Origin of the sequence: Streptomyces sp. NPDC001902 (assembly GCF_042891295.1) — a bacterium.
Classification (GTDB): domain Bacteria; phylum Actinomycetota; class Actinomycetes; order Streptomycetales; family Streptomycetaceae; genus Actinacidiphila.
Genome location: NZ_JBIATA010000043.1, coordinates 1 through 56,578 on the forward strand (window position 1 = coordinate 1; position 56,578 = coordinate 56,578).

The 56,578-nt window shown below is 72.7% G+C and carries 52 protein-coding genes, 1 pseudogene and 2 riboswitches (1 of these 55 cut by a window edge); of the genes and pseudogenes, 38 read left to right on the forward strand and 15 right to left on the reverse strand.

Annotation, left to right across the window (positions count from 1 at the left end):
- Positions 1–292: 292 nt before the first annotated feature.
- Both ACFYYN_RS40765 and ACFYYN_RS40770 read right to left on the reverse strand, forming a co-directional pair.
- Positions 293–1,930: an FAD-dependent oxidoreductase gene (locus ACFYYN_RS40765; protein WP_500549830.1), complete on the reverse strand. Its 1,638-nt coding sequence runs from the start codon at positions 1,928–1,930 to the stop codon at positions 293–295.
- A gap of 53 nt (positions 1,931–1,983) precedes the next feature.
- Positions 1,984–2,202, reverse strand: coding sequence for a hypothetical protein (locus tag ACFYYN_RS40770; RefSeq protein ID WP_500330483.1), 219 nt, complete (start codon positions 2,200–2,202; stop codon positions 1,984–1,986).
- On the opposite strand from ACFYYN_RS40770, the gene ACFYYN_RS40775 reads away from it, so the two are divergent.
- From ACFYYN_RS40775 to ACFYYN_RS40820, 10 genes are all read left to right on the forward strand, one after another.
- Positions 2,122–3,177 (forward strand): SchA/CurD-like domain-containing protein, encoded by a 1,056-nt coding sequence (locus ACFYYN_RS40775; protein WP_500549863.1) that lies wholly within the window; start codon positions 2,122–2,124, stop codon positions 3,175–3,177. The two genes, ACFYYN_RS40770 and ACFYYN_RS40775, sit on opposite strands and share 81 nt — an antisense overlap.
- A gap of 80 nt (positions 3,178–3,257) precedes the next feature.
- Complete coding sequence (locus tag ACFYYN_RS40780) at positions 3,258–3,695, forward strand: cupin domain-containing protein (RefSeq protein WP_499514104.1); 438 nt, start codon at positions 3,258–3,260, stop codon at positions 3,693–3,695.
- The gene (locus ACFYYN_RS40785; RefSeq protein ID WP_499514105.1) at positions 3,692–4,960 is read left to right on the forward strand and encodes a beta-ketoacyl-[acyl-carrier-protein] synthase family protein; all 1,269 of its coding nucleotides are present in this window, start codon (positions 3,692–3,694) and stop codon (positions 4,958–4,960) included. The genes ACFYYN_RS40780 and ACFYYN_RS40785 overlap by 4 nt, the downstream gene beginning before the upstream one ends.
- Positions 4,957–6,177 (forward strand): ketosynthase chain-length factor, encoded by a 1,221-nt coding sequence (locus ACFYYN_RS40790; protein ID WP_499514106.1) that lies wholly within the window; start codon positions 4,957–4,959, stop codon positions 6,175–6,177. Before ACFYYN_RS40785 ends, ACFYYN_RS40790 begins: the two co-directional genes overlap by 4 nt.
- Positions 6,178–6,205: 28 nt before the next feature.
- Positions 6,206–6,463, forward strand: coding sequence for an acyl carrier protein (locus ACFYYN_RS40795; protein WP_500330397.1), 258 nt, complete (start codon positions 6,206–6,208; stop codon positions 6,461–6,463).
- Positions 6,464–6,465: 2 nt separating this feature from the next.
- Positions 6,466–6,927: an SRPBCC family protein gene (locus ACFYYN_RS40800; protein WP_500330399.1), complete on the forward strand. Its 462-nt coding sequence runs from the start codon at positions 6,466–6,468 to the stop codon at positions 6,925–6,927.
- Complete coding sequence (locus ACFYYN_RS40805; protein WP_500549831.1) at positions 6,924–7,256, forward strand: TcmI family type II polyketide cyclase; 333 nt, start codon at positions 6,924–6,926, stop codon at positions 7,254–7,256. Before ACFYYN_RS40800 ends, ACFYYN_RS40805 begins: the two co-directional genes overlap by 4 nt.
- Positions 7,249–8,937 (forward strand): acetyl-CoA carboxylase, carboxyltransferase subunit beta, encoded by a 1,689-nt coding sequence (gene accD / locus ACFYYN_RS40810; RefSeq protein WP_500549832.1) that lies wholly within the window; start codon positions 7,249–7,251, stop codon positions 8,935–8,937. Before ACFYYN_RS40805 ends, accD begins: the two co-directional genes overlap by 8 nt.
- Positions 8,934–9,587 (forward strand): acetyl-CoA carboxylase biotin carboxyl carrier protein, encoded by a 654-nt coding sequence (locus ACFYYN_RS40815; RefSeq protein WP_500549833.1) that lies wholly within the window; start codon positions 8,934–8,936, stop codon positions 9,585–9,587. The genes accD and ACFYYN_RS40815 overlap by 4 nt, the downstream gene beginning before the upstream one ends.
- Before the next feature lie 6 nt (positions 9,588–9,593).
- On the forward strand, positions 9,594–10,940 hold the full coding sequence (locus ACFYYN_RS40820; RefSeq protein WP_500549834.1) for an acetyl-CoA carboxylase biotin carboxylase subunit: 1,347 nt from the start codon (positions 9,594–9,596) through the stop codon (positions 10,938–10,940).
- Positions 10,941–10,944: 4 nt separating this feature from the next.
- On the opposite strand, the gene ACFYYN_RS40825 is transcribed toward ACFYYN_RS40820, so the two are convergent.
- The 3 genes from ACFYYN_RS40825 to ACFYYN_RS40835 all read right to left on the reverse strand — a co-directional run bounded on the left by ACFYYN_RS40825 (position 10,945) and on the right by ACFYYN_RS40835 (position 14,229).
- Complete coding sequence (locus ACFYYN_RS40825; protein WP_500358361.1) at positions 10,945–12,021, reverse strand: methyltransferase; 1,077 nt, start codon at positions 12,019–12,021, stop codon at positions 10,945–10,947.
- Entirely contained in the window at positions 12,018–13,085 is a 1,068-nt protein-coding gene (locus ACFYYN_RS40830; RefSeq protein WP_500549835.1) for a right-handed parallel beta-helix repeat-containing protein, read from the reverse strand. The genes ACFYYN_RS40825 and ACFYYN_RS40830 overlap by 4 nt, the downstream gene beginning before the upstream one ends.
- Positions 13,086–13,176: 91 nt before the next feature.
- Positions 13,177–14,229, reverse strand: coding sequence for a hypothetical protein (locus ACFYYN_RS40835; RefSeq protein ID WP_500549836.1), 1,053 nt, complete (start codon positions 14,227–14,229; stop codon positions 13,177–13,179).
- A 184-nt stretch (positions 14,230–14,413) separates the two neighbouring features.
- On the opposite strand from ACFYYN_RS40835, the gene ACFYYN_RS40840 reads away from it, so the two are divergent.
- Together ACFYYN_RS40840 and ACFYYN_RS40845 are read left to right on the forward strand one after the other, a co-directional pair.
- Entirely contained in the window at positions 14,414–14,971 is a 558-nt protein-coding gene (locus ACFYYN_RS40840; protein WP_500549837.1) for a sigma-70 family RNA polymerase sigma factor, read from the forward strand.
- Entirely contained in the window at positions 14,968–15,669 is a 702-nt protein-coding gene (locus ACFYYN_RS40845; RefSeq protein WP_500549838.1) for an anti-sigma factor family protein, read from the forward strand. Before ACFYYN_RS40840 ends, ACFYYN_RS40845 begins: the two co-directional genes overlap by 4 nt.
- A gap of 61 nt (positions 15,670–15,730) precedes the next feature.
- Here the strand turns inward: ACFYYN_RS40845 and ACFYYN_RS40850 are convergent, their stop codons facing one another.
- On the reverse strand, positions 15,731–16,183 hold the full coding sequence (locus ACFYYN_RS40850) for a MarR family winged helix-turn-helix transcriptional regulator (RefSeq protein WP_499514118.1): 453 nt from the start codon (positions 16,181–16,183) through the stop codon (positions 15,731–15,733).
- 68 nt (positions 16,184–16,251) lie between these two features.
- Between ACFYYN_RS40850 and ACFYYN_RS40855 the strand changes: the two genes are divergently transcribed.
- Both ACFYYN_RS40855 and ACFYYN_RS40860 read left to right on the forward strand, forming a co-directional pair.
- On the forward strand, positions 16,252–17,343 hold the full coding sequence (locus ACFYYN_RS40855) for a YhgE/Pip domain-containing protein (RefSeq protein ID WP_500549839.1): 1,092 nt from the start codon (positions 16,252–16,254) through the stop codon (positions 17,341–17,343).
- Between the two features lie 85 nt (positions 17,344–17,428).
- Positions 17,429–18,214 (forward strand): hypothetical protein, encoded by a 786-nt coding sequence (locus tag ACFYYN_RS40860; RefSeq protein WP_500549840.1) that lies wholly within the window; start codon positions 17,429–17,431, stop codon positions 18,212–18,214.
- Between the two features lie 57 nt (positions 18,215–18,271).
- Here the strand turns inward: ACFYYN_RS40860 and ACFYYN_RS40865 are convergent, their stop codons facing one another.
- From ACFYYN_RS40865 to gcvT, 4 genes are all read right to left on the reverse strand, one after another.
- The gene (locus tag ACFYYN_RS40865; protein ID WP_500549841.1) at positions 18,272–19,654 is read right to left on the reverse strand and encodes an L-serine ammonia-lyase; all 1,383 of its coding nucleotides are present in this window, start codon (positions 19,652–19,654) and stop codon (positions 18,272–18,274) included.
- 155 nt (positions 19,655–19,809) lie between these two features.
- Positions 19,810–21,081, reverse strand: a complete 1,272-nt coding sequence (gene glyA, locus ACFYYN_RS40870; protein ID WP_500549842.1) for a serine hydroxymethyltransferase — start codon at positions 21,079–21,081, stop codon at positions 19,810–19,812.
- Positions 21,082–21,145: 64 nt separating this feature from the next.
- The gene (gcvH, locus tag ACFYYN_RS40875; protein ID WP_499514124.1) at positions 21,146–21,526 is read right to left on the reverse strand and encodes a glycine cleavage system protein GcvH; all 381 of its coding nucleotides are present in this window, start codon (positions 21,524–21,526) and stop codon (positions 21,146–21,148) included.
- An 85-nt stretch (positions 21,527–21,611) separates the two neighbouring features.
- A complete protein-coding gene (gene gcvT / locus ACFYYN_RS40880; protein WP_500549843.1) occupies positions 21,612–22,724 on the reverse strand; it encodes a glycine cleavage system aminomethyltransferase GcvT in 1,113 nt (370 codons plus the stop codon).
- Between the two features lie 51 nt (positions 22,725–22,775).
- A riboswitch (glycine riboswitch) is annotated at positions 22,776–22,902 on the reverse strand.
- A 1-nt stretch (position 22,903) separates the two neighbouring features.
- A riboswitch (glycine riboswitch) is annotated at positions 22,904–23,005 on the reverse strand.
- 172 nt (positions 23,006–23,177) lie between these two features.
- On the opposite strand from gcvT, the gene ACFYYN_RS40885 reads away from it, so the two are divergent.
- Positions 23,178–23,855 carry an AAA family ATPase gene (locus ACFYYN_RS40885; RefSeq protein ID WP_500549844.1) on the forward strand — a complete coding sequence of 226 codons (678 nt, stop codon included), beginning with the start codon at positions 23,178–23,180 and terminating at the stop codon, positions 23,853–23,855.
- A 34-nt stretch (positions 23,856–23,889) separates the two neighbouring features.
- Here the strand turns inward: ACFYYN_RS40885 and ACFYYN_RS40890 are convergent, their stop codons facing one another.
- Entirely contained in the window at positions 23,890–24,699 is an 810-nt protein-coding gene (locus ACFYYN_RS40890; protein WP_500549845.1) for a hypothetical protein, read from the reverse strand.
- A gap of 183 nt (positions 24,700–24,882) precedes the next feature.
- Between ACFYYN_RS40890 and ACFYYN_RS40895 the strand changes: the two genes are divergently transcribed.
- Both ACFYYN_RS40895 and ACFYYN_RS40900 read left to right on the forward strand, forming a co-directional pair.
- Positions 24,883–25,665 (forward strand): enhanced serine sensitivity protein SseB, encoded by a 783-nt coding sequence (locus ACFYYN_RS40895; protein WP_500549846.1) that lies wholly within the window; start codon positions 24,883–24,885, stop codon positions 25,663–25,665.
- 77 nt (positions 25,666–25,742) lie between these two features.
- A complete protein-coding gene (locus ACFYYN_RS40900) occupies positions 25,743–26,528 on the forward strand; it encodes an enhanced serine sensitivity protein SseB C-terminal domain-containing protein (RefSeq protein WP_500549847.1) in 786 nt (261 codons plus the stop codon).
- Between the two features lie 184 nt (positions 26,529–26,712).
- Here ACFYYN_RS40900 and ACFYYN_RS40905 read toward each other — a convergent pair whose 3' ends face one another.
- Positions 26,713–28,224 carry a DUF885 family protein gene (locus tag ACFYYN_RS40905; protein WP_500549848.1) on the reverse strand — a complete coding sequence of 504 codons (1,512 nt, stop codon included), beginning with the start codon at positions 28,222–28,224 and terminating at the stop codon, positions 26,713–26,715.
- A gap of 323 nt (positions 28,225–28,547) precedes the next feature.
- Between ACFYYN_RS40905 and ACFYYN_RS40910 the strand changes: the two genes are divergently transcribed.
- The 21 genes from ACFYYN_RS40910 to ACFYYN_RS41010 all read left to right on the forward strand — a co-directional run bounded on the left by ACFYYN_RS40910 (position 28,548) and on the right by ACFYYN_RS41010 (position 55,323).
- On the forward strand, positions 28,548–29,540 hold the full coding sequence (locus ACFYYN_RS40910) for an ABC transporter permease (protein ID WP_500549849.1): 993 nt from the start codon (positions 28,548–28,550) through the stop codon (positions 29,538–29,540).
- Between the two features lie 104 nt (positions 29,541–29,644).
- Entirely contained in the window at positions 29,645–31,423 is a 1,779-nt protein-coding gene (locus ACFYYN_RS40915) for an ABC transporter substrate-binding protein (protein WP_500330433.1), read from the forward strand.
- A gap of 105 nt (positions 31,424–31,528) precedes the next feature.
- The gene (locus ACFYYN_RS40920; protein ID WP_500366135.1) at positions 31,529–32,527 is read left to right on the forward strand and encodes an ABC transporter permease; all 999 of its coding nucleotides are present in this window, start codon (positions 31,529–31,531) and stop codon (positions 32,525–32,527) included.
- The gene (locus tag ACFYYN_RS40925; RefSeq protein WP_500359400.1) at positions 32,524–33,639 is read left to right on the forward strand and encodes an ABC transporter ATP-binding protein; all 1,116 of its coding nucleotides are present in this window, start codon (positions 32,524–32,526) and stop codon (positions 33,637–33,639) included. Before ACFYYN_RS40920 ends, ACFYYN_RS40925 begins: the two co-directional genes overlap by 4 nt.
- 11 nt (positions 33,640–33,650) lie before the next feature.
- Positions 33,651–34,706, forward strand: a complete 1,056-nt coding sequence (locus ACFYYN_RS40930) for an ABC transporter ATP-binding protein (RefSeq protein WP_500330439.1) — start codon at positions 33,651–33,653, stop codon at positions 34,704–34,706.
- Between the two features lie 25 nt (positions 34,707–34,731).
- On the forward strand, positions 34,732–35,397 hold the full coding sequence (locus ACFYYN_RS40935; protein ID WP_500330440.1) for a trimeric intracellular cation channel family protein: 666 nt from the start codon (positions 34,732–34,734) through the stop codon (positions 35,395–35,397).
- Between the two features lie 82 nt (positions 35,398–35,479).
- Positions 35,480–36,649 (forward strand): cysteine desulfurase family protein, encoded by a 1,170-nt coding sequence (locus tag ACFYYN_RS40940; RefSeq protein ID WP_500549850.1) that lies wholly within the window; start codon positions 35,480–35,482, stop codon positions 36,647–36,649.
- Positions 36,650–36,865: 216 nt separating this feature from the next.
- A complete protein-coding gene (gene mnmA, locus ACFYYN_RS40945) occupies positions 36,866–38,029 on the forward strand; it encodes a tRNA 2-thiouridine(34) synthase MnmA (protein WP_500549851.1) in 1,164 nt (387 codons plus the stop codon).
- An 86-nt stretch (positions 38,030–38,115) separates the two neighbouring features.
- Positions 38,116–38,655: an LOG family protein gene (locus ACFYYN_RS40950; RefSeq protein WP_500330444.1), complete on the forward strand. Its 540-nt coding sequence runs from the start codon at positions 38,116–38,118 to the stop codon at positions 38,653–38,655.
- Positions 38,656–38,682: 27 nt separating this feature from the next.
- The gene (locus ACFYYN_RS40955) at positions 38,683–39,372 is read left to right on the forward strand and encodes an SDR family oxidoreductase (protein ID WP_500330446.1); all 690 of its coding nucleotides are present in this window, start codon (positions 38,683–38,685) and stop codon (positions 39,370–39,372) included.
- 26 nt (positions 39,373–39,398) lie between these two features.
- Positions 39,399–40,430, forward strand: coding sequence for a methionine synthase (locus tag ACFYYN_RS40960; RefSeq protein WP_500549852.1), 1,032 nt, complete (start codon positions 39,399–39,401; stop codon positions 40,428–40,430).
- A 7-nt stretch (positions 40,431–40,437) separates the two neighbouring features.
- A complete protein-coding gene (gene ligA / locus ACFYYN_RS40965) occupies positions 40,438–42,666 on the forward strand; it encodes an NAD-dependent DNA ligase LigA (RefSeq protein ID WP_500549853.1) in 2,229 nt (742 codons plus the stop codon).
- A gap of 215 nt (positions 42,667–42,881) precedes the next feature.
- On the forward strand, positions 42,882–44,990 hold the full coding sequence (locus ACFYYN_RS40970; protein ID WP_500549854.1) for a putative bifunctional diguanylate cyclase/phosphodiesterase: 2,109 nt from the start codon (positions 42,882–42,884) through the stop codon (positions 44,988–44,990).
- 212 nt (positions 44,991–45,202) lie between these two features.
- Positions 45,203–45,499: an Asp-tRNA(Asn)/Glu-tRNA(Gln) amidotransferase subunit GatC gene (gene gatC, locus ACFYYN_RS40975; protein WP_500358990.1), complete on the forward strand. Its 297-nt coding sequence runs from the start codon at positions 45,203–45,205 to the stop codon at positions 45,497–45,499.
- A gap of 5 nt (positions 45,500–45,504) precedes the next feature.
- Entirely contained in the window at positions 45,505–46,998 is a 1,494-nt protein-coding gene (gene gatA / locus ACFYYN_RS40980; RefSeq protein ID WP_392608837.1) for an Asp-tRNA(Asn)/Glu-tRNA(Gln) amidotransferase subunit GatA, read from the forward strand.
- Entirely contained in the window at positions 46,995–47,234 is a 240-nt protein-coding gene (locus ACFYYN_RS40985; RefSeq protein WP_500366114.1) for a hypothetical protein, read from the forward strand. Before gatA ends, ACFYYN_RS40985 begins: the two co-directional genes overlap by 4 nt.
- A gap of 25 nt (positions 47,235–47,259) precedes the next feature.
- On the forward strand, positions 47,260–48,768 hold the full coding sequence (gatB, locus tag ACFYYN_RS40990) for an Asp-tRNA(Asn)/Glu-tRNA(Gln) amidotransferase subunit GatB (protein WP_500549855.1): 1,509 nt from the start codon (positions 47,260–47,262) through the stop codon (positions 48,766–48,768).
- Between the two features lie 243 nt (positions 48,769–49,011).
- Positions 49,012–51,210 carry an MMPL family transporter gene (locus tag ACFYYN_RS40995; protein ID WP_500549856.1) on the forward strand — a complete coding sequence of 733 codons (2,199 nt, stop codon included), beginning with the start codon at positions 49,012–49,014 and terminating at the stop codon, positions 51,208–51,210.
- Positions 51,211–51,227: 17 nt separating this feature from the next.
- Complete coding sequence (locus ACFYYN_RS41000) at positions 51,228–51,833, forward strand: hypothetical protein (RefSeq protein WP_500549857.1); 606 nt, start codon at positions 51,228–51,230, stop codon at positions 51,831–51,833.
- A 179-nt stretch (positions 51,834–52,012) separates the two neighbouring features.
- On the forward strand, positions 52,013–52,225 hold the full coding sequence (locus ACFYYN_RS41005; protein WP_500549858.1) for a hypothetical protein: 213 nt from the start codon (positions 52,013–52,015) through the stop codon (positions 52,223–52,225).
- A 50-nt stretch (positions 52,226–52,275) separates the two neighbouring features.
- Positions 52,276–55,323 carry a helix-turn-helix transcriptional regulator gene (locus tag ACFYYN_RS41010; RefSeq protein ID WP_500549859.1) on the forward strand — a complete coding sequence of 1,016 codons (3,048 nt, stop codon included), beginning with the start codon at positions 52,276–52,278 and terminating at the stop codon, positions 55,321–55,323.
- 6 nt (positions 55,324–55,329) lie between these two features.
- Here the strand turns inward: ACFYYN_RS41010 and ACFYYN_RS41015 are convergent.
- From ACFYYN_RS41015 to ACFYYN_RS41025, 3 genes and pseudogenes are all read right to left on the reverse strand, one after another.
- A pseudogene (locus ACFYYN_RS41015) lies at positions 55,330–55,543 on the reverse strand (leucine zipper domain-containing protein); the annotation flags it as partial.
- Positions 55,544–55,645: 102 nt separating this feature from the next.
- A complete protein-coding gene (locus tag ACFYYN_RS41020; protein WP_500549860.1) occupies positions 55,646–55,816 on the reverse strand; it encodes a DUF6191 domain-containing protein in 171 nt (56 codons plus the stop codon).
- A 22-nt stretch (positions 55,817–55,838) separates the two neighbouring features.
- On the reverse strand, positions 55,839–56,578 hold the 3' portion of the coding sequence (locus ACFYYN_RS41025) for a PQQ-dependent sugar dehydrogenase (protein WP_500549861.1). 460 nt of this gene lie beyond the right edge of the window; 740 of the gene's 1,200 nt are visible here — the last part of the coding sequence; its start codon lies off the right edge, out of view; it ends in the stop codon at positions 55,839–55,841.

Here is a 56,578-nt window from a genome sequence, read left to right on the forward strand (position 1 = left end):
CCGGGGGGCCCCCCGCCCCGCCCGCCCCGGGGCGCCCCCGGGGCCCCGGGGGGGGGGGGGCCCGGCCGGGGGGCCGGCGGCCCCCCCCCCGGCCGGGGGGGGGGGGCCCCGGCCGGGCCGGCCCCCCCCACCGCGTCCGGCGGGGGAGACGTCGAACTCCGGCGGCGCCCCTGGACCGAGGGCGCCGGCGAACGGGAACGGCGGCCACCGGCGCTCCGTGAGCGTGGTGGCCGCCGTTCGTACGGTCAACCGTCCCCCCGTGCCGTCTCCTCGGCAGCCTGCGGCGCGACGGTCAGCCGAGCCGCAGCACCGAGGTCAGGACCGCGTCCAGGGTCGCCGCGGGGTCCTCCACGGCCTCGCGGCTCCGCCAGGCGACGAAGCCGTCCGGGCGGACCAGGATCGCGCCGCTCGGCGTCATGCCGTGCACCGCGGTCCAGTCCGTGCCCGCCTCGGGCACCAGGTCGGCCTGCGTGGACTCGCCGAGCCGGTACGCCTGCAGCGGCACCCCGAGGTGTTCCGTGACCGTGCGGGCCGCGTCGTGCCAGGCCGTGCCCTTCGGCCCGTCGCCGGTGAGCAGCACCATGGAGCGCTCGTACAGGTCCAGCGTGGAGCGGCGCTCGCCGTCCCGGGTGGTCACCCACACGTGCGGGGAACGGCCACCGGGTTCGGCGACCGGCCGGAAGTCCTCGGGGACGACCGGCCGCCCCGGGTCCGCGCCCAGGAACGCGCCCTCGGGGTAGCGGTAGCCCAGCGCGACCACCAGGACCCCCTTCTGGGGTCCGCCGCCGGCCGGCGGCGCGTAGCCCGGGTGGGCGTGCTCGGCGGAACGGGCGGAGGCCCGCTCGCTGGTGGCCACGGCGACCGGGCGGCGCTCGGCCTCGTACGTCTCCAGCAGCTCCGGCCCGGCCCAGCCCCCGGTCACCGCGGCGAGCTTCCACGCCAGGTTGTGGGCGTCCTGGATGCCGGTGTTGGAGCCGAAGGCACCGGTGGGGGACATCTCGTGGCACGAGTCGCCGGCGAGCAGCACCCGCCCGTGCCCGTAGGAGTCCGCGACCCGCTCCGCGGCCCGCCAGGGGGCCCGGCCGGTGATCTCGATCTCCAGGTCCGGCACGCCCACCGCGGTGCGGATGTGCGCGGCCAGCCGCTGGTCGGTGAAGTCCTCCGGCGACTCGCCCCGCTCGGGGTGCCAGGGCGCGTGGAAGACCCAGTTCTCCTGGTTGTCGACCGGCAGCAGCACGCCGTCGGCGTCCGGATTGGTCAGGTAGCACGCGATGAAGTAGCGGTCGCCCACCGCGTCGGCCAGCCGCTTGGCGCGGAAGGTCGCGCTGATGTTGGCGAAGAGGTCGCCGCGTCCGGTGTGACCGATGCCCAGGGCGCTGCGCACCGGGCTGCGCGGACCGTCGGCCGCGACGAGGTAGTCGGTCCTGACGGTGCTGCGGTCGCCGGTCTCCCGGTCCATCAGCTCGCAGGTGACGCCGTCGTCGTCCTGGGTGAACGACACCAGCTCGGTGCTGAAGCGCAGGTCGCCGCCGAGCGTGCGGGCGTAGTCCAGGAGCACCGGCTCCAGGTCGTTCTGGCTGCACAGGCACCAGCCGCTGGGGCTGATGCCGGACAGCCGGCCGCCCGGGTCGATCTGCCGGAACAGCCATTCGGCGTTGTCGGAGGTCAGCGAGTCGGCCTGCAGGATGCCGTGGTTGTCGGCGAGTACGGAGGCGGCCTGCCGGATCAGCGGCTCGGCCCCGGCCGTACGGAACAGCTCCATGGTCCGCAGGTTGTTGCCGCGGCCACGGGGGTGGATGGAGGTACCCGGGTGCTTCTCGACGAGGACGTGCCGGACGCCGAGCCGGCCCAGGAAGACTGAGCTGGAGAGCCCGACGAGGGAGCCCCCCACGATGAGGACCGGAACCCGGTCTTCGGCCTGTGGAGTCATAGCTCCCTTGATGCCCGATTACCGGGGGTATTTTCGCCCGTCACCCAATTGGATCACATATCTCGCACCGGTTGGGCCACCACAGCACGATCGTTGGACGACGGACCTCGGGGGTTGCTCGCTCTCGGAAGAGGTGGAATATGCCGGCCCAGGCCGAAAAGGTCTCGCAGTCCGCGCTCGATGGCAATCGCCTGCGCGTCGTCCTCATGCTTGATGTTGAAGACGACGCCGAGCAGCGGTTTCTTGACGCGTATGACCAGATGTGCCGCCACGTCGCTGCCGTGCCCGGACACGTCAGCGACCAGCTTTGCCAGTCGATCGAAAATCCCTCGCAATGGCTGATCACCAGTGAGTGGGAGAGTGCGCTGCACTTCCTCGCCTGGGTGGACAGCCCGACCCACCTGGAGATGGTGCAGCCGATGCACGGCTGCGTGAAGGACACCCGCTCGCTCCGCTTCGGGGTGCTGCGGGAGACCCGTACCTCCTACGAGTCCGGTCGCATGCAGACCGTGCCGAGGGTCGGGGACGGGATCATCCGCCACGCCATCACCTTCACCGTGAAGCCCGGCAGCGAACAGCAGGTGGCGGACATCCTGTCCGGTTACACCTCGCCGCAGGCCGTGGTCGACGAGAACACGCGGCTGCGCCGCACCTCGCTGTTCATGCACGGCAACCGTGTCGTGCGCGCCGTGGAGGTGGAGGGCGACCTGGCCAGGGCACTGCGCCATGTCGCCCGCCAGCCCGAGGTGCGGGCGGTCGAGGAAGCCATCAACCCCTACCTGGAGGTGGACCGGGATCTCAACGACCCGGGCTCGGCACGGGAGTTCTTCGCCCGCGCCGCGCTCCCGGCCGTGCACCACGTCGCCAAGGGCACCGACCGGCCGGAGGACCTGAGCCGCCACGCCCTGATCTACCCGGCCAAGGCGGGCTCCGGCCAGGCCGTCGCCAAGATGCTCGCCCAGCAGGACGAGGAGGCCGTGGACGTCCGCAAGGGGCCGCTCGCGCGCAGCACCGTCTTCCTGCGCGAGAGCGAGGACATCGTGGTGCGCCTGGTCGACCTGCGGGTCCCGGTCGAGGAGGCCTCGCTCGTCGCCGTGGGCGCCGCCGGCAAGCACAAGGCCGGCGTCCTCGCCAGGCTCCTCGACCTCGGTCCCGACTGGGACCTCGCGGACGAGCAGGGCCTGAAGCGGTTCCTCGTCGAATACGACATGCGCATGGTCACCGACCGCAGCGCGGCCACGTCCTGACCCGTACGAGCCATCGGCAGCCGGCAGGTACCGGCCGGCCCGGGGTACGCCCCGGGCCGGCCCCGCCGGAGGAGGCAAGCATGGATGATCTTCTGACCAACGAACGGAACGTCCCGTTCACGCCGACCATCGTGAACCTGGGGGACACCCCGCACAACCGCCGTCGCGGCGGCGACCTGCGGGCGATGCTCACCCCGACCGCGTGCGGCGCCACCAGCGGCTTCATGGGCGTCGCGCTCGTGGAGCCCGGTGACCGGATCGGCGAGCACTACCACCCGTACTCGGAGGAGTTCGTGTACGTGGTGTGCGGTGCGCTTGAGGTGGACCTCGACGGGGAGCCGTACGTGCTCCGCCCGGAGCAGGGCCTGATGATCCCGCCGTACGTCCGCCACCGTTTCCGCAACGTCGGCGACACCGAGGCCCGGCTCGTCTTCCACCTCGGTCCGCTCGCTCCGCGCCCGGAGCTGGGCCATGTCGACACCGAGCCCACCGAGCAGACCGAGGACGCGGCGTCATGACCCGCCGGGTGGCGGTCACCGGGGCCGGTGTCGTCGCCCCCGGCGGTGTCGGGGTCCCCGCTTTCTGGGAACTGCTCACCGCCGGCCGGACGGCGACCCGCGGGATCACGCTCTTCGACCCGACGGGCTTCCGGTCCCGCATCGCCGCTGAGGTCGACTTCGACGCGGCGGCCTGCGGGCTGAGCCCGCGGGACCTGGAACGCGCCGACCGGTACGTCCAGTTCGCGCTCGTCGCGGCCGCCGAGGCGGTCCGCGACGCCGGGCTGGAACTGGACGAGGAGGACCCCTGGCGGGTCGGGGTCTCCCTCGGCACCGCCGTCGGAGGCACCACCCGGCTGGAACACGACTACATACGCGTCAGTGAACGTGGCACCCGCTGGGACGTCGACCACCGGCAGGCGGGTGCGCACCTGCACCGGGCGTTCGCGCCCAGCGCGCTCGCCTCGGAGATAGCCGAACGGCACGGCGCCCGCGGTCCCGTGCAGACCGTCTCCACGGGCTGCACCTCCGGCCTGGACGCCGTGGGCTACGCGTTCCAGACCATCGAGGAGGGACGCGCCGACATCATCATCGCCGGTGCGTCGGACTCCCCGATCTCACCCATCACGGTGGCCTGCTTCGACGCCATCAAGGCCACCTCCCCCAACAACGACGACCCGGCCCACGCCTCCCGTCCCTTCGACGCCCGCCGCGACGGCTTCGTCATGGGCGAGGGCGGCGCCGTGCTGATCCTGGAGGAACTGGAGCACGCCAAGGCCCGCGGTGCCCGGATCTACTGCGAGATCGGTGGCTACGCCACGTACGGCAACGCCTACCACATGACCGGGCTCACCACCGACGGCCTGGAGATGTCCGAGGCCATCGACCAGGCACTGGACCACGCCAGGATCGACCCGTCGGACGTCGACTACGTCAACGCGCACGGCTCGGGCACCAAGCAGAACGACCGCCACGAGACCGCGGCGGTGAAGCGCTCGCTGGGCGCGCATGCCTACTCCACGCCCATGAGCTCCATCAAGTCCATGGTCGGCCACTCCCTGGGTGCGATCGGCGCGATCGAACTGGCCGCCTGCACCCTGGCCCTCGCCCACGGCGTGGTGCCACCGACCGCCAACTACGAGACCCCGGACCCGGAGTGCGACCTGGACTACGTCCCGCGCACCGCCCGTGAGCTGAAGCTGCGCACCGTGCTGTCGGTCGGCAGCGGATTCGGCGGGTTCCAGTCCGCGGTCGTCCTCAACCGACCGGAGGGGAGCCAGCGATGAACACGCAAGCGGTGGTCACCGGCATCGGCGTCGTCGCGCCGAACGGCATCGGAGCCGACGCCTTCTGGAAGGCGACCAGGGAAGGTGTCGCCGTCCTCGACGCGGTCACCCGCGAGGGATGCCGGGACCTGCCGCTTCGGGTCGCGGGGGAGGTCCGCGGCTTCGAGGTGTCGGCGGTCGTCGAGGACCGCTACACCGTGCAGACCGACCGGTTCACCCACTTCGCGATGGCGGCCGCCGACCAGGCCATCGCCGACTCGGGCCTGCGCTTCGACGAGGAGTCACCCTTCGACATCGGAGTGGTGACGGCGGCCTGTTCCGGCGGTGGCGAGTTCGGCCAGCGCGAACTGCAGCACCTGTGGGGCAAGGGGCCGAACTTCGTCGGCCCGTACCAGTCCATCGCGTGGTTCTACGCGGCGAGCACCGGTCAGATCTCGATCCGCGGCGGCTTCAAGGGCCCCTGCGGCGTGGTGGCCAGCGACGAGGCCGGTGGTCTCGACGCCATCTCCCACGCCTGCCGCAACATCACCCGTGGCAACGGCACCCGGGCCGTCGTCGTCGGCGCCGCCGAGGCGCCGCTGGCGCCGTACTCGGGTGTCTGCCAGCTCGGATACGAAGAACTCAGCCTGGAGGAGGATCCCGAACGGGCCTATCTGCCCTTCACCCGGCACGCCCGCGGTTTCGCCCCCGCCGAGGGCGGCGCGATGCTCGTGGTCGAGGACCCCGAGCACGCCGCCGGCCGCGGGGCCGAGGTGCAGGCCGTCATCGCGGGGCACGGTGCCACCTTCACCGGGGCCTCGCGCTGGGCGGAGTCCCGTGAGGGACTGGCCCGCGCCATCCGCGACGCCCTCGCGGAAGCCGGGTGCGCACCCGGGGACATCGATGTGGTCTTCGCCGACGCACTCGGCACTCCGGAGGCCGACCGCGCCGAGGCGCTGGCCCTGGCCGACGTGTTCGGCAAGCGCGCCCGGAAGATTCCCGTGACCGCCCCCAAGACCGGCACCGGCCGCGCCTACTGCGGCGCCCCGGTGCTCGACGTGGCCGCAGCCGTGTTCGCCCTGCGGCACGCAGTCGTGCCCCCCACCCCCAACATCACCGACACCTGCCACGACCTCGACCTGGTCATCGGCCGGCCCCGGCCGGCGGAACTGCGGACCGCGCTGGTGCTCAGCCGCGGCCTCATGGGTTCCAACTCGGCCCTGGTCGTCCGGGCGTAGCGCAGGCGCAGTGAAGGAGAGCTCTTCCATGAGCAAGGAACTGACCTACGGCGAACTCGCCACCCTGATGAAGTCCAATGCCGGCATCACCGTCGACGTGGCCCTGCTGAGCGGCCACCCGGAGACACCCTTCGCCGAGTACGGCCTGGACTCGCTCGGCCTGCTCGGCATCGTCGGCGCCCTGGAGAACGACCGGGGCATCCCGATCGCCGGCGACGCCGACTCGTGCAAGACCCCCGGCGCCTTCATGGACGTCGTCAACACCTCACTCAAGGCAGGAGTCTGACCATGCCCGGCCACACCGAGAACGAGATCACCATCCCCGCCCCGATGGACGTCGTCTGGGACGTCACCAACGACGTGGAGGGCTGGCCGGACCTGTTCAGCGAGTACGCCTCCGTGGAGATCGTGGAGCGCGAGGGCGACCGGGTCGTCTTCCGGCTCACCATGCACCCCGACGAGCACGGCCAGGTGTGGAGCTGGGTCTCCGAGCGGATCGCCGACCGCGCCACCCGCACGGTGCGCGCGCACCGGGTCGAGACCGGCCCGTTCCAGTACATGGACATCCACTGGCAGTACGAGGAGGTCCCCGGCGGCACCCGGATGCGCTGGACCCAGGACTTCGCCATGAAGCCCGGCGCCCCCCTCGACGACGAGGCGATGACCGCCCGGATCAACGACAACTCCAAGATCCAGCTGGAGCTGATCCGCGAGCGCATCGTGCAGCGCCACGGGGGCGGCGCGGCATGAAGACCTACCGCAGCCTGATCGTGGCCAGGATGAAGCCCGGCGTCGAGGAGCAGGTGGCGCAGGTCTTCGCCGAGTCCGACAAGGGCGAACTGCCGGGTCTGATCGGCGTCACCGGACGCAGCCTGTTCCAGTTCGGCGACGTCTACCTGCACCTGGTCGAGGCCGACCGGCCGCCCGGCCCGGAGGTCGGCAGGTACAAGGACCACCCGGCGTTCCGGGACATCAGCGACCAGCTGTCGTCCTTCATCTCCGCGTACGACCCCGAGACCTGGCGCGAGCCCAAGGACGCCATGGCCCGGGAGTTCTACCGCTGGGAGCGCAGTGGCTGACACGGCCACCGCCGAGCCGGACTGGGTGCGCTGCGAGCGCTGTGCCGCGCTCGTCTACGGCAAGCGCTACACCCGTACGCTGCGCGTCTGCCCCGAGTGCGGCGCGCACGGCCGGCTCACCGCCCGGCAGCGGCTCGACCAGCTGCTGGACCCCGGCTCCTGCCGGCCGCTCGCCGCGGAGCGCGGCGAGCGGCCGGCGGAGCACGACCCGCTGGGCTTCACGGACACCCGCCCGTACGCCGAGCGGCTGCGCGAGGCCCGCACGGCGACCGGCCTGGACGAGGCCGTCGTCTGCGTGCACGGCACCGTCGAGGGACAGCCGGTCGTGGTCGCCGCGATGGACTTCCACTTCCTCGGCGGCAGCCTCGGCCTGGGCGTCGGCTCGCACATCACCCGGGCCGCCCGGACCAGTCTGCGACGGCGCGTCCCCCTGCTGCTCGTGACCGCCTCCGGCGGCGCCCGTATGCAGGAGGGCGCCCTGTCGCTGATGCAGATGGCCAGGACCGCCCAGGCGCTCACCGAACTCGACGAGGCGGGCGTCCTGGTGGTGTCCCTGGTCACCGACCCCACCTACGGCGGCGTCGCCGCCTCCTACGCGACCCTCGCCGACGTCATCATCGCCGAGCCCGGCGCCCGGATGGGCTTCGCCGGGCCGCGCGTCATCCAGCAGACCACCGGCCAGCGGCTCCCCGAGGGCTTCCAGACCGCGGAGTTCCTCCTCGCGCGCGGCCTCATCGACGACGTCGTCCCCCGCGCCGCGCTCCGCCCGACGCTGGCCCGGCTGCTGCGGCTGCGCTCCGGCGGCGCCGCGGCGGACCGGGAGCGCGGGCCCGCGGTCCGCGTCGTCCGCGCGGCGGACGAACTGCCGGAGCGGGACGCCTGGGAGGCGGTACGGCTGGCCCGGCACCCGCTGCGGCCCACGGCGGCCGACTACGCGGCCCATCTGCTCCAGGACTTCCACGAACTGCACGGCGACCGGCTGGCCGCCGACTGCCCGGCCGTCATCGGCGGTCCCGGCCTGCTCCACGGCAGCCCGGTCATGCTGATCGGCCACCACAAGGGCGGCCCCGGGCTGGAGGAGCGCAGGCGGCGGCACTTCGGCATGGCCACCCCGGCCGGCTACCGGAAGGCGGCCCGCCTGATGCGCACCGCCGCCAAGCTGGGCATGCCGGTGGTGACCCTCATCGACACCCCAGGCGCCAACCCGGGGCCGGAGGCGGAGAGCGGCGGCCAGGCCCTGGCCATCGCCGAGAACCTGCGGCTGATGGCCCGGCTGCCCGTGCCGGTCGTCGCCGTGATCACCGGCGAGGGCGGCAGCGGCGGCGCACTGGCGTTCGCCGTCGCCGACCGGGTCCTGGTCAGCGCCAACGGCATCTACTCCGTGATCAGCCCCGAGGGCTGCGCCGCGATCCTGTGGAAGGACCCTGGCGCCGCCCCCGCGGCGGCGACCGCCCTGCGGCTGCACGCCCGCGATCTGCTCCGGCTGGGCATCGTCGACGGTGTGGTCCCCGAGCCGCCCGACGGCGCCCACGGGGACCACGCCCACGCGGCCGCCCTCGTCGGCGGCGCGCTCTCGGCCGCCCTGGACGAACTGCGTCCCTGGGCCCCCGACCGGCTGCTGGCCGAGCGCCGCGACCGGTTCCACCGTTTCGGCCGACTGGAGGAGGAGGCAGCACCGTGACACTCCACGGCGACGACAGGACGGCCCGCCCCCCGGGCGCGGGCAAGGCCCTCAACGGAACGTCCCCCGGCAGTGCGCCGGCCGCGCTCCCGGTGCTGGAGGCGGTCTGCCGCAGCGCCACCGAACTGGCCCGCTCCATGCCCACCCCGCCGCAGCGGATCAGGCTGCGGCACGGGCAGACGGCGGTCGAGATCGAGTGGCCGCAACCGCAGGCGCAGCCGCCCGCGTCCACTGCCGCGCACACCGCCGCACCCGCACCCGCACCCGCTCCGGCGGCGGAGGCGGCCGCGGCACCGGCGACCCCTCCCGCGGCCGCCCCCGCACCGGCGTCCTCCGCAGGCCGGGCCCAGGGCGCACCGGAGGCGCAACAGGCGCACGGAGCGCACGACTCCACGTCGCTTCACTACGTCTGCGCCCCCACTGTGGGCACCTTCTACCACGCCCCGGAACCCGGCGAGCGCCCGTGCGTGAGCCTCGGCGACCTCGTACGCCCCGGCCAGCCCGTGGGCGTCCTGGAGGTCATGAAGATGATGAGCGTCGTCGAGGCGGACGTGGCCGGCCGGGTCGTGGAGGTCGTCGTCCCGGACGGGCAGCCCGTCGAGTTCCAGCAGGCGCTGATCGCACTGGAGCCGATACCGGTGGGGGAGTGAGGGCCGGTGTTCTCCACCGTCCTGGTCGCCAACCGTGGCGAGATCGCGCTGCGGGTCGCGCGCGCCTGCCGTGAACTCGGCATCCGGACCGTCGCGGTGTACTCCACCGCCGACCGTGACTCGGCCGTCGTACGCTTCGCCGACGAGGCCGTGCACATCGGACCGCCCCCGGCGAGGGCGAGCTACCTCAACATCCCCGCCGTCGTCGAGGCCGCCCGCCGCACCGGCGCGCAGGCCGTCCACCCCGGTTACGGCTTCCTGTCCGAGGACCCCGACTTCGCCGAGGTCTGCGAGGCCAACGGCCTCACCTTCATCGGGCCCTCCCCCGAGGTGCTGTCCCGGCTCGGCGACAAGGCCGCCTGCCGCGCTCTGATGGCCGAGGCCGGACTACTCGTGCTGCCCGGCAGCACGGGCCCGCTGGCCGGCGCCGCCGACGCGAAGGAGGCGGCGCAGCAGACCGGTTACCCGGTGATCCTCAAGGCCGTCGCGGGCGGCGGAGGACGCGGGATGGCCGTGGTCACCGACCCGGACCGGCTGCTGGACACCTACAAGCGCACCGCGGCGCACGCCCGCGCCGTCTTCGGCGACGACCGGCTCTACCTGGAGCGGTACGTCGAGCGGGCCCGCCACGTGGAGGTGCAGGTGCTCTGCGACCGGCACGGCGCGGTCGTCCACCTCGGCGAGCGCGACTGCTCGGTGCAGCGGCACCACCAGAAGCTGGTCGAGGAGACCCCCGCCCCCGACCTGCCGGCGCGGCTGAGGTCGCAGATGTGCGACGCGGCCGTGCGCGGCGCCCGGGCGGTCGGCTACACCGGCGTGGGCACCTTCGAGTTCGTGCTCACCCCGGAGCGCGACTTCCACCTGATGGAGGTCAACTGCCGGCTCCAGGTGGAGCACCCGGTCACCGAGATGGTCACCGGGATCGACCTGGTCCGTGAGCAGATCCTGGTCGCCGCGGGCCACCCGCTGACCCTGCGCCAGGAGGACGTCGTGCACCGCGGGGTCGCCGTCGAGTGCCGGGTCAACGCCGAGGACACCGCCCGGGACTTCGCGCCGACCCCGGGTCTGCTCACGGAGTTCGAGGTGCCCGGCGGGCCCTTCGTACGGGTGGACACCCATGCCTTCCCCGGCTGGCGGATCGGCCCCGACTACGACTCCCTGCTCGCCAAGGCCGTCGTCTGGGCCCCGGACCGGGAGCGGGCGCTGGCCCGGATGGACCGCGTCCTGGAGGAACTGCGGGTGCGCGGCGAGGGTGTGCGCACCACGGCGGGCTTCCTGCGCAAGGTGCTGGCCCGCCCGGAGTTCCGGGCGGGCCGGCACACCACCTCTCTGGTGGGGGAGATGACCGGCTAGCGGGTCACCGCGCCCCGCCGACCGTGCTGTGCAGGGCGTGCAGGTAGGCGTTGACCGGGGCCACCTCGCCCACCTGCAGCCCGGCCTCCGTCATCAGCTTCACCATGCTGTCCCGCGTGTGCTTCTGGCCGCCGACGTTCAGCAGCAGGAGCAGGTCCATGGCGGTGGTGAAGCGCATGGAGGGCGTGTCGTCGACGAGGTTCTCGATGACGATCACCTTCGCGCCGGCGCCGCCCGCCGCGACGACGTTGCGCAGCGTGCGGCGCGTGCTGTCGTCGTCCCACTCCAGGATGTTCTTGATGATGTACATGTCGGCGGCCACCGGGATGTCCACCCGGCAGTCCCCGGGCACCAGCCGGGCCCGCGCGGCGAGCGGACCGCCCTCGCGCAGCCGCGGGTCGGCGCCGGCCACGACCTTCGGCAGGTCCAGCAGCGTGCCCTGCAGGTCGGGGTGCTTCTCCAGCAGCGCGGCCAGCACGTGCCCCTGGCCGCCGCCGATGTCGGCGACCGAGCGGACGCCGGACAGGTCGAGCAGCGCCGCGATGTCCTCGGCGGACTGCCGGCTGGAGGCGGTCATGGCGCGGTCGAAGACCCGGGCGCTGTCGCGGGCGTCGTCGTGGAGGTACTCGAAGAACTCCTTGCCGAAGACCTCCGGGAAGATGTTGCGGCCGCCGCGCACCGCCTCGTCCAACCGCGGCCAGACCTCCCACGTCCACGGCTCGGTGCACCACAGCGCGATGTAGTGCAGGGTGTTCGGGCTGTCCTTGCGGAGCATCCGGGACATCTCGGTGTGGGCGAAGCGGCCGTCCGCCTGCTGCTCGAAGACCCCGTACGCGGCCAGGGCGAGCAGCAGCCGGCGCAGCTGGCGCGGCGCCGTGCCGACCATGGCCGCGAGCTCGTCGACGGTCGAGGGCTCCTTGCCGAGCGCGTCCGGCACGCCGAGCCTGGCCGCGGCCCGTACGGCGGCGGCGCAGGCGGCGCCGAAGACGAGCTCGCGCAGGCGCATCGCCGGCGGCGTGGCGGACTCGGCGGGCGCCGCGGTCGCGGTGCCGTCCGCGTTGGTGGCTTCTGTCAAGGTCATTCCTCGCACAACCCCTTCGGTTCGGAGACGCGGCACTTGTTGTCACGGAGGACATTCGCGGTGCCCTGGTCACGGTCGGCCAGATCGGCCGGGCGGTTGCCCAGGGTCGTGTTGCCCCGGACGGTGTTGCCGGTGTCGGGGGCGCCCACCACGCTGCGGAAGAGCACGATCCCGCCGGACATCGGTGAGGTGCCGTGGTTGTCCACGACCCGGTTGCGGACCACCAGGGTCCGCTCTGCCCCTGTCAGCACGATCCCGGCACCCTGGATGAAGGGGAGCCGGGCGTTGGGCGGGCAGTACTTGTTGTTCGCCGCCACGAGGTTGTCGGAGACGGTCAGGCCCCCGGCCCGGGGGACGCCCTCGTCCCCGACGACGAAGACGCCGCCGCAGTTGGCGGTGATGTGGTTGTCGACGACCCCCAGGTTGCGTACCCGGCGCAGCACGACCCCGATCCGGTTGCCCGTCAGCTCGTTGCCGCTGATGCGGGCGCGCTCGGTGTCCAGCGCGCCGCCCTCCGCGTCCGCGGTGTTGGCCAGGAAGATCCCCGACTCGCCGTTCTGCCGGGAGACGTTGTCCCGCAGCAGCGTCCGCACCGAGTGCTGGACGCCGATGCCCTGGTGCCCGTTGTCCTCGGCGGTCACGTCACTGACCTCGAGACCGTCGGTCCACGAGGCGTCGACGCCGTTCTTGCGGAAGCCGGAGACCGAGAGCGACATCAGCCGCACACCGTCCAGCCCGCTCTGCTCCGTTCCGGTGACGCACAGCCCGTGGCCCGCCAGGGCGCAGGCGTTCTGGTCGCTCCGGCCGGCCGGGGTGAGGACGGTGTCGGTGCCGTGGCCGATCAGCGTCAGCCGGGGCTTGGTCACGTTGACGCTGCCCGGGTAGGTCCCGGGGAGGATCTCGATGACGTCGCCCGGCCGGGCCCGGTCCACCGCGGCCTGGACGGACTCCCCGGGCCGGACGACGAGCGCGCCCGGCGCGGCCTCGGCCCGGGGAACGGCGCACAGCCCCAGCACGCTGACGACCGCGACCACGGCGGCCGCCTGGGGCCGACGAAGTGTCATGACTGCCGTACCTGCTTTCCGGGTGACGTCCCGAGTCACCTGAAATCTGACGCTATGAGTGGTTCTGGCGTATCGCCACTCTGCCGGGGCATCAGAGGCGGCAGCGGACGGAGGGCCGCACGGGCACCACCACCCGGTGACCGAGCACGCCCGCGTCCACCGTTCCGTCGGCCGCCGCGTACCAGCGCCAATGGGCGCCCGGGACATGGCCGACCGTCAGGACCGTCCAGCCGCCGCCCTTCGGGCCCGCCAGCGCCGCCAGCACGCGGGCCTCCTCGGCGTCCGGCCGGTGCAGCAGCACGACCAGCCCCGCCGGGACCTGCGGCGCCCCCGCGCCGCGCAGCGCGGCGATCTGACGGACGCTCCGGACCCGGACCACGGCGGGCGGCCCGGGCAGGTCACGGGCACCGGGACCGACGGCGACCACCACGGTGCGGCCCGCGGGCGCCGCCTCCAACACCCCGTCCACCAGGGCGAGCACCGCGTCCCGCGCGACCGCGGGATCCCCGAGCACGCTGAGGACGCCGCCGATCCGCGCGAGGTTCACCAGCAGCTGCCCCCGGCCGACCGCGCCCAGCCTGGTCAGTTGGGGGAGCGGCCCCGGGCCGGTGGCGGCCGTCTCGGCCGGTACGAGACCCGTGCGCTCCCAGCGGGTCGGGGTCAGCGCCGTCCACGGCGCCGGGGCGGGCCCGCACGCCGAGACCGTGGCCAGCACCCGGCCGGGCTCGGCGAGCACGCCCCGCACCCGGACCGGGCTGCCGGGCCGTCCCGCCAGGGCCAGTTCACGCAGTGCGTGCCGCACCACCAGCGGGGTACGGGTGTCCGCCGCGAGCCGCCGGCCGAGCGCCGCCCGCCGGCGCCGTCGCAGCGCCCGCAGCAACGGACGGCGGCCCACGGCGAGGCCGGCCAGCAGCACCACCACGCCGACCCCCGCCGCCGCCCCGTACGGCGGCAGGCCGGCGTCACCACGGGACGGACGGGACGGACGGGGCGCACCGGCGGCGGTCGCCGGTCCTTGCGGCACCAGCCGTACGGGGGCGGCGGGGGAGCGGCCCGCAGTGGTGCCGGGGGACGGGGCGACGGCGAACAGCAGGGCGGCCGCCGCCAGCAGGCGGACCGTCCTCATCGCGGGGCTGTACCGCATCGTTCCTCTCCTCCGGTGGACCGGCCGGGCACGCGGGGGCGTGTGACCAGACACGGCCCGCGCGGCCCGGCGGTTCATTGCCGGGCCGCGCAGTGTGAGGCGGCTCACCTGAACCCGCCCCGGGCGGGGGCCGTGTCTGCCTCGAGGCACCGCGGCACGGTCGGTGGGCGGACGGAGTGAGCGGATGGCGGCAATGCGGCCCCGTACCCGGCAGAGCCGGGGCACGAGCGACGAGGCGCTCGTCAGGGCGCTCTACGAGGAACACGGCAGGGCCCTGCTCGCGTACGCGACCCGCCTCACCGGCGACCGTGCCGCGGCCGAGGACGTCGTCCAGGAGACCCTGATCCGCGCCTGGCGCCATCCCGACGCGCTGCTCAACGGCAAGGGATCGGTGCGGGGATGGCTGCTCACCGTGGCGCGCAACATCATCACCGACCGGCACCGGGCCAGGGCCGCCCGTCCCACCGAGGTGGCCGAGTCGACGTCCACCGGGCCGGTGGAGCGCGACCACGCGGAGGCGGTGGTGGACGCCGTGGTCGTCATGGAGGCGCTGGAACGGCTCTCCGCGGACCACCGCGACGTGCTGTACGCGCTCTACTTCCGTGGGCAGAGCGTCGCCGAGGCGGCCAGGTCCCTGGGCATCCCGCCGGGCACGGTGAAGTCCCGGTCGCACTACGCCCTCAAGGCGCTGCGCGACTTCTGCCGGCAGGGGCCCGTCGAGATGGGGGAGGTCGCGGCATGAGCACGGGGGAGCGGCACGACGGGGAGGCGCTCACCGCCCGTGTCCTGGGTGCGCTGAACGAGGAGGAGGCCCGCGCCGTGGACGAGCACGTCGTGTCCTGCCGGCCCTGCGCCGCCGAACTCGGGGAACTGCGGTCCCTGGCACAGGCCTTGGGCGACGTACCGCCGGAGGCCTTCCTGGACGGCCCGCCCGAGGGCGGGGAGTTGTTGCTGCAGCGGACGTTGCGTCAGGTGCGCGCCGAACGCGCGGGCGCGCGGCGCCGCCGGTGGGCGGCCGCCGGGGTCGCGGCGGCGGCGGTGGTGGCGGCCGGCCTCCTCCAGTCCGGTGTGCTCATCGGAGAGCACCAGGCCGGGCAGGCGGTCCGGCCGCCGGCCGCGGCCCCGCCGCCGGGGCCCGTCCGCACCGCCTCGGCCACCGATCCGTCCACCGGCGCCCGGTTGACCGTGCGGCTCACCCCGGCCGCCGCCTGGGTGCGGCTCCACGCCCGGGTCGGCGGCATCCCGGCGGGGGAGCACTGCCTGCTGGTCGTGGTGGCGCGGGACGGCTCCCGGCAGATCGCCGGAAGCTGGGTGGTGTCGCCGACCGGGGAGGGCCACGGCGTCAGCCTGGACGGCTCGGCGGCGGTGGCCCCGGAGGACGTCGCCGCCGTCCTCGTGGAGACTGCCGACGGCACGGCCTACGTGTCGGCGAAGCCCTGACCACCCCGGGAGCCGGTGGTCGGGCGGTCTGTGATGCGGGCGCCGGCGTCGACGTGAGCGTTCAATCACCCTCGGACAGCGCGTACGGGTTGAGGGTCGCCAGCATCCGCTGCAGGTCGGCCCGGACGCGCTCGCGCTCGTGCGGGGCGAAGGGGAAGAGGGCCTCTTCCTCGGCGGGGGCGATGGCCCGCTCGGCGCGGACCGCCAGCTCCTCGCCCTCCGGGGTGACGCTGATCTCGATGATCCGGCCGTGCGTCGGATGTGCCCTGCGTTCGACCAGTCCGCGCTCGGCCAGTCCCTGGACCGCGGTGCCCATGGACTGCGGTGTGACCCCGCAGCGGCGCGCCAGTTCGGCACTCGACATGGCCCCGTAGACGCTCAGTTGCATGAGGGTGCTGAACTGCGCCTGGGTCAGCCGGAGTGGGCGCATCGCCTGCTCGATGCGGATCGCGTAAGCCTGCGCGAGCTGCCAGATCAGGTAGCCGATGTGCTCGCGGGGTTCGCGCAGGGGCATGCCGGGTGCCTCTCTGTTGTCTGTTAACTTATATAAGTCAACTTATATTATAGGAGGGACTCCCCCTGGTGGACACCGTGATCATCACCGATGCGAACCCCCCTGCGGACCCGCCCCCGTCCCACCAGCGGCACCGACACCGGCACGTCCCGGGGCCGCAGACCGACGCACCGCCCGCCCGGGCGGGACTGACCGGCCCGAAGGCGGTGATCACCCCGGTGATCACGGTGCTCGTCGTCGGGCTGTCCTTCGTCAGCGTCTTCCTCGCCGCCTTCCACACGCCCACGGCGCACCGGCTGCCGGTTGCCGTCGTCGCCTCGGACCACTCGGCGGCCCTGTTCGACGTCCGCCTCCAGCGCATCGCGCCCGAGGCCTTCCAGGTCGACCGGTATCCCGACGCGGCCTCGGCCCGGCACGCGGTGGAGCACCGGGAGGCCTATGCGGCCTACCTGTCGGAGGGCGGCAAGCCCCAGGTCGTCTACGCCGGTGCGAACGGCCCCGCGGTGTCCGCCCTGCTCACCCCCCTGGCGTCCGTTCCGCACGGCGAGGACCACAAGATCCCGGTGGTCGACATCCTGCCGCTGTCGTCCGGTGACAGCAGAGGGCTGTCGGTCTTCTACGCCTCCTTCGGGCTGATCTTGGCCGGCTTCCTCTTCGGCCAGCTGACCTACCAGGTCGCGCCACGGCTCTCCTTCCACCAGCGGGTCCTGAGCATCGGCCTCTTCGCCGTCGTCGGCGGCCTGGCCACCACCCTCATCGCCAGTACGGCCTTCGGCGCGATACCCGGCTCCTTCTTCGGGATCTTCGGCGTCGTCACCCTCATGGCCGGCGCGGTCGCCGCCGCCACCGTCGCGCTCATCCGCGTCTTCGGCCCGGCCGGGGTGCTCCTGGGCTCGATCTTCATGCTCATCATCGGGAACGCCACCAGTGGCGGCGTCCTCCCGCCGTACTTCCTGCCGGGCTGGCTGGAGCCACTGGCCTCCGTCATGCCGGCCGGGGTGGGCGTCCGTGCCATGGACGGAATCGCCTACTTCCACCACGACGGCCTGACCCGCGGGATCGTCATCCTCTGCAGCTGGATCGTGGCGAGCGTCGGCACCATGTTCCTGCTCGACCGCATCGCGGCGACCTCGGGCATCGTGCACGCGGCCACCCGCTGAGCGGGAACCACTGCTCCCGGGGACGTATCCGGCCGGCCTCCCCCCGGACGACGACCGGCCGTGCCGCCCCCGGCACGCTGGGGCCATGGCGACGACCACCATCCCCACCGCCGGGGCACGGGCGCACGACGGCCCCCGCACGGCCGACCGCCTGTGTCACGCGACCGGCGCCCTGCTGATCCTCTCGGGCCTGTTCCACCTCGCCGTCCTCGTGGTGGACGGCGGCCCCTGGGACGGCCCGGTGTCCTGGCGCAAGCCCATGACCTTCGGGCTCTCCTTCGGCCTCACCCTCGTCGCGATCACCTGGGTCACCTCGTACCTGGACGTCGGCGCGCGCCTGCGCACGGCGCTGCTCGCGGTGTTCACCGCCGACTGCGTCGTCGAGGTCGTCGGCATCACCCTGCAGGCGTGGCGGCACGTACCCTCGCACCTCGACATGGAGACCGGCTTCGACACCGCCGTCTCCATGACGCTCGCGGCCGGCGGCGCCGTGCTCGTCGCCGTCCTGTCGGCCTTCGCCGTCGCGTCCTTCCGGCGCCGCCCCACCGGCCCCGCCGGCATGCCCCTCGCCCTGCGCTCCGGTTTCGCGATCCTGCTCGTCGCCCTGCTCTCCGGCGCCGCCATGATCGCCCGCGGCGTCCACCTCACCCGCACCGGCCACCAGAGCGCCGCCTACGCCTCCACGGCCCCCCTCAAGCCCCTCCACGGCGTCAGCCTCCACGCCGTCCTCGTCCTCCCCGCCCTCGCCTGGCTGCTGTCCCGCACCCGGCTGGCCGCCCCGGCGAAGACGCGCATCCTCCGCGCCGCCGTCGCCCTCTACGCACTCGCGGTCGCCGCGACCGGCGTGTGGGCGGTGCTCACGTACCGCTGACGTCGCCCACGGGGACGACGCTCCCGCGGTCCGGGCGGGCCGGGGTCCGGGGCGGCGTCAGCACTCGATGACGTTGACCGCGAGGCCGCCGCGGGCGGTCTCCTTGTACTTGACCTTCATGTCGGCCCCGGTCTCCTTCATGGTCTTGATGACCTTGTCGAGGGAGACGTGGTGGCGCCCGTCCCCGCGCATCGCCATGCGCGCGGCGGTGACGGCCTTGACCGCGGCCATGCCGTTGCGCTCGATGCAGGGGATCTGGACGAGCCCGCCGACGGGGTCGCAGGTGAGCCCGAGGTTGTGCTCCATGCCGATCTCGGCGGCGTTCTCGACCTTCTCCGGGCCGCCGCCGAGGACCTCGGCGAGGCCGCCCGCGGCCATGGAGCAGGCGGAGCCGACCTCGCCCTGGCAGCCGACCTCGGCGCCGGAGATGGAGGCGTTCTCCTTGAAGAGCATGCCGATCGCGCCCGCAGCGAGCAGGAAGCGGACGACGCCGTCCTCCTTCTCCGCCTCCGTCGACTGCCCGGCCACGAAGTTCACGTAGTAGTGGAGCACGGCCGGGATGATGCCGGCGGCGCCGTTGGTGGGGGCGGTGACGACGCGGCCGCCCGCGGCGTTCTCCTCGTTGACGGCCATGGCGTAGAGGGTGACCCACTCCATGGCGTGCGCCACCGTGCTGCCCTCGGCGCGCAGCTGCCGGGCGGTCGCGGAGGCGCGGCGACGGACCTTGAGGCCACCGGGGAGGATGCCCTCGCGGGTCATACCGGCCTTCACGCAGTCCTGCATGACTTGCCAGATCTCCAGCAGGCCCGCGCGGATCTCGGCCTCGGTGCGCCAGGCCTTCTCGTTCTCCAGCATCAGGCCGGAGATGGAAAGACCGGTCTCCCGGGTGAGCCGGAGCAGTTCGTCCCCCGTGCGGAACGGGTACTTCAGCACGGTGTCGTCGAGCTTGATCCGGTCCTCGCCGACCGCGTCCTCGTCGACGACGAAGCCGCCGCCCACCGAGTAGTAGGTCTTCTCCAGCACGGGCGCACCGCCCTCGTCGTACGCGAAGAGCGTCATGCCGTTGGCGTGGTACGGCAGCGAGCGGCGCCGGTGCAGGATCAGGTCGTCCGCGACGGAGAACGGGATCTCGTGGACGCCGAGCAGGCTGATGCGGCCGCTGCCGCGGATGTGCTCGACCCGCTCGTCGGCGGTCTCGACGTCGACGCTGCGGGGGGAGTGGCCCTCCAGGCCCAGCAGCACCGCCTTGGGGGTGCCGTGGCCGTGGCCGGTCGCGCCGAGCGAGCCGAACAGTTCGGCGCGCACGGAGGCCACGCCCGCCAGCAGGTCGTCGTTCTTCAGCCGCTGGGCGAACATCCGCGCGGCGCGCATCGGGCCCACGGTGTGGGAGCTGGACGGGCCTATGCCGATCGAGAAGAGGTCGAAGACGGAGATGGCCACGGTGCGATGACTCCTCGGGTTCGCGGACCCCGTTGTCCGCGGGCGGCCGGCGGGATCACCGCCGGGGTGGTACGTGTTGCGGCGTGGGTGCGCCGCACTTGTTCCAGTGTGCGGGACCGCCCTCGTGGCCGGCCCCGCACACCGGGTGACGCTCGCTACTTCAGGCCGGGGTACAGCGGGTGCTTCTCGGCCAGGGCGGTGACCCGGGCGCCGAGCGCCTCGGCGGTCCCCGCGTCGAAGCCCGGCTTGAGGGCCTCGGCGATGACGTCGGCGACCTCGCGGAAGTCCTCCGCGCCGAAGCCGCGGGTGGCCAGCGCCGGGGTGCCGATGCGCAGACCCGAGGTGACCATCGGCGGACGCGGGTCGTCCGGGACGGCGTTGCGGTTGACCGTGATGCCGATCTCGTGCAGCCGGTCCTCGGCCTGCTGTCCGTCGAGCTCGCTGTTGCGCAGGTCGACCAGGACCAGGTGCACGTCGGTGCCGCCGGACAACACCGAGACGCCCGCCCCGGTGACGTCGGGCTGCGTCAGCCGCTCGGCGAGGATCTTCGCGCCCTCCAGGGTGCGGACCTGGCGGTCCTTGAACTCCTCGGTCGCCGCGACCTTGAAGGCGACCGCCTTCGCCGCGATGACGTGCTCCAGCGGGCCGCCCTGCTGGCCGGGGAAAACCGCGGAGTTGATCTTCTTGGCGAGCTCGGCCTTGGACAGGATGACGCCGCCGCGCGGGCCGCCCAGCGTCTTGTGCGTGGTCGTGGTGACGACGTCCGCGTACGGCACGGGGGAAGGGTGCAGCCCCGCCGCCACCAGGCCGGCGAAGTGCGCCATGTCGACCATCAGGTACGCGCCGACCTCGTCGGCGATCCGCCGGAAGGCCGCGAAGTCCAGCTGCCGCGGGTACGCCGACCAGCCGGCGATGATCAGCTTCGGCCGGGACTCCTTGGCGAGGCGCTCGACCTCGGCCATGTCGACCTGACCGGTCTCGGCGTCCACGTGGTAGGCGACCACGTCGTACAGCTTGCCGGAGAAGTTGATCTTCATGCCGTGGGTCAGGTGCCCGCCGTGGGCGAGGTTCAGACCCAGGATCGTGTCGCCGGGGTTCAGCAGCGCGAACATCGCGGCCGCGTTGGCCTGCGCGCCCGAGTGCGGCTGGACGTTGGCGTGCTCGGCGCCGAACAGCGCCTTGATCCGGTCGATCGCGAGCTGCTCGACGACGTCGACGTGCTCGCAGCCGCCGTAGTAGCGACGGCCGGGGTACCCCTCGGCGTACTTGTTGGTCAGCACCGAGCCCTGGGCCTGGAGCACCGCGACCGGAGCGAAGTTCTCCGAGGCGATCATCTCAAGGGTGGACTGCTGGCGGTGCAGTTCGGCGTCGACGGCGGCGGCGACGTCGGGGTCGAGCTCGTGCAGTGAGCTGTTGAGAAGCGACATCAGGGGGGTCATCCGTCCGGAGGTCGGAGTGGACAGGGCGGAGCGGTCGGGAGGTCCCGAGCGGTCAGTTGCCGGTGAAGGCGGTGTACTCGTCCGCGGAGAGCAGGTCGGCCGGCTCCTCGGAGATCTTCACCTTGAACAGCCAGCCGCCCTCGAAGGCCGCCGAGTTCACCAGCGAGGGGTCGTTGACGACGTCCTCGTTGACCTCGGTGACCTCGCCGGAGACCGGGGCGTACAGGTCGCTGACCGACTTGGTCGACTCCAGCTCACCGCAGGTCTCGCCCGCGGCGACCGTGTCGCCGACCGCCGGGAGCTGGACGTAGACGACATCGCCGAGGGCGTTCGCCGCGTGCTCGGTGATGCCCACCGAGGACACGCCGTCCGCGTCGGCGGCCGAGACCCACTCGTGCTCCTTGCTGTACCGCAGCTGCTGGGGGTTGCTCATGGCGTGAATTCTCCTGGATGACGGTATGTGCTGGTGAACGGCTGTCTTGACAGGTGGGACGGCTGTGCCGGATGTGACCGGTGCCTCAGCGCTGCCGCTTGTAGAACGGCAGGGCGACCACCTCGTACGGCTCATGCGTACCGCGGATGTCCACGCCCACGCCGGAGGCGCCCGGGGTGGCGTGCGCGGCGTCCACGTAGGCCATGGCGATCGGCTTGCCCAGGGTCGGGGACGGGGCGCCGGAGGTGACCTCGCCGACCACCTCGCCGCCCGCCACCACCGGGTAGCCCGCGCGGGGGACCCGGCGGCCCTGCGCGACCAGGCCGACCAGCTTGCGCGGCGGCGCGGCCTCGGCCTTCGCGGCGGCGGCGGTCAGGGCCTGCCGGCCCACGAAGTCACCCGGCTTGTCGAACTTCACGACCCGGCCGAGTCCGGCGTCGAAGGGGGTGAGCGCGGTGGTCAGCTCGTGCCCGTACAGCGGCATGCCCGCCTCCAGGCGCAGCGTGTCGCGGCAGGACAGGCCGCACGGCACCAGGCCGGCGTCCGCGCCCGCCTCGGTCAGCGCCTGCCAGAGCTTCTCCGCGTCGGCCGGGGCGACGAACAGCTCGAAACCGTCCTCGCCGGTGTAGCCCGTGCGGGCGATCAGCGCGGGGACGCCGGCGACGGTGCCGGGCAGGCCCGCGTAGTACTTCAGCCCGTCCAGGTCGGCGTCGGTGACCGACTTGAGGATCCCGGGGGACTCCGGGCCCTGGACGGCGATCAGCGCGTACGCGTCCCGGTCGTCGCGGACGGCGGCGTCGAAGCCGGCCGCGCGCTCGGTCACCGCGTCCAGGACGACCTGGGCGTTGGAGGCGTTGGCGACGACCATGTACTCCTGGTCGCCGAGGCGGTAGACGATCAGGTCGTCGAGGATGCCGCCGTCCGGTTCACAGATCATCGTGTAGCGCGCACGGCCCACGGCCAGCGCCGAGATGTGGCCGACCAGCGCGTGGTCCAGGGCCTCGCCCGCGGCCGGACCGGTGACCGTGATCTCGCCCATGTGGGACAGGTCGAAGAGACCGGCCCGGGTCCGCACGGCGGTGTGCTCGTCGCGCTCGCTGGCGTACCGCAGCGGCATGTCCCAGCCCGCGAAGTCGGTCATGGTGGCGCCGAGGGCGCGGTGCAGCGCGTCCAGTGCGGTACGGCGGGGTTCACTCATCGGGCGGGCTCCCAAGGCAAGGAAACGACGGATAGGGCCATGACGGGCAGGCCCTCCCCATCTGTCATCGGAACCTGAGAGGTTCACCTGGACCCTCCGAGCGGAGGAGTCCCGGTTTGCACCTTGGGTGGGACGGCGCCCCGTCGGCCGGGGCGGACTCGTCCGCTTTTCAGATGTGCCTCGGACGCGCGGTATCTGTGCCTGAGAGATTCAAGGGAGGACTTGCTCCTTCGGCGCCCCACCCCGCCGTGGCGGTGCGGAAACTCTCCCGCGCGGCCTCGAACGGCCGGTATGAGATTGAGGCCGCCATCATTGCACGGGCTCCCGCCGTTGTCGCGATCGCGTCCCGGATGTCCCGGTCCGGTTCCGATCCGGTAGTAACCCCGCCGTTCCTCTGGGTAGGCAAAGACACAGGATTTACCATTTCTTGAACGTCGGACCCGGAGGCGAGCTGTGCGGTGGCAGAGTGCGTATGCGACGGCCGGAGGTCCGGCCGTGTCCCGGCCGGTACCGGCGCGGGCCGGGGGAGCGCGCCGCGGGGGCCGGGCCGTGCGGCCGCGCCGGCTCCTCGATCTGCGGCGGGGGCGCCGGCCCGTGCGCACCCTGCGCTACCCGGCGGGCGACGTGCTGGTCGTCTCCGGCCTCCCGGGCGGCGGGAAGAGCACCCTCATGCGGCGCGCGACGGGGGGTGCCCGCCTGATCGACTCTCAGGACGTACGGGAACGCTGGCAGGCCCGGCTGCCGCGGCTGCTGCCGTACGCCCTCTACCGCCCCCTGGTGCGGATCGCGCACTACGCGGGGTTGTGGCGGGCGCTGCGCTCCGGCGACAGCGTCGTCCTGCACGACTGCGGCACCCTGCGCTGGGTGCGCGCCTGGGTCGCCCGTCAGGCCCGGCGCCGCGGGCGGGGCATGCACCTGGTGCTGCTGGACGTCCCCTTGCGGACCGCGCTGGACGGCCAGCGCGAACGCGGCCGGGGGGTGTCGACGTACGCCATGGTCCGGCACCGCAACGCCTCCCGCCGCCTGCTGGCGGAGGCCGAGGCCGGCCGGCTGCCCGCGGCGTGCGCCTCGGTGGTCCTGCTGGACCGCGAAGCGGCCCGGGAGCTCGAGGCCATCGACTTCGACGGCTGAGCGGCCGGGCCGCGACGCGTGAGGGACGGTACCGCTACGGAACCTGCGGTTCCGCCGCGCCCTCCGGCGCGAACTGCCCCTCGGGCGAGAGCTGCCCGTCGGGCGAGAGCTGCCCGTCGGGCGAGAGCTGCCCGTCGGGCGAGAGCTGCCCGTCGGGCGAGAGCTGCTGCCCCTGGTCGTTCAGGGGGAGCGGCAGCGGGATCGGCAGCGGCAGTGCGCCGGTGAGCAGCTTCGGCACCGCCAGCAGCAGGGCCTGCAGGTCGGCGACGACGGTGGCGACACCGGCCGTCACACCCGCGAGGTCCTTGGCCAGCACCTTGGCCAGCAGGTCCGTGACGTCCTGGACCAGCTTGGTGAGCGCGTTCTTGACGTCGGTGACGGCGTCCGCGGCGCCCTGGTCGCCCGGCCCGCCGATCTGGTCGACGGCGCTCAGGTCACCCGGCTGGCCGGGATCGGCCGGCTCCAGGCCCGGTTGTGGCGCGCCCGGATCGTAGGCCGACGGGTCGGTGACACCGGGAGATACCGCACCAGCCTGGTCGAGAACCGAGGCCAGCTGCTGGCTCGCCTCTTCCAGACCCCTGCGGAGTTCCTCCAGTTTCGCCGAGTCAGGGGCTTCGACCTGGGCCTCCTGGGTGAGCTTGGCACCGATGGACAGCGTGTCACCCAGCTTGGCGATGAGTTCGGCGTTGCCCGTCTGCGCCGCGCGGGCGGCGAGGTGCTCGACCTCGACGGCCGTGCTCCGGGTGGGGGCGTGGGCACTCGCGACACCGCCGGTGAGGCCCATCGTCAGCGAGGCGCAGACAGCCGCCGCTATGAGGGTGGAGTTGATCCTGGTGATGCGCATGTCGAGATATCTCCCGGTTGAGGGTTTTCTCCTTGCTCGTCCTACCTTCGGAGCCGTAGTGACGCTTCGCAACCGGACGATCGCATCGTGTGACGACCCCGGGATGCGGGGGTCGCGCGCGCCCGTCGCCGGATAGGGTTTCCACGGAGCGCACCACCACAGGAAATTGCGAGGCGAGACGCAGTGAACATCCCGGGGCAGCGGATACCGGACGGCTTCGCCCCGGCGGGCCACGGTGGGGGCGGCTGGCCCGCCAACGAACTCGAGGAAGTGCTCTCCGCGGCACTCGGCGACCCGGGTGCCACGGCCCGCGTCCTGGAGGTGCTCGGGCGCTCGCAGTTGTGGATCCCGCTGCCGAACGGCGGCGGCCCCGACAGCACCGACCTCGACCTGCCGACCCTCGAACTCGAAGGCGGCGTCTACGTCCCGGTCTTCAGCTCCGAACGGCAGTTCCTCGCCGCCGGTTCCGGCATGAGCTTCGCCGTCGCCCCCGCCCGCGAGTTCGCCCGCGGGCTGCCCCCGCAGCTCGGGATCGCCGTGAACCCCGGTGGCGCGGTGGGCATCCCGCTGCCGCCCGCCGCCGTGATGGAGCTGTGCCGCACCGACCGCGAGCCCGGCACCCCGACCGGGGCCCGGGTCCGGCTGTGGGAACCCTCGCCGGACGAGGAGCCGGTCGACTTCCTGGCCGCCGCCGCGGGCGAGTTCGCCGTGCTCCCCGTCGTGCTCTCCGCCCGCCGCGCGCTGGCCAGTGTCGAGGGCGATCCCGCCACGCTCTTCGTCGGCGTCGAGCTCGACCGCTGGCAGGAGGAGGACCGGGCCGCCGCCATGGCCGCCCTCGGGCGCGCGCTCGGCGCCGTACCGCTGCCCTGGCAGGTCAACCTCGTGCTGCTGGACGTCGCACAGGACCCCATCGGCGACTGGATGCTGGAGCGCGTGCGACCCTTCTATGTCGGCACGGGCGCATAACCTGGGTCCGACACGACACCCGAAGCATTCGGCGAAGCAGACGACGCGGACGAGGCAGACGCGGAAGGGCGGGACACGTGAGCGCCGGCGTGGGAGGGGGCGGGGGGCTGGAGCATGCGCTCCGGCAGGTGACGCCCGGTAGGTACGACGCCTACGAGGAAGTGCTGCGGACCCTCGCCGACAGCCAGGTGTGGATGCTGCTCTGGCAGGGCACCCCCGGCGGGGCGGACGCGCAGTACGGCAACATGGAGGTCGCCGGCCACGGCTACGCGCCCTGCGTGACCTCACCGCAGGAGTTCTCCGCCTGCGGCTGGAACCGGGCCCACGAGGTGGTCTCCGGTCGGGAGATCGCGGCCTCGCTCTTCCCCGACCGGTGGGGCCTGTGGCTCAACCCGCACGCCCCCGGCGGCGGCGTCGGCATCCCCTGGCTCGACCTGCGGCGCGTCTGCCTCGGGCTCGACCGCTCCCCGGCCGGACCGCTGCGGATCGGCGAACCGGCGCTCCAGATCCCCCAGTACTACGCCCTGTTGTCCCAGCAGGCCCATCGCACCCCGGCCGTCCGCTCGCTGCGGCGCGCATGGGTCCAGCCCGCGCTGGGCGAGCCGTACCTCGCGATCGGCGTCGACCTCTACGACGCCGGGCCCCAGGCCGCGGAAACGGTGCGCCTGATGATGCAGTCCGCCCTCGGGGCGGTGCCGCAGGGGCTGCCGGTCGCCACGGTCGCGCTCACGGACGAGTACGACCCGGTGGGCATGTGGATGCGGGCCTCCGCGCAGCCCTTCTACTCCCGCGACGCCCACGGCGTACCGGGTGCGCCCGGTGTCCCCGGTACGACGTACGGCTGGGCCCCCCAGCCGTACTGACGCCTCCGGCGGTTTCCGCGGTCCGGTGCGTCGGTCCGCCGGCGGCTTGCGCGCCGTCGCGCCTGCGGCGGGCCTTTCCCTCCCGCCCACCCGTGCGGCGCCGTCGACGGCAACGGGCGGGCGGGCGGGCGGGCGGGAGACAGCCCACCACGACCCGCCCCGCACGGCGCGCCGCAGGCCACCCTCACAGGACCGCGTCGATGAGCCCCAGCGGCGGGCTCCCCAGCTCCAGCAGCGCCCCGTGGAAGCGCTGCAGCGAGAACTCGGGCCCCCAGGCGCGCCTGGCCCGCTCGCGCAGCCGCATGATCTCCAACTTGCCCCAGGTGTAACGGCCGTACGCCGCGTCGAAGGTGCCGCGCCGTGCCTCGGAGGCCGCGCCGGCCCGGGCGAGGTGGGCGTCCCGCATGAAGCGCTGCGTGGCGTCCTCCAGCGTCATCGCCCCGGTGTGCAGCCCGATCGCGCACGCGAGCCGGGTCACGCGTACGAGCGCCTCCAGGGCGACGCCGATCGCGAAGCGGGGGTCGCGGGCCCGGAAACCCTCCTCGAGGCAGACCTCCTCGACGTAGTGCGCCCAGCCCTCGCAGAAGGACAGCGAGTGCAGGACGCGCCGTACCTGCGTGGGTGCGTGCCGCAATGCCCTGCCGTGGGCGAAATGGCCGGGCGCCACCTCGTGGACGGTGATCGCCGGCAGGCTCGTACGGCTGAAGACCGAGAGCCACTCCTCGCGTTCCTCCTCCGGCCAGTCCGGCTCCGGCGGGGTGACGTGGTACCAGGAGGCGGAATCGGGCTCCTCCGGGGCGGCCCAGGTCATCATCGCCATGGACCAGCGGCGCGACGGCGGCGCCGGCCCGACGAGGCAGTCGCCGTCGAGCCAGGGCACGAGCCCCCGCTGCCGGGTGAACTCGATGACCTCGTCCGTGAGCCGGGCGGCCTCGGGGATGACCCCGTCCGCGTCCGGATGGTCGGCGAGCAGCCGGGGGATGAGCTCGTCCACGGTGGCCTTGGGGTCCAGTCGTCCGCAGGACTCCGTGAGGAGCCCGGTGAGCCGGTCCCGCTCGCGCTCGGCCTCGTCGGCGAGTGCCGACAGGTCGACCCGCAGGCCCTCCTGACTGCCCATCAGGAGCGCCAGCGCCTCCCCGCCGAGCCGTGGGTCGGGGTCGCCGGTCTCCGCGGCGCGGGCGATGTGGTCGACCAGCCGGGCGTGCGCGGCGAGCGCGGGACCGGCCTCCGGCTCCCGGTCCGGATCGAGGTCGGCGGCCAGGCCGCGGACCGCCCCGAGGAGTGCCCCGGCGACCGGCGCGCTCACCCGGTCGAGCGATGCGATGGCGGCGTCGACGGCGTCCGGCCACTGCTGGAGGTGGCGGCTGCGGGCCTGGGCCAGCTCCTCGCGGGGCGCGTACTCGCGGTCGTACGCGGTGAGTTCGAGGTTGGACAAATGCGGATATGGGTCCCGCCGGTGCAGTTCCAGCTCGCCGTACTGGACCTTGAGGGTGTCCTCGAAGACCGACAGGTGCCGCTCGTCGTGGGGGTCGGGAAGGGCCGGTTCGCGCAGCCGGGCGTGGGCGAGCGAGGACAGCCCGCGGCGGACGCCGTCGGGTGACAGGTCCTGCACCTGGCCGTCGTACTCGTGGAGTCCCGCCATCTCCCTGACCACGGGGACCATCAGGTCGCACACCGAGCGAAGCCGATCATTCATGGCATCGAAGGTAGCGACTCCTCTTGCATCGCGGCGATCTGTCAACGCGCGTAACACTGCGGTAATAACGGACGAAGGCTCACCACATCACGGTTGCGCATCGCTTCCCTGTGGGGTCTGGCGCGTGATCCACGCCCCATGAAGACTCGCGCACCAAGGCCGCTCACACGTCGCCTTAACGATTCATCACAAGCCAAACACACAGCCCAGCGCCACCGCACCACCATCAAGAGCTGCGCCCGACATGGTCGGTCCGCTCCGTCGACCCGGGCGGACGGCCAGGCGAAGCCGGCCACCGCCGGCAGGGGGATGCACGAGGAGACATGACAGCACCGCTGCACGACACCGCCGAGACGGCCGTCGCCGACGTCGCCGCCGACATACCCGCGAAGGCCATCGAGGGGCGTTCGCCCGGGCGTATCGCCTGGATGCGCCTCAAGCGCGACAAAGTGGCGCTGGCAGGCGGCGTGATCGTCGTCTTCCTCATCCTGGTCGCGATCTTCGCCCCCCTCATCGTCAGCGCCCTCGGTCATCCGCCGAACGACTTCCACGAGAACAAGATCGACCCGCTCTTCGGCACCCCCACCAGCAAGTGGGGCGGCATCAGCGGGGATTACCTCTTCGGTGTGGAGCCGGTCAACGGCCGCGACGTCTTCAGCCGCATCGTCTACGGGACGCGGATCTCCCTGCTGGTGGCCTTCCTGTCGGCGGTCGTCGCGGTGGTCCTCGGCACCTTCTTCGGCATCATGGCCGGTTACTTCGGCGGCTGGGTCGACGCCGCCATCGGCCGCGTGATGGACGTCCTCCTGGCCTTCCCCCAGCTGCTCTTCATCATGTCCCTGGTCTCGGTCATGCCGAACTCGCTGCTGGGCTTCAGCGGCACCGGCGTGCGCATGGGCGTCCTGGTCGTCGTCATCGGGTTCTTCGGCTGGCCGTACGTCGGGCGCATCGTCCGCGGCCAGACCCTGAGCCTGAGGGAACGCGAGTACGTCGACGCGGCCCGCAGCCTCGGTGCCGGCCGCGGCTACATCCTCTTCCGGGAACTGCTGCCCAACCTCGTCGCCCCGATCACCGTCTACGCGACGCTGATGATCCCGACGAACATCCTCACCGAGGCCGCCCTGAGCTTCCTCGGGGTCGGCGTGAAGCCGCCCACCTCGTCGTGGGGACAGATGCTGTTCAAGGCGCTGTCCTTCTACGAGACGGACCCGATCTTCATGCTGATCCCGGGCCTGGCGATCTTCATCACCGTGCTCGCCTTCAACCTCTTCGGTGACGGCGTACGGGATGCGCTGGACCCGAAGGGCTCCCGCTAGCCCTCGCACACCGCCCCTGCCATTCCCGTCAGGTGGCTTCTCACCGAGAAGGACCGCAGGTCCGCCGAAAGTCGCGGACCGCGAATCACGGAGGTTACGAAAAAGTGACATCCCCACGCTCATCGAGGCGCAGGCTGGCCGCAGGGACGGCCGTCGTGGTCGCCGCACTGCTGTCCACCGCCGCTTGCGGCGGCGGAGGCGGCGGTGGCGGCAAGTCCGACGGCAACGCCAAGGCCCCCGGATTCAACGCCGCCGTCAACAAGGTGGCGAACGCGTCCGACAAGAAGGGCGGCACGCTCAAGTTCATCGGCACGCAGGACGCCGACTCCTGGGACCCGCAGCGTGGCTACTACGGCTTCATGTGGGACTTCGCCCGGTACTACACCCGTCAGCTGGTCTCCTTCACCCCGGAGCCGGGTCTGGGCAGCACCACGCTGAAGCCGGACCTCGCGACCGGCCTCGCGAAGGTCAGCGACGGCGGCAAGACCTACACGTACACCCTGAAGGACGGCCTGAAGTGGGAGGACGGCTCCCCGCTGACCTCCAAGGACGTCAAGTACGGCATCGAGCGCATCTGGGCGCAGGACGTCATCTCCGGCGGCCCGATCTACCTGCAGCAGGTGCTCGACCCCAAGGGTGAGTACAAGGGCCCGTACAAGGACACCTCGCCCGACAAGCTCGGTCTGAAGGCCATCGAGACGCCGGACGACAAGACCATCACCTTCCACCTGGCGACGCCGAACAGCGACTTCGAGCAGATGCTCGCGATGCCGTCCGGCTCCCCGGTCCCCGCGGCCAAGGACACCGGCGCGAAGTACGGCCTCAAGCCGTTCTCCAGCGGCCCGTACAAGTTCGAGTCGTACACGCCGAACAAGTCGATGGTCCTGGTCCGCAACACCAACTGGAGCGCGTCCACCGACGACCTCCGCAAGGCGCTGCCGGACAAGATCACGGTCACCCTGACCACCAACGCCGACGACATGGACAAGCGCCTGATCAACGGCGACTACGACCTGGACCTCAACGCCACCGGCGTCGGCCAGGCCGCGCGCGCCGAGGTGCTCGGCAAGAACAAGGGCAACGCCGACAACCCGGACACCGGCTTCATCCGTTACGCGGTCTTCCCGACCACGGTCAAGCCGATGGACAACATCCACTGCCGCAAGGCGGTCATCCTCGCGGCCGACCACAAGTCGCTGCAGACCGCCCGTGGCGGCCCGCAGGCCGGTGGCGCCATCGCCCCCAACATGCTCCCGCTGGGCATCAAGGGCGCCGACGCCAACTACGACCCGTACAACGTCCTGAAGGACACCTCGGGCAACGTCGAAGAGGCCAAGAAGGAGCTCAAGGCCTGCGGTCAGCCCAACGGCTTCAAGACCACGATCGCGGTCCGCAACAACAAGCCGATCGAGATCGCCACGGCCGAGTCGCTGCAGGAGTCGCTGAAGAAGGTCGGCATCACCACCGAGCTCGACGAGTTCGACGGTGCGCAGACCTCCGGCATCATCGGTGCCCCGAAGACGGTCAAGTCGAAGAACTACGGCATCATCATCATGGGCTGGGGCGCCGACTTCCCGTCGGGCCAGGGCTTCCTCCAGCCGCTGGTCGACAGCCGGTTCATCCTGGAGAGCGGCAACAACAACTTCGCCGAGATCAAGGACAAGTCGATCGACGGCCTGTTCGACCAGGCGCTGCAGCAGACCGACCCGAACGCCGCGGCCGATCTGTACAAGCAGATCAACCAGAAGGTCTCCGAGGGCGCGTACTACCTGCCCTTCACCTTCGAGAAGAACATCATCTGGCGCAGCTCCCGCCTGACCAACGTCTACACGGCCGACGCGTACAACGGCCGCTACGACTACGCGTCGCTGGGCGTGCAGTAACAACCCTCGAATCGATCGAGTGCCACACCCGCTAGGCACGAAGGGCAGGTGATGGCCGCGTGCGGCGGCCCGGGGAACCCCCGGGCCGCCGCCGGGCCGAGCACAGTGCTTGCATACATCATCCGGCGACTGTTCGCTGTCGTCGTCATGTTGCTGGTCATCACGTTGGTGACCTTCGGGATCTTCTTCCTGATCCCCAAATGGGTCGGAGTCGACCCCGCCACCTACTTCATCGGGAAGCAGGCGGATCCGGCCTCCCTCGAGGGCATTCGGAAGAAGATGGGCCTCGACGATCCCATCCTCGTGCAGTTCGGCAAGTTCCTGTGGGGGCTGTTCGCCGGGCGTGACTACGCCAACGGCGCGGACGTCACGCACTGCCCCGCCCCTTGCTTCGGCTACTCCTTCCGCAACGAGCAGGCGATCTGGCCGGTCCTGACGGACCGTCTCCCGGTGACCCTGCAGCTGGCCGCCGGCGCCTGCGTCATCTGGGTGATCGTCGGCGTCGGCACCGGTGTCGTCTCCGCCCTCAAGCGCGGCTCCGTACTGGACCGCTCCCTGATGACGGTGGCGCTCGCCGGCGTCTCGCTCCCCATCTACTTCACCGGCATGATCGCCCTCGCGGTGGTCGTCTACGGGCTCGGATGGATCGACGGCCAGTACGTGCCGTTCGGTGATTCACCATCCGGCTGGTTCGGCGGCATGCTCCTGCCCTGGGTCACGCTCGCGTTCCTCTACGCCGCCATGTACGCCCGGATGACCCGGGCCACCATGCTCGAGATCATGGGCGAGGACTACATCCGCACCGCGCGTGCCAAGGGCCTGCGCGAGCCGGTCGTCATCGGCAAGCACGCCATGCGCTCGACGATGACCCCGGTGCTCACCATCCTCGGCATGGACCTCGGCGCCCTCGTCGGCGGCGCGATCCTCACCGAGACGACGTTCAGCCTGCCCGGCATCGGCCAGGCGGCGGTGAAGGCGATCTCGGACAAGGACTTCCCGCTGATCCTCGGCGTCACGCTGATCGCGGCCGTCGCCGTGGTGGTGGCCAACCTCCTCGTAGACCTGCTGTACGCCGTCGTCGACCCGCGCGTGAGGCTGTCATGACCGACCTCCCCATCCAGAAGTCCGGCACCGGGGCGGATGCCGCGCCGAACGAGCCGGTGGCCGGGAAGGCGGGGCAGCCCACGGCGTTCCTGGAGGTCCGCGACCTCAAGGTGCACTTCCCGACCGACGACGGTCTGGTGAAGTCCGTCGACGGCCTCTCCTTCCAGCTGGAGAAGGGCAAGACCCTCGGCATCGTCGGCGAGTCCGGCTCCGGCAAGTCGGTGACGTCCCTGGCGATCATGGGTCTGCACCGGGCCGGCCAGTACGGCCGCAGCAGGGCCCGGATGTCCGGCGAGATCTGGCTCGACGGCAAGGAGCTGCTCTCGGCCGACCCGGACGAGGTCCGTCGGTTGCGCGGCAAGGACGCCGCGATGATCTTCCAGGACCCGCTGTCCGCGATGCACCCCTACTTCACCGTCGGCGCGCAGATCGTCGAGGCGTACCGGGTGCACCACGACGTGTCCAAGGCCGTGGCCCGCAAGCGCGCGATCGAGATGCTCGACCGCGTCGGCATCCCGCAGCCCGACAAGCGCGTCGACGACTACCCGCACCAGTTCTCCGGGGGCATGCGGCAGCGCGCGATGATCGCCATGGCGCTGTCCAACAACCCCGACCTGCTCATCGCGGACGAGCCGACCACCGCGCTCGACGTGACCGTGCAGGCGCAGATCCTGGACCTCATCCGGGACCTGCAGAAGGAGTTCGGCTCCGCGGTCATCATCATCACCCACGACCTCGGCGTCGTCGCCGAGCTCGCGGACGACATCCTGGTGATGTACGGCGGACGCTGCGTGGAGCGCGGACCGGCCGACAAGGTCTTCTACGAGCCGCAACACCCCTACACCTGGGGCCTGCTCGGCTCGATGCCCCGCCTGGACCGGGAGCGCACCGAACGGCTCAACCCGGTCAAGGGCTCGCCGCCGAGCCTCATCAACATTCCGTCCGGCTGCGCCTTCCACCCGCGCTGCCCGTACGCGGAGCTCACCGGCGGCGCCAGCACCACCGTCGTTCCGGAACTGCGCGAGGTCGGCAGCCGGCACCACGCCGCGTGCCACCTGGGCGCGGCGGACCGGGAGCGCATCTGGACCGAAGAGATTGCGCCGAAGCTGTGAAAGGCCAGGAGATGACGATCCCCCAGCAGTCGACCGCCGACGGGTCGGATGCGCTGCTCAAGGTGAGCGGCCTGGTCAAGCACTTCCCGATCACCAAGGGTCTGCTGCGGCGCCAGGTCGGCGCGGTCAAGGCCGTCGACGGCATCGACTTCCACGTCAACCCCGGGGAGACCCTCGGCGTGGTCGGCGAGTCCGGCTGCGGCAAGTCCACCATGGGCCGGCTGATCACCCGGTTGCTCGAACCGACCGGTGGGAAGATCGAGTTCGAGGGCCGGGACATCACGCACCTGGGCACCGCGGGCATGCGCCCGCTCCGCCGCGACGTGCAGATGATCTTCCAGGACCCGTACTCCTCCCTCAACCCGCGGCACACCGTCGGCACCATCGTCGGCGCGCCGTTCCGGCTGCAGAAAGTGCAGACGGAGAACGGGGTGAAGAAGGAGGTGCAGAACCTCCTGGAGCTGGTCGGCCTCAACCCCGAGCACTACAACCGCTACCCGCACGAGTTCTCCGGCGGTCAGCGGCAGCGCATCGGCATCGCCCGCGCGCTGGCGCTCAAGCCCAAGCTCGTGGTCGCGGACGAGCCGGTGTCGGCGCTCGACGTCTCCATCCAGGCCCAGGTGGTCAACCTCCTGGACGACCTGCAGAGCGAGCTCGGCCTGACCTACGTGATCATCGCGCACGACCTGTCGGTCATCCGGCACGTGTCGGACCGCATCGCGGTCATGTACCTCGGCAAGATCGTCGAGGTCGCCGACCGCGAGGACCTGTACACCAAGCCGATGCACCCGTACACCAACGCGCTGCTCTCCGCGGTGCCGGTGCCGGACCCGAAGCGGCGCGCCAAGCGCGAGCGGATCCTGCTGACCGGCGACGTCCCGTCGCCGATCGCACCGCCGCCCGGCTGCCGCTTCCACACCCGCTGCTGGAAGGCGACCGAGGTCTGCAAGACCACGGAGCCCCCGCTGGCCACCCTGGCCACCGGGCACCAGGTGGCCTGCCACCACCCGGAGAACACCGGCGACTCCGGCAGCGGCGCGGCCGGGAAGACGGCCGAAAAGGCCTAGCCACCCACCCGGCACAATGGGGCCGGTGCAAACCGAACTGTTCAGCCACTCCGTCCAGCACGTGCTCGACCTCGTCGGAATCTTCGTCTTCGCGATCTCCGGCGCGCTGCTCGCCGTACGCAAGAACTACGACGTCTTCGGCATGGCGGTCCTCGCAGAGGTCACCGCGCTGGGCGGAGGGCTGATCAGGGACCTGATCATCGGGGCGGTCCCGCCGGCCGCCTTCACCGACCTCGGCTACTTCCTGACCCCGCTGATCGCCACCACGGTGGTGTTCTTCCTGCACCCCCAGGTCGAGCGGATCAACACCACCATCAACATCTTCGACGCCGCCGGCCTCGGCCTCTTCTGCGTCGCCGGCACCACCAAGGCCTACGACTACGGCCTCAACCTCACCGCCTCCGCCACCCTCGGGCTCGCCACCGCCGTCGGCGGCGGCGTCCTGCGCGACCTGCTCGGCAACGAGGTCCCCTCCCTGCTGCGCTGGGACCGCGACCTGTACGCGGTGCCGGCCATCGTGGGGGCCACCGTCGTGGTCGTGCTCATCAAATTCGAGGCCCTGACCCCCGGCACCGGGGTGCTCGCCGTCATCAGCGCTTTCGTCCTCAGGCTGCTGGCCATGCGCTTCCACTGGCGCGCCCCCCGCGCCTGGCACCGGCGCACCACCGCGGCGGAGGAGCTCCACCTGTAGCGGGGCACCACCCGGCGCGGTGGGCCCCGGGACGGGCCTCGGTCCGGGAGGGTGCCGCGGCGCCCGTAGAATCACGCTCATCATGGCCTACCTCGACCACGCCGCCACGACCCCGATGCTGCCCGAGGCCGTCGAGGCGATGACCGCGCACCTCGCCGTCACGGGCAACGCATCCTCCCTCCACGCGGCCGGCCGCCGGGCCAGGCGCACGGTGGAGGAGTCCCGGGAGTCCCTGGCCGCCGCGCTCGGCGCCCGCCCCAGCGAGATCGTCTTCACCGCGGGCGGCACCGAGGCCGACAACCTGGCGGTCAAGGGTCTGTACTGGGCCCGCCGCGACGCCGACCCCCGGCGCACCCGGGTCCTCGCCAGCCCCGTCGAGCACCACGCCGTCCTCGACGCCGTCGACTGGCTCGCCACGCACGAGGGCGCCCGCGTCGAATGGCTCCCGGTCGACGCCTACGGCCGCGTCCACCCCGAGGCCCTGCGCGAGGCCATCGCCCGCGACCCGGGCGATGTGGCCCTCGCCACGGTGATGTGGGCCAACAACGAGGTCGGCACGATCTTCCCGGTGGCGGAACTCAGCGAGGTGGCCCGGGAGTTCGAGGTGCCGCTGCACTCCGACGCCGTCCAGGCCCTCGGGCAGGTCGAGGTCGACTTCGCGGCTTCCGGGCTCGACGCGATGACCGTCACCGGGCACAAGGTCGGCGGGCCGTACGGCGTCGGGGCACTGGTGCTCCGGCGCGAGATCGGCCCGGTCCCCGTCCTCCACGGCGGCGGCCAGGAGCGCGGCGTACGCTCCGGCACGCTCGACGTCCCCGCGGTCGCCGCGTTCGCCGTCGCCGGGACGCTCGCCGCGCAGCGGCGCGAGGACTTCGCCCGGGAGATCGGCGCCCTGCGCGACGACCTGGTCGCCCGGGTCCGCGAAGCCGTCCCCGAGGCCATCCTCAACGGCGACCCCGCCCCCGGCGGCCGCCTCCCGGCCAGCGCCCACTTCTCCTTCCCCGGGTGCGAGGGGGACTCCCTGCTGATGCTGCTCGACGCCCAGGGCATCGAGTGCTCCACCGGGTCCGCGTGCACCGCCGGCGTCCCCCAGCCCAGCCACGTCCTCCTCGCCATGGGCGCCGACCCCGACCTCGCGCGGGGCTCCCTGCGCTTCTCCCTCGGGCACACCTCGACCGCGGAGGACGTTTCGGTCCTCGGCGAGGCGATCGCCCCCGCCGTGGCCCGCGCCCGCAGCGCGGGCCTGATGTAGCGCCCGCGGCGGACCATCCGTGGTGCGGTGCGCCGGTCCGTCGGCGGCTGCGTGCCCGTGCGTTCGCGGTGCCGGCGGTGGCGGTCCGTCGGCGGCCCGCGCGCCGTTGCGCCTCCTGAGGGCGGGCGGCCTGCGGGCAGGCCGGGCCGCTCGCCCCGCGTTCACGAAGACCGGCCCCGCAGGACGCCCCGGGGGCGCCGTACTCTAGGAGGCGCTATGACTGACTTCCCCGGTGCACCCACAGGCCCTGGCGACGGCCGTCGCCTCCGCGTGCTCGCCGCGATGAGCGGTGGCGTCGACTCGGCCGTGGCGGCCGCCCGCGCCGCCGAAGCGGGGCACGACGTCACGGGCGTGCACCTCGCCCTCTCCGCGAACCCGCAGTCGTTCCGCACCGGAGCCCGCGGCTGCTGCACGATCGAGGACAGCCACGACGCCCGCCGGGCCGCGGACGTCATCGGCATCCCCTTCTACATCTGGGACCTCGCCGACCGCTTCCGCGCGGACGTCGTCGACGACTTCGTCGCCGAGTACGCCGCGGGCCGCACGCCCAACCCCTGCCTGCGCTGCAACGAGAAGATCAAGTTCGCCGCGCTGCTCGACAAGGCGATCGCCCTCGGCTTCGACGCCGTGTGCACCGGCCACTACGCCACCGTCGTGGCCAACCCCGACGGCTCCCGCGAGCTGCACCGCGCCTCCGACGCGGCCAAGGACCAGTCGTACGTCCTCGGCGTCCTCGACGAGCGGCAGCTGGCGCACGCCATGTTCCCGCTCGGCGACACGCTCACCACCAAGGACGAGATCCGGGCGGAGGCGGCCCGCCGCGGTCTGTCCGTGGCGAAGAAGCCGGACAGCCACGACATCTGCTTCATCGCCGACGGCGACACCCAGGGCTTCCTCGCGCGGCGCCTGGGCACCGCCGACGGCGACATCCTCGACGAGGACGGCAACCGCCTGGGCACCCACTCCGGCGCCTACGGCTACACCGTGGGCCAGCGCAAGGGGCTGCGCCTGGGCGTGCCCGCCGCCGACGGCAAGCCGCGCTACGTGCTCGACATCTCGCCGGTGAACAACACGGTGACCGTCGGCCCGGCCGAGGCGCTGGACGTCACGGCCCTGACCGCCATCCGCCCGCGCTGGTGCGGCACCGCGCCCGACGGTGCCGGGCAGCGCGCGTACACCGCGCAGCTGCGCGCCCACGGCGACGACGTGCCCGTCACCGCCGAGCTGGACGGCGGCGAACTGCGCGTCCGCTTCACCGGCGGGGCCGTCCGCGGCGTCGCGCCGGGCCAGGCGGTCGTGCTCTACGACGGCACGCGCGTCGTCGGCTCGGGGACGATCGCCACGACGGAGCGCAGCCGGCCGGCGACCGCGAGCGCCTGAGCGGCCCCGGCACCGGGCGCGGGGTACGGAACGGGCGGAACGGCCCCCCTGCCCGGCGCCCGGCGCCATGCGCGAGACTGGCCCGCATGAACATCTGCGTCTTCCTCTCCGCCGCCGACCTCGAGCCCCGCTACACCGAACCCGCCCGCCAGTTCGCCGAGTTGATCGGCAAGGGCGGGCACACCCTGGTGTGGGGCGGCTCGGACGTGGGCCTGATGAAGGTGATGGCGGACGGGGTGCAGGAGCACGGCGGGCGCCTGGTCGGGGTCTCGGTGGAGTTCCTCGCGGCCAAGGCCCGCAAGGGCGCCGACGAGATGGTGATCGCGGCCGACCTCGCCGAGCGCAAGGCGGAGCTGCTGGCCCGCGCGGACGCCGTGGTGGTCATGGTGGGCGGCACCGGCACGCTGGACGAGGCGACCGAGATCCTGGAGCTGAAGAAGCACGGGCTGCACACCAAGCCGGTCGTCCTGCTCAACACGGCGGGCTTCTACGACGGGCTCAAGGAGCAGTTCCAGCGCATGGACGAGGAGGGCTTCCTGCCGCTGCCCCTCACCGACCTGGTGTTCTTCGCCGAGGACGGCGTCTCGGCGCTCGCCTATCTGGAGGAGAACGCCGGCATCGTGTGAGCCGCGGGGGATGACAGCATGGAGCCCATGTCGATTCACCTGATCACCGGCGCCGGCTCCGGCATCGGCGCCGTCGTGGCGCAGCGCCTCCTCGACCGCGGCGACGAACTGTGGCTGCTGGCCCGCAACGCCGGACGCGCCAAGGAGCTGGCCGACCGCTTCCCGGGCGCGCGCACCCTCGTGGGTGACCTCGCGGAGCCGGAGCGGCTGTCCTGGGCGCTGGGCCACCAGTCGCCGCCGGACCGGCTGGACTCCCTGCTGCACATCGCGGGCGTCGTGGACCTGGGGCAGGTCGGCGAGCTGACCCCGAAGACCTGGAACCGGACGCTCGCCGCCAACCTCGTGGGCCCCGCCGAGCTGACCCGCCTCGTCCTGCCCCAACTGCGGCTCTCCCGCGGGCACGTGGTCTTCGTCAACTCCGGCGCCGGGCTCAACGCGCACGCGGAGTGGGGCGCCTACGCGGCCAGCAAGCACGGCCTCAAGGCGCTCGCCGACTCCCTGCGCCACGAGGAGCACGCGAACGGGGTGCGGGTCACCTCCGTCTACCCGGGCCGGACCGCCACGCCGATGCAGGCCAAGGTGCACCAGCAGGAGGGCAAGACGTACGACCCCTCGCGCTGGATCGCCCCCGAGTCGGTGGCGACGGCGATCCTGACGGCGGTCGACCTGCCGCGGGACGCCGAGGTCAACGACCTGACGATCCGGCCGGGAGCCTGACCGGCGCGCCGACGTAGGCTGCACCGGTGAGCACGGAAGCGACCGAAGCGAAGTTCCGGCTGCCCCAAGGGGCGGCCACCGGTGTGGGTTCGATGCCGGGAGGTGACGCGCGCGAGGCGGCGCGGACGGCGACCGGGGCGCTGGAGGCGCTGCCGTTCCTGCCGGAGCTGCCCGCGCGCGGCCCGGGCGCGGACATGATCGGCCGCACGCTCGGGATGCTCGTCGAGCTGTACGCGCGCGTGGAGCCCAGCGGATGGCGGTTCGGCGACCGCCCGGGCCGGGACACCCGCCGGGCCAGGGCGTGGCTGGGGGAGGACCTGGACGCCCTGGAGGAGTTCACCCAGGGCTACGAGGGCCCCCTGAAGCTCCAGGCGGTCGGGCCCTGGACGCTCGCGGCCTCCGTCGAGCTGAAGAACGGCGAGGCGGCGCTCTCCGACCCGGGCGCCTGCCGTGACCTGGCCGCCTCGCTCGGCGAGGGACTGCGGCTGCACCTGGAGGACGTGCGCCGGCGTGTGCCCGGCGCGAGGCCCGTGCTGCAGCTGGACGAGCCCTCGCTCACCGCCGTGCTCCAGGGCCGGGTCAGGTCCGCCAGCGGCTACCGCACGCACCGCGCGGTGGACCGGGGCGTCGTCGAGGGCGCGCTGCGGGACGTCATGGCGGCCGTCGGGGGTGGGGACGGCGTGCCCGTGATCGCGCACTCCTGCGCGCCGGAGGTGCCCTTCGCGCTGCTGCGCAGGGCCGGGGTGGCGGGGGTGTCGTTCGATTTCTCGCTGCTCACGGAGAGTGACTGGGACGCCTTCGGTGAGGCGGCGGAGGCGGGAACCGCGCTCTTCACCGGTGTCGTCCCGGGTACCGACGCCCCATTGTCGGACCCTGCGGGTAGCGTCAGTGGTGTTCGGGCGCTGTGGCGCAGGCTGGGGCTGTCCCCGGGGGATCTGGGCACCTCCGTGGCGGTGACCCCGACCTGCGGTCTGGCCGGGGCCTCGCCGGCCTATGCCCGTGCCGCGCTCGTGCACTGCGCGAAGGCGGCACGCTCGCTCGTCGACAACCCTGAGTGAGGATGGGATGAGGAAGGACGTGGACGTGGAGGACTCCGTGATCCCCGAGGGCGCCAGGAACGAGGACGTGCCGGCGAAGGCGCGCGAGCTGCACGCCTCCCTGGCCGAGCAGGTCGAGGAGCACCGCTTCCGCTACTACGTCAAGGACCAGCCGGTCGTCAGCGACGCCGACTTCGACAAGCTGCTGCGGCGGCTGGAGGCGCTGGAGGACGAGCACCCCTCGCTGCGCACGCCGGACTCGCCGACCCAGAAGGTCGCCGGCGCGTACGCGACGGAGTTCACCTCCGTCGAGCACCGCGAGCGCATGCTCTCCCTCGACAACGCCTTCACCGAGGAGGAGCTGAACGCCTGGGCCGAACGCCTCGCCGCGGAGCTGGGCCCCCCGGCGGGCGAGGGCGGCACCTACCACTTCCTGTGCGAGTTGAAGGTCGACGGACTCGCCGTCAACCTCACGTACGAGAACGGCCGTCTGGTGCGCGGCGCCACGCGCGGTGACGGCCGCACCGGCGAGGACATCACGCCCAACGTCCGTACGATCGCCGAGATCCCGGACCGGCTGGCGGGGGAGCGCGTCCCCGCGCTGGTCGAGATCCGCGGCGAGGTCTTCTTCCCGATGGAGAAGTTCGAGGAGCTCAACGCCCGTCTGGTCGAGGCCGGCGACAAGCCCTTCGCCAACCCGCGCAACGCCGCCGCCGGCTCCCTGCGGCAGAAGGACCCCCGGGTGACCGCGAGCCGCCCGCTGCACATGGTGGTGCACGGGATCGGCGCCCGTGAGGGCTTCACCATCGACTGCCAGTCGCACGCCTACGAGCTGCTGCACGAGTGGGGCCTGCCCACCACCAGGTACGCCCGCGTGGTCGGCACGCTCGCCGAGGTCAAGGAGGCCATCGCCTACTACGGCGAGCACCGCCACGACGTCGAGCACGAGATCGACGGCATCGTCGTCAAGGTCGACGAGATCCCGCTGCAGGGCCGGCTCGGCTCCACCGCCCGCGCGCCGCGCTGGGCCATCGCGTGGAAGTACGCGCCCGAGGAGGTCAACACCAAGCTGGTCGACATCCGGGTCGGCGTCGGCCGCACGGGCCGGGTGACGCCGTACGCGGTGGTCGAGCCGGTCACGGTCGCCGGCTCGGAGGTCGAGTTCGCCACCCTGCACAACCAGGACGTGGTCAAGGCCAAGGGCGTGCTGATCGGCGACACCGTCGTGCTGCGCAAGGCCGGTGACGTCATCCCCGAGATCCTCGGCCCCGTCGTCGACCTGCGGGACGGCAGCGAGCGCGAGTTCGTGATGCCCGCGCAGTGCCCCTCCTGCGGCACTGCGCTGCGCCCCATGAAGGAGGGCGACATCGACCTGCGCTGCCCCAACGCGCGGGGCTGCCCGGCGCAGATCCGGGAACGGGTGTTCTATCTGACCGGTCGCAAGTGCCTGGACATCGAGAACTTCGGCTACGTCGCCGCCGCCGCGCTCACCGGGCCGCTGGAGCCCGCCGAGCCGCCGCTGCGTGACGAGGGCGACCTGTTCGACCTCACGCCCGAGGACCTGCTGCCCATCCGCGCCCACGTCCTCGACCAGAACAGCGGCCTGCCCAAGCGCGACCCCGCGACCGGCGAGGAGAAGGTCGTCTCGGTCTTCGCCAACCAGCAGGGGGAGCTGAAGAAGAACGCCGTCGCCATGCTGGAGAACATCCAGAAGGCCAAGGAGCAGCCGCTCGCCCGCGTCATCACGGGACTGTCGATCCGTCACGTCGGCCCGGTCGCCGCCGAGGCCCTCGCCCGCGAGTTCCGCGACCTGGACGCCGTCTTCGCCGCCGACGAGGAGCGCCTGGCAGGTGTCGACGGCGTCGGCGGGATCATCGCGGCCTCCCTCAAGCAGTGGTACGAGGAGGAGTGGCACCGCGAGATCCTGCGCAAGTGGAGGGCCGCGGGCGTCCGGTTCACCGAGGAGGGCTCCGACGAGGGGCCGCGCCCGCTGGAGGGCCTCACCGTCGTCGTCACCGGCACCCTCGCCACCCACACCCGGGACGGCGCGACGGAGGCCCTCGTGAGCCGCGGGGCCAAGGTCACCGGATCGGTCTCCAAGAAGACCGACTTCGTGGTCGTCGGCGACAGCCCGGGCTCCAAGTACGACAAGGCGGTGCAGCTGAAGGTGCCGATCCTGGACGAGGACGGCTTCGCCGTCCTGCTCGGACAGGGCGCCGACGCGGCCCGGGAGGCCACCGTGAACCCGGAGGGCTGACAGCCCATCATCACCCTTTCGGCCCATAGTGGAACGATCCGGGAGGGTGGGATCCATTCGGGCAACAGCAGCCGATCGGTGCCCGTGACAGCCTTTATCGGCCTACTGTTGAGAGGCGCGCCTTCCGGGCATGGGCCCTCCAGCAGCCCGGTGGTCAATCCCGCGGGCACGGGCGTGTGGTGGAACGGCACACGCGGCTGCGAGAGGGTACGGGCATGGAACCGACGGACAGCGCCGGACCGGCGCAGCGGCTGCTCGGGCCGGCCGCGCCGGTGCTGCCCGCGGCGGCACTCAGGTACTCGGTCGTGGGCGCTGCCGCCGCGGCCCTGGTCGTGGGCGTGGTCCGGATACTCGTGGACGGCAACGCCTTCTTCCCCGGCGGGGACGTCGGCTGGGCGTTCGCCGTGCTCACCGGCATCATCGTCGGCCACCTGGTCGCCATGGGCCGGGACCGCTGGTGGGGCGGCACCGGCTCCGGTGCCGCCCTGACCCTCGCCATGCTGCTGCTCTACGGCTGGGTGCCCGCGGTGCTGGTCAGCCTGGCCGTCGTCGTCCTGGTCGGCGCGGCCCGCCGGCACCGCTGGCGGGAGGCGCTGCTGCACGGCGCCGTGGACATCCTCGGCATCGGCGCGGCCTCGCTCGCGCTGTCCGCCTTCGGGAACCACCCGTCCGTCGAACAGCCCTGGCAACCCGCCACTTGGGGGATGGCCGCCATCCCCTCGGTGCTCGCCGCCGCACTCGGCTACCTGGCTGCGACGCGCACGCTCCTGTGGTACGCGATCGTGCCGCGCGCCGGAGCCCTGCCCACCGTGGCCCGCACCGCCCTGATACGCCAGGGCTTCGTCGGCGTCGCACTGCTCGGCATCTCCCCGCTGATCATCATCGTCGCGGCCGATCTGCCCCTGCTGCTCCCGCTGTTCGCCGTGCCCCTGATCGCGCTCGACTCCACCCTCTGGATCGCCCACGCCCGCGCCGAGGAACAACTGCGCGACCCCCTCACCGGACTGCCCAACCGTCAGTGGCTGCTGGAGCGCACCTGGACCGCGCTCGACGACGCCGCCCGCAGCGGCGAGCGCGCCGCCCTGGTCCTGATCGACCTGGACAAGTTCCGCTCCGTCAACGACACCCTGGGCCACATGGCCGGCGACCGGCTGCTGGTGCAGATCGCGGACCGTCTGCGGCTGGCCCTGCCGCGCGGCGCCGAGGTCGCCCGGCTCGGCGGCGACGAGTTCGCCGTCCTGCTCCCCACCTGCGACGCGCCGACCCGCGCCCAGCGCATCGCCAGGGCCCTGGTCGCCGCGCTGAGCTCGCCGTTAAGCCTCGACGGCCTGACCCTGGTGCTCGAGGCCAGCGCCGGGGTCGCCGTCTACCCCGATCACGCCGGTGACGCCGAGGGCCTGCTGCGCCGCGCCGACGTCGCGATGTACCAGGCGAAACGTGACCGCAGCGGGGTCGAGGTCTACGAGTCCTCCCGCGACGGCAACACGCCCGACCGGCTGGGCCTCCTCGGCGACCTGCGCCGGGCACTGGACCGCGGTGAGGTCGAGCTGCACTACCAGCCGAAGGTCCGCTTCGACGGACAGGTCGCGGGCCTGGAGGCGCTGGTCCGCTGGGTGCACCCCGAGCGCGGCCGGGTGAGCCCCGAGGAGTTCATCGCGATCGCCGAGACCTCCGGGCTGATGCCGCAGCTCACCGAGTACGTCCTGGAGACCGCCCTCGGGCAGGTCGCCCGGTGGCGGGCGATGGGCCTCGACGTCCCCGTCGCGGTCAACGTCTCGCCGCGCGACGTCCACTCGCCCGGTTTCGCCGGGGCCGTCGCCGCGCGCCTGGCCCGCCACGGGGTCCCGCCGGGGGCGCTGCAGCTGGAGATCACCGAGCACGTGCTGCTGGAGGACCCGCAGCGCGCCGCCGACACCATGGCCGGGCTGACCGGGCACGGGGTGAAGATGTCGCTGGACGACTTCGGCACCGGGTACTCCTCGCTGGTCCACCTGCGGCGGCTGCCGGTGAGCGAGCTGAAGATCGACCGCTCGTTCGTCGCGCGGCTGTCCGTCGACGCCGAGGACGCGGAGATCGTGCGCTGCACGGTCGACCTCGCCCACTCCCTCGGCCTCCTCGTCGTGGCGGAGGGCGTCGAGGACGACGAGACGTGGGAGCGCCTGCGGGACCTCGGCTGCGACGCGATCCAGGGCTGGCTGGTCGCCGCAGCGATGCCCCCGGAGGAGACCACGGCCTGGCTGCGGCTGCGCGGGCGTGCCGGATGGCGCCGTCCGGCGGAGCTGGAGGCCGCCAAGGAGCGGGCCGCCGTCCCCGACGCGCAGTAACGTTTGCGGGCCTTCGACCAGCGGGCCCGCACCCGCCGCGCCGGGGCCGCGGACGCCCCGCCGGCCCCACCCGCCCCAGGGGCACCGCAGCCCGCGGGCGGCGCGTCCGGCGGCCCCCGGCCGGGCGCAGCGCAAACCGTTTCGCCCCCGGGGCGCCCGCGCCCATAGGATTGGGCGGGAAAAGACCAAACTCACCCCCAGAGGATCGCTGCATGCCAGGCATCACGCGCGAGGAGGTCGCCCACCTCGGCCGGCTGTCGCGTCTGGAGCTGAAGGACGAAGAGCTCGACCACTTCGCCGGACAGCTCGACGCCATCATCGGCGCGGTCGCCCGCGTCTCCGAGGTGGCCGGCGAGGACGTACCGCCGACCTCCCACCCGCTGCCGCTGACCAATGTCATGCGCCCCGACGAGGTCCGGCCCAGCCTGACCCCGGCCGAGGCGCTGTCCGGCGCCCCCGCCGAGGAGCAGCAGCGCTTCAAGGTGCCGCAGATCCTGGGGGAGGACTGATCACGATGACCGATCTGACCAGGCTCACCGCCGCGCAGACCGCGGCCGCCGTCGCCTCCGGCGAGACGTCCGCCGTCGAGGTCGCCCAGGCCCATCTGGACCGCATCGGCGCCGTCGACGAGAAGGTCCACGCCTTCCTGCACGTCGACACCGAGGGCGCCCTGAAGGCCGCCAAGGCCGTCGACGACAAGCGCGCCGCGGGCGAGAAGCTCGGCCCGCTCGCGGGCGTCCCGCTGGCGCTGAAGGACATCTTCACCACCAAGGGCATCCCGACGACCGTCGGCTCCAAGATCCTCGAAGGCTGGATCCCGCCGTACGACGCGACGCTGACCGCCCGCCTCAAGCAGGCCGGCATCGTCATCCTCGGCAAGACCAACATGGACGAGTTCGCCATGGGGTCCTCCACCGAGAACAGCGCCTACGGCCCCACCGGCAACCCGTGGGACCTCACCCGCATCCCCGGCGGCTCGGGCGGCGGTTCCTCCGCGGCCCTGGCCTCCTTCCAGGCGCCGCTGGCCATCGGCACGGACACCGGCGGCTCCATCCGCCAGCCGGCCGCCGTCACCGGCACGGTCGGCGTCAAGCCGACCTACGGCGGGGTCTCCCGCTACGGCATGGTCGCCTTCAGCTCCTCGCTGGACCAGGGCGGGCCCTGCGCCCGCACGGTGCTGGACGCGGCGCTGCTGCACGAGGTCATCGCGGGCTACGACCCGATGGACTCCACCTCCATCGACGCCCCCGTCCCGCCGGTCGTCGAGGCCGCGCGCAACGGCGACGTCAAGGGCCTGCGGGTCGGCGTCATCAAGGAGTTCGCGGGCGAGGGCTACCAGCCCGGTGTGATGGAGCGGTTCAACGAGTCCGTCGAGCTGCTGCGCGAGCTCGGCGCCGAGGTCGTCGAGCTGTCCTGCCCGTCCTTCGAGTACGCGCTCGCCGCGTACTACCTGATCGCGCCGTCCGAGTGCTCGTCCAACCTGGCCCGGTTCGACGGCCTGCGCTACGGCCTGCGGGTCGGCGACGACGGCACCCGCAGCGCCGAGGACGTCACCGCCCTCACCCGCGAGGCCGGCTTCGGCCCCGAGGTCAAGCGCCGCATCATGCTCGGCACGTACGCGCTCAGCTCCGGTTACTACGACGCGTACTACGGCAGCGCCCAGAAGGTCCGCACCCTGATCTCGCGGGACTTCGAGCGCTCCTTCCAGCAGGTCGACGTGGTGATCTCGCCGACCACCCCCACCACCGCGTTCCCCATCGGCGAGCGCGTGGACGACCCGATGGCGATGTACCTCGCCGACCTGTGCACCATCCCGGCCAACCTGGCCGGCAACGCCGCCATGTCCGTGCCCTGCGGCCTCGCGTCCGAGGACGGGCTCCCGGTCGGTCTGCAGATCATCGCCCCGGCCATGGCCGACGACCGGCTCTACCGTGTCGGTGCGGCCGTCGAAGCGGCGTTCACCGCACGCTGGGGGCACCCGCTGCTGGAGGAGGCACCGATCCTGTGAGCAAGCTCGAGAAGGCCAAGGGCTTCAAGAAGAGCAAGTCCGGCACCTACCTGTCGATCGGCACGACGCTCTTCGGCGCGGTCGGTGTGGCACGGCAGATGAAGCGGGGGCGCGCGGACAGCGACACGCTGCTGCTGATCGACGCGGTGGTCAGCGCCGCGGCGATCGCCACGGGCGTCGCCCTGCTGCTCCGCCAGCTGCGCCGGCTCGGCGACGACGACGTGTTGTCATCCTGACGGGGAACTGAGAGGTATCAAGACTGTGACCGTCACGGACCTGGTGTCGTACGAGGACGCGCTCGCGTCCTATGACCCGGTGATGGGCCTCGAGGTCCACGTCGAGCTCGGCACCAAGACGAAGATGTTCTGCGGCTGCTCGACCACCCTGGGCGCCGAACCGAACAGCCAGGTGTGCCCGGTGTGCCTGGGCCTGCCCGGCGCTCTGCCGGCCGTCAACGCGACCGGCGTCGAGTCCGCCATCAAGATCGGCCTCGCGCTCAACTGCGAGATCGCGCAGTGGTGCCGCTTCGCCCGGAAGAACTACTTCTACCCGGACATGCCGAAGAACTTCCAGACCTCCCAGTACGACGAGCCGATCGCCTTCAACGGCTACCTCGACGTGCAGCTGGAGGACGGCGAGGTCTTCCGCGTGGAGATCGAGCGCGCCCACATGGAGGAGGACACCGGCAAGTCGACCCACGTGGGCGGCGCCACCGGCCGCATCCACGGCGCCTCGCACTCGCTGCTGGACTACAACCGGGCCGGCATCCCGCTGATCGAGATCGTCACCAAGCCGATCGAGGGCGCCGGCGAGCGCGCGCCCGAGGTCGCCAAGGCGTACGTGACCGAACTGCGCGAGCTGATCAAGGCGCTGGGCGTCTCCGAGGCCCGCATGGAGATGGGCCAGATGCGCTGCGACGTCAACCTGTCGCTGCGCCCCATCGGCCGGGAGAAGTTCGGCACCCGCAGCGAGACCAAGAACGTCAACTCGCTGCGCAGCGTCGAGCGGGCCGTCCGCTTCGAGATCCAGCGCCACGCGGCCGTGCTCGGCTCCGGCGGCACGATCGTCCAGGAGACCCGGCACTTCCACGAGGACACCGGCTCCACCACCTCCGGCCGCATCAAGGAGGAGGCGGAGGACTACCGGTACTTCCCGGAGCCCGACCTCGTCCCGGTCGCCCCGGCCCGTGAGTGGGTCGAGGAGCTGCGGGCGGGCCTGCCGGAGCTCCCGCGGGTGCGCCGGGGGCGTCTGCAGCAGGAGTGGGGCATCTCCGACCACGAGATGCAGTCGGTGCTCAACGCCGGTGCGATCGACCCGATCGTCGCCACCATCGAGGCCGGCGCCGACTCGGCCTCCGCCCGCAAGTGGTGGATGGGCGAGCTCGCCCGCCGCTCCAACGAGGACGGCGTGGAACTGACCGCCCTGCCCATCACCCCGGCCCAGGTGGCCCGGGTGGCGGCGCTGGTGGCCGAGGGCTCGCTCAACGACAAGCTGGCCCGCCAGGTCATCGAGGGCGTGCTGGACGGCGAGGGCGAGCCGGACGAGGTCGTCGAGAAGCGCGGCCTGAAGGTCGTCTCGGACGAGGGCGCGCTCGGCGCGGCCGTCGACGAGGCCATCGCGGCCAACGCCGCCGTCGCGGACAAGATCCGTGGCGGCAACCTGGCGGCCGCGGGCGCGCTCATCGGCGCCGTGATGAAGATCACCCGCGGTCAGGCCGACGCCAAGCGCGTGCGCGAGCTCGTGCTGGAGAAGCTGGGCGTCCAGGGCTGATCCGGCGCGGCCGGCAGGCGTACGGCGCACAAGGGGCGGGCTCCCGGTCAGGGGGCCCGCCCCTTCCGCGTCGTCGCAGGTCCGCCGCTTGTAAGGGCGGCATAAATTCCCCGCGCCGTATGTGATTAACCGCACGAAAGCGGCCAACGATCTCTTCTTCCTGCTTCAGTCGGTGACGTACGTGGTGTCTTCTTTGCGGGCTCTTCCCCGGCCTGAAAGATCCGCGCAACCCCAGGGAGAGCAATGGCTGCACTCGCCCGCTGGTGCCTCAACCGCCGTCTCGCCGTCGTCCTGCTGTGGCTCGTCGCCCTCCTCGGTCTGTCCACGGCCGCCCTGCTCGCCGGATCCGCCTACTCCAACGACTACGACATCAAGGGCACCGACTCCAGCAAGGCCACCGCCCTGCTGAAGGAGGCCTTCCCCGGCTCTGCCGGGGACAGCGACACGATCGTCTGGCACACCGACAAGGGCACCGTGGGCGTCGCGTCCGTCAGGGAGCGGCTCACCGGCGCGCTGGACGAGGTGGCCGCACTTCCCGGGGTCGCCTCGGTGACCAGCCCCTACGGCGCCGAGGGCGCCCCGCAGATCAGCGAGGACGGGCACACCGCCTACGCGACCGTGATGTTCGACAGGCCCTCGGACGACCTGCACGCCGACCAGGTGCAGAAGGTCGTCGACACGGCCAGGGCGGCGGCCGACGGCAACACCCAGGTCGCCCTCGGCGGTGGCGCCATCGCGCTCACCGAGGGCGGCGGCGGGCACATGAGCGAGGTCGTGGGCGTCGCCGTCGCCGCCGTGGTCCTGCTGGTGGCCTTCGGTTCGCTGTTCGCGATGTTCATGCCGATTATCACCGCGCTGGTCAGCGTGGGCACCGCGTACATGGCGATCGAACTGCTCGGCCACCTGATCAGGGTGGCCGACTTCGCGCCGATGCTCGGCCTGCTCATCGGCCTGGGCGTCGGCATCGACTACGCCCTGTTCATCGTCACCCGTCACCGCAGGGGCCTGAAACAGGGCCTGCCGGTACGGGAAGCCGCCGAGAAGGCGGTCGCCACGACCGGCAGGGCGGTGGTCTTCGCCGGCGGCACGGTCTGCGTGGCCCTGCTCGGCATGCTGATCCTGCGGCTGTCCTTCCTCAACGGCGTCGCGATCGCCGCCTCCCTCACCGTGATCCTCACCGTCGCCGCCTCGGTGACGCTGCTGCCCGCGCTGCTGGGCACGATCGGCATGAAGGCGCTCAGCCGCCGGGAGCGGCGCCGGCTCGTCGAGCACGGGCCGTCGCCCGAGCTGCCGACCGGGTTCGCGGCCCGCTGGTCCGCGTTCGTCGAACGGCACCCCAAGGTCCTCGGCGCGGTCGCCGCCGTCGTCATGCTCGTCCTGGCCCTGCCCACGACCTCCCTCCACCTGGGCGCCTCCGACCAGGGCAACAGCGCCGCGGGCACCACCACCCGCCAGGCGTACGACATGCTCTCCGAGGGCTTCGGGCCCGGTTTCAACGGCCCCCTGCAACTGGTCGCCAAGTCGGGCGACGCCGCCGACCGCGCGGCCCTGGAGCAGCTCACCGTCGCCCTGGGGCGCACCGAGGGCGTCGCAGCGGTGCACATGGAGCAGGCGCAGCACGGCAGCGGGCTGGACGTCATCGACGTCGTCCCCACCACCTCCCCGCAGGACCAGGCCACCGACCGGCTCGTCACCCACCTGCGCGAGGACGTCATCCCCGAGGCCACCGACGGCACCTCGCTGGAGGTGTACGTCGGCGGGGTCACCGCGGGCTACGCGGACTTCGCCTCGGTGATCGTCGGCAAGCTGCCGCTCTTCGTGGGCTCCGTCATCGGCCTGGGCTGCCTGCTCCTGCTGCTGGCTTTCCGCAGCTTCGGCATCCCGCTCAAGGCCGCGGTCATGAACGTCGTCGCCGTCGCCTCGTCCTTCGGCATCGTGGTCGCGATCTTCCAGTGGGGCTGGGGGAGCGAGCTGCTGGGGCTCGGGGCGGCCGGCCCGATCGAGCCCTTCCTGCCGGTGATCATGGTCTCGGTGCTCTTCGGGCTCTCCATGGACTACCAGGTCTTCCTCGTCAGCCGCATGTACGAGGAGTGGCGCGAGACCGGTGACAACCGCCGGGCGGTCCGGGTCGGCCTCGCCGAGACCAGCCGTGTGATCAACTCCGCCGCGGTCATCATGATCTCCGTCTTCCTGGCCTTCGTGCTCAGTGGCGACCGTGTGATCGCGATGTTCGGCATCGGCCTGGCGGCCGCCGTCGCGCTGGACGCCTTCGTCCTGCGGACGCTGCTCGTACCGGCGCTGATGCACATGGTGGGCGACTGGAACTGGTGGCTGCCCCGGTGGCTGGAGCGCCGGCTGCCGCGGATCTGCATCGAGGGTCCGGCGGAGCCCGCGGCGACGGCCGTGGACGAGCCCGGTTCTCAGACGGCTCTCAGAATCTGACCGTACGGTTGCCGACCATGGAGACCACCAAGACCCACGGGGCGGCAGCCGACGGTCGCGCCGCGGACGCCGAGCTCGACCGGGCCGAGGACGACGGCGCGACGTCGGCGCCCGCGCCCGACGCCGGACCGCCCGCGCCCGACGACCTCGACACGCCTGACGACCTCGACGAGGCCGACGACCTCGACGAGCCGGACACCCTTGACACGCCGGACGCCCCCCGCCCCGCCGGGGTCGTGCCGGGCGCCGCGGCGGTCGTCGGCGCCGCCCTCGGCCTCGCGTCCCTCACCGGCACCTGGCTGGGCACCGTCCTGGCCGAGCGGCGGCAGCTGGTCGGCCAGATCAACACCTCCTCCGGCAGCGCCGCCCAGCAGATCGAGCAGATATACGGCGGCCCCTGGCACACCACGGCGGCCGTCAACGGCGTCTGCGCGCTGATCGCCATCGTCGTCCTCGGCGCGGTGCTGCTCGCCGGACGGAACGCCGCACCGTGGGTGCGCGCCGTCGCCTGGGGCGGTCTCGCCCTCGGCGCGCTCGGGCTGTGCGTCGCCCTCGGGACGTGGTTCGACCTCTTCGGCGGGCTGCCGAGCGTGGCCGAGGCCCCGGTCTCGTCCGGCGGCTGAGACCTCTGAGGAGGCAGGCCGCGCGGCCCTGAGGACCTGAGCGGTCCGCCGCGCGGCCTAAGGCATCCGCACCCCCGAAGCCTGGGCGGTTGCCCGATGTGCCCCACCCCCCTTGGGGACGAGGCTGATGGCACGGAGAACGACTCCGGACCATCGGTCCCGATCCCGAGGAGCACGAGATGTACACGCACGAACTGCTGGGCCGCGAACGCACGGAGCAACTGCTGCGCGAGGCCGCCGAGTACCGCCTGGCGCACCAGGCCCGCAAGGCCGCCCGCGAGGCCGCCCGCACCGCAGGCGGCCGGCGCGTGGCCGCCGCCGACCAGGACGAGGGAAGGCGGCACGGAAGGAGGGCCGGCCGGGTCACCCGGCGGCCGAGGGCCGCCGGATGAGCACCGTGGTGCCGGTGCAAACCGGTACCGCGCCGTCAGGGCCCCGTGCGATGCTCGGGACCGTGCAGAACCAGTCGGTCAGCCCGGTGTTCGTCGGCCGCACCCGCGAACTGACCCGCCTCACCTCCGCGCTCGCCCGCGCTCACGCGGGCGAGCCGCAGGCGTTGGTGATCGGCGGCGAGGCCGGCGTCGGCAAGACCCGGCTCGTCGAGGAGTTCCTCGCCGCGGCGCAGGACGGACCGGGGACCGTGACCGCCGTCGGCGCCTGCGTGGAGATCGGCGCGGACGGGCTGCCGTTCGCCCCCGTCGCGACGATCCTGCGCGCCCTGCACCGCAGGTTCGGCGACGAACTGGTCGCCGCGGCCGCCGGCAGCGAGGGCGAACTCGCCCGCCTGCTGCCCGGCCTGGGCGGGGCCGACGGCCCCGACCCCCTCGCCGACCAGCGCGACGAGCACGGCCGCGCCCGGCTCTTCGAGCTCACCTCGCGGCTGCTGGAACGGTTGTCGGAGGAGCGCACGCTCGTCGTCGCCCTCGAGGACCTGCACTGGGCCGACCGCTCGACCCGCGAACTCCTCGGCTACCTGCTGCGCTCGCTTTCCCGCGGCCGGCTCGTCGTCCTGGCCACCTACCGCTCCGACGACATCCACCGGCGCCACCCGCTGCGGCCCTTCCTCGCCGAGCTCGACCGGATGCGTTCCGTGGTGCGCCTGGAGCTGTCCCGGTTCAACCGCGGCGAGGTCCGCGCCCAGGTGGCCGGCATCCTCGACTCCGAGCCCTCGCCGAGCATGGTCGACCGGGTCTTCGGCCGTTCCGACGGCAACCCCTTCTTCGTCGAGGAACTCGCCTGCAGCATCACCCAGGGCTGCCGCACCGGCCTCAGCGACAGCCTGCGCGACCTGCTGCTCGTCCGGGTCGAGACACTGCCCGAGACCGCGCAGCGCGTCGCCCGCGTCGTCGCCGAGGGCGGCTCCGCCGTCGAGTACCGGCTGCTGGAGGCCGTCGCAGGGCTCGGTGAGGACGAACTCATCGAAGCCCTGCGCTCCGCCGTGGGCGCCAAGATCCTGCTCCCCACCGACGACGGCGACGGCTACCGCTTCCGGCACTCGCTGGTCCGTGAGGCCGTCGGCGACGACCTGCTGCCCGGCGAGCGCAGCCGCATCAACCGCCGCTACGCGCAGGCCCTGGAGGCCGACCCCACTCTGGTGCCCGCCGACGAACTCCCGGCCCGGCTGGCCAGTTACTGGTACCACGCCCACGAGCCCGCCAAGGCGCTGCCCGCCGTGCTGCGGGCCTCCGTCGAAGCGCGGCGCCGGCACGCCTACGCCGAACAGCACCGGCTGCTCGAACGCGCCCTGGAGCTGTGGGACGACACCCCCGGAGAGGTCCGCGAGGAACTGCGGCCCGTCGACTACGTCGAGGTGTTCCCCCCATGCGGCTGCGACCCGGGCAGCAAGCCCCTGCAGTACATGGACCTGCTCGCCGAGACGACCGTGGCCGCGCGCCTGAGCGCCGACCGCGAGGGCGCCTACGAGGTCACCAAGCGGGCGCTGCGCCTGCTGGAGCGTTCCGGCGACCCGCTCCGCGCCGCCTGGTTCTGGATCCAGCGCTCCCGGCTGATGGTCGCGATGGGCCGCGGCGACGGCTGGGCGGAGATCGCCGAGGCCCAGGAACTCGTCCGCGGGCTGCCGCCGTCCCCGGTCCACGCCGAGGTGCTGGAGAGCGTGGCCGGGTGGGCGATGATGCACGACCCGGGGCCGGACGGCATCACCACGGCGGAGCGCGCCATCGAACTGGCCCGGCTCGTCGGTGCCGAGGAGACGGAGCTCCACGCCCGGGTCACCCTCGGCATCCTGCTCGCCGACACAGGTGACGCCGACGCCGGCATCGCCGAGCTGGAGGCCGCCCGCGAACGGGCCGCCGCCGCCCGGTACGGCAACCTCACGGTGAACGCCGACGCCAACCTCGCCGCCCTGCTGGAGGCCGTGGGCCGCTCGGAGGAGGCGATCGCGGTGGCCCGCCGGGGAGTGGAGGGCGCCACCCGCCACGGGCTGCGCGACGGCGCCACCTTCGCCTCCGCCAACCAGGCCGAGTCCCTGCTCGCCCTCGGCCGCTGGGACGAGGCGGCCGAGGTCGCCGTCCGCGGCCGGGAGAACACCAACCACGCCCTGTACCTCGGCTGGGCCGCGACGCTGCTGGCCCATCTCGCCGTGCTGCGCGGGGAGTACGACCACGCCGAGGCCGAGGTCGCCGCCGCCCGGGACCATCTGGGCCCCCGGGACCACCAGCCGCAGAACACCCTGCCGCTGCGGCATCTGACCATCGCGGTCGCCGCCGGGCGCGGACGCTTCCTGGAGGCGCGGGCCGCGGTGCGCGCCGCGCTGGAGGCGGGGTTCCCGTCCGCGTTCCACCGCTACGTCTGGCCCATGCTGCACACCGCGGCCGCCGTGGAGGCGGACGCGCTGGGGCTGCCGGGCGCGGAGGCCGGCCGCCCCGAGATGCTCGCCCTCATCCGCAAGGCGGCCGGCCGGCTGCCCCGGCTGTCACCGGTGTGGGCCGCCCACGCCCTGCTGGTCGAGGCCGAACTGCTGCGCGCCGACGGGAGCACCGACCCCGGACCCTGGGCCGCCGCCGGGGAGGCCTTCGCCGCCCTCGACCGCCCGTACCCGCTCGCCCTGATACGGCTCCGGCAGGCCGAGGCCCTGCTCGCCCGGCACGATCCCGGTGCCCGCGACCGCGCGGCCGCCCTGCTGCGCGGGGCGTGCGGGGTCGCCGACTCCCTGGGGGCCGTCCCGCTGCGCGACGCCGTCCGGCTGCTCGCCCGGCGGGGCCGGCTGGTGCTGGAGGAACCGGAGGAGGCCGCCGCGCCCGAAGCCGCCGGGGAACCGGAGCCCTTCGGCCTGACCGCGCGCGAGCGGGAGGTGCTGCGCCGGGTCGCCGCCGGCTACACCAACCGCCGCATCGCCGAGGAGCTGTTCATCTCGCCGAAGACCGCGAGCGTGCACGTCTCCAACATCCTCGCCAAGCTCGGTGTCTCGGGCCGCGGCGAGGCGGCCGCGCTCGCCCACCGGCTGCGGCTGTTCGCCGGGCAGCCGGGCTGAACCGGCCGCCGGGGTTCGATGCGGTGTGGTGCGGGGCCGGCTGGAGCGGTCGGCGAGGCCTGCCTCGCCCCTCGGCTCGTCAGCGGCGGACCCATTTGTGGGCGGTGGCGCGGGAGATGCCCATTTCGGCGGCCACATGCGTGACAGGGCGACCCGTGCAGACACGTTCGACCGGCAGCCGCCTGCCGTGAACGGTCAGCCGGGTATTACGGTGGGACACGAAGACCTCCGTGTGGTGCAGTCCTAGACAGCTCCACCACACCGGAGGTCTTCGCTTTGATCAAGCCCGGACCGGTGTCGACAACGCTCGTGATCAATACAGCTAGGTGCCGGCCCGCGGCGGACGTATCAGCACGGTGCCCGAGTCCAGGTCGACGGGGCCCCGGCCCGGATCCGCGTCGCTCTCCTCGTCGCGCACCAGCTCCAGGCGGTTGCGCTCGTCCTCGGCGTGCCTGCGGCCCGGCGCGAACAGCTCGTCCAGCGCGTTGAACATCGCACCCCCAAGGTGTCGTGGATCAGCTCACCCGCAGCCGCAGGATCCGGTCGTCGCCCTTGCGGGGCTCGCCGCGGCCGTCGGTGTTGCTGGTGGTCAGCAGCAGACCGCCGTCCGGATCGGTGACGACGGTGCGCAGCCGGCCGTACTCTCCGACGAAGAACGCCTGCGGGTCGGCCGCGGCCTTCGTACCGGCCAGCGGGATCCGCCACAGGCGGGCGCCGCGCAGCGAGGCCATCCAGATCGAGCCGTCCGCGTAGGCGATGCCGCTGGGCGAGGCGTCGTCGGTGCGCCACTGCGCGATCGGGTCCGCGTAGCCGTCGCGATGGGCGAGGCCCTCCACGACCGGCCAGCCGTAGTTCTTCCCCGGCTCGATCAGATTCAGCTCGTCCCAGGTGTTTTGCCCGAACTCCGCGGCCCACAGCCGCCCCTGGCCGTCCCAGGCCAGGCCCTGCACGTTGCGGTGCCCGTAGGAGTAGACGACGGAGTCCGCCTCGGGATTGCCGTGCGCCGGCTCGCCGTCGGGGGTCATCCGCAGGATCTTGCCGCCCAGGGACTTCTTGTCCTGCGCCAGGCCCCGGTCGCCGCTCTCGCCCGTGCCCGCGTAGAGCATGCCGTCGGGGCCGAAGGCGATCCGCCCGCCGTTGTGGATGGCGCCGTGCGGGATGCCGCGCAGGATCGTGTCCGGGGCGCCCAGCTGCTCCCCGGCCGGCTTCGCCGGGTCGTAGAGCATGCGCGCGATGCGGTTGTCCGAGGCGGTGG

Bases quoted from the DNA above. Each gene is read 5' to 3' on its own strand.
- gatC (WP_500358990.1), top strand. From the start codon at position 45,203: ATGCCAGGCATCACGCGCGAGGAGGTCGCCCACCTCGGCCGGCTGTCG.
- ACFYYN_RS40925 (WP_500359400.1), top strand. From the start codon at position 32,524: ATGACCGACCTCCCCATCCAGAAGTCCGGCACCGGGGCGGATGCCGCG.
- ACFYYN_RS40800 (WP_500330399.1), top strand. From the start codon at position 6,466: ATGCCCGGCCACACCGAGAACGAGATCACCATCCCCGCCCCGATGGAC.
- gatA (WP_392608837.1), top strand. From the start codon at position 45,505: ATGACCGATCTGACCAGGCTCACCGCCGCGCAGACCGCGGCCGCCGTC.
- ACFYYN_RS40825 (WP_500358361.1), bottom strand. From the start codon at position 12,021: ATGACCTTGACAGAAGCCACCAACGCGGACGGCACCGCGACCGCGGCG.
- ACFYYN_RS40860 (WP_500549840.1), top strand. From the start codon at position 17,429: ATGGCGACGACCACCATCCCCACCGCCGGGGCACGGGCGCACGACGGC.
- ACFYYN_RS40905 (WP_500549848.1), bottom strand. From the start codon at position 28,224: ATGAATGATCGGCTTCGCTCGGTGTGCGACCTGATGGTCCCCGTGGTC.
- ACFYYN_RS41010 (WP_500549859.1), top strand. From the start codon at position 52,276: ATGCTCGGGACCGTGCAGAACCAGTCGGTCAGCCCGGTGTTCGTCGGC.
- ACFYYN_RS40790 (WP_499514106.1), top strand. From the start codon at position 4,957: ATGAACACGCAAGCGGTGGTCACCGGCATCGGCGTCGTCGCGCCGAAC.
- ACFYYN_RS40830 (WP_500549835.1), bottom strand. From the start codon at position 13,085: ATGACACTTCGTCGGCCCCAGGCGGCCGCCGTGGTCGCGGTCGTCAGC.
- ACFYYN_RS40795 (WP_500330397.1), top strand. From the start codon at position 6,206: ATGAGCAAGGAACTGACCTACGGCGAACTCGCCACCCTGATGAAGTCC.
- ACFYYN_RS40940 (WP_500549850.1), top strand. From the start codon at position 35,480: ATGGCCTACCTCGACCACGCCGCCACGACCCCGATGCTGCCCGAGGCC.
- gcvH (WP_499514124.1), bottom strand. From the start codon at position 21,526: ATGAGCAACCCCCAGCAGCTGCGGTACAGCAAGGAGCACGAGTGGGTC.
- ACFYYN_RS40840 (WP_500549837.1), top strand. From the start codon at position 14,414: ATGGCGGCAATGCGGCCCCGTACCCGGCAGAGCCGGGGCACGAGCGAC.
- ACFYYN_RS40780 (WP_499514104.1), top strand. From the start codon at position 3,258: ATGGATGATCTTCTGACCAACGAACGGAACGTCCCGTTCACGCCGACC.
- ACFYYN_RS40955 (WP_500330446.1), top strand. From the start codon at position 38,683: ATGTCGATTCACCTGATCACCGGCGCCGGCTCCGGCATCGGCGCCGTC.
- ACFYYN_RS40850 (WP_499514118.1), bottom strand. From the start codon at position 16,183: ATGCCCCTGCGCGAACCCCGCGAGCACATCGGCTACCTGATCTGGCAG.
- ACFYYN_RS40930 (WP_500330439.1), top strand. From the start codon at position 33,651: ATGACGATCCCCCAGCAGTCGACCGCCGACGGGTCGGATGCGCTGCTC.
- ACFYYN_RS40765 (WP_500549830.1), bottom strand. From the start codon at position 1,930: ATGACTCCACAGGCCGAAGACCGGGTTCCGGTCCTCATCGTGGGGGGC.
- mnmA (WP_500549851.1), top strand. From the start codon at position 36,866: ATGACTGACTTCCCCGGTGCACCCACAGGCCCTGGCGACGGCCGTCGC.
- ACFYYN_RS40950 (WP_500330444.1), top strand. From the start codon at position 38,116: ATGAACATCTGCGTCTTCCTCTCCGCCGCCGACCTCGAGCCCCGCTAC.
- ACFYYN_RS40910 (WP_500549849.1), top strand. From the start codon at position 28,548: ATGACAGCACCGCTGCACGACACCGCCGAGACGGCCGTCGCCGACGTC.
- ACFYYN_RS41020 (WP_500549860.1), bottom strand. From the start codon at position 55,816: ATGTTCAACGCGCTGGACGAGCTGTTCGCGCCGGGCCGCAGGCACGCC.
- glyA (WP_500549842.1), bottom strand. From the start codon at position 21,081: ATGTCGCTTCTCAACAGCTCACTGCACGAGCTCGACCCCGACGTCGCC.
- ACFYYN_RS40845 (WP_500549838.1), top strand. From the start codon at position 14,968: ATGAGCACGGGGGAGCGGCACGACGGGGAGGCGCTCACCGCCCGTGTC.
- ACFYYN_RS40835 (WP_500549836.1), bottom strand. From the start codon at position 14,229: ATGCGGTACAGCCCCGCGATGAGGACGGTCCGCCTGCTGGCGGCGGCC.
- gcvT (WP_500549843.1), bottom strand. From the start codon at position 22,724: ATGAGTGAACCCCGCCGTACCGCACTGGACGCGCTGCACCGCGCCCTC.
- ACFYYN_RS40970 (WP_500549854.1), top strand. From the start codon at position 42,882: ATGGAACCGACGGACAGCGCCGGACCGGCGCAGCGGCTGCTCGGGCCG.
- ligA (WP_500549853.1), top strand. From the start codon at position 40,438: ATGAGGAAGGACGTGGACGTGGAGGACTCCGTGATCCCCGAGGGCGCC.
- ACFYYN_RS41000 (WP_500549857.1), top strand. From the start codon at position 51,228: ATGGAGACCACCAAGACCCACGGGGCGGCAGCCGACGGTCGCGCCGCG.
- ACFYYN_RS41005 (WP_500549858.1), top strand. From the start codon at position 52,013: ATGTACACGCACGAACTGCTGGGCCGCGAACGCACGGAGCAACTGCTG.
- ACFYYN_RS40995 (WP_500549856.1), top strand. From the start codon at position 49,012: ATGGCTGCACTCGCCCGCTGGTGCCTCAACCGCCGTCTCGCCGTCGTC.
- ACFYYN_RS40890 (WP_500549845.1), bottom strand. From the start codon at position 24,699: ATGCGCATCACCAGGATCAACTCCACCCTCATAGCGGCGGCTGTCTGC.
- ACFYYN_RS40805 (WP_500549831.1), top strand. From the start codon at position 6,924: ATGAAGACCTACCGCAGCCTGATCGTGGCCAGGATGAAGCCCGGCGTC.
- ACFYYN_RS40785 (WP_499514105.1), top strand. From the start codon at position 3,692: ATGACCCGCCGGGTGGCGGTCACCGGGGCCGGTGTCGTCGCCCCCGGC.